Raw genomic sequence first — 54,055 nt, 5'->3', positions numbered from 1 at the left:
CAGGCATAACGAAATCCATGACGGACCTTCCCCCGCTCTGAGCACCGGCCCCGGCAACAGGGAACCTGTCACACAACAGCCTGACACACAGGGGTAGATCCCGCAGCTGACACCAGGCCCATGCAAACTTTTGACAGGTACTGGTGGGATGTCGCCTGCACTTACGTGGAGCATCCCCAGAACCGCCTGGGCGCATGGCAAGTTCAAGAACGGCGCCGGCCCCTAGTGATCGTCCATTCCGCCCACACGCGCAAAGAGGAGGACGCTCTCCAGTACGGCGGTCGCAGTGGAAAATCTAAGTAGCCTGTCAGGTTGGGGCATAGCTCTCTCGGACAGTGCTATTGATACTCGCTGTCCTACTGCCCGTATCTTGAGCTGCAAGCACTAAGACTTCGCCGTGGGCGTTCGGGTCCCGTAGGGGCATTACGGAGCCCACCGCGTATCCCTCACTTCGAGGTCGGGCATTATTCGCTCAATGAGTGCGGGCGGCCAGCGGCAGCGGGCTTTCCTCGGGCAGGGAATTGCCCAACAGGATCTCATTCTCCTCGACGAACCCACTACCGGGCTTGACGCCGACGCGCAGGACGGCATCGCCAGGATCCTGCAGTCGGAGAAGGACCGCGGGGCAACCGTCGTCTGCGTCTCACACGACCCCGCTGCCCTCGCTGCCGCGGACGACGTGAAAAGGCTGGAGGCCGGTCGGCTCACTGTCTGACCGCATGCGTTGGCCGCAATGGAAGCCTTAGCCCTGGTATGGGGATGTGTTGCGAGCGTGAACCTTTGCTAGCTGGAAAGTTCATCGGAGTCGAACAGCCCGCTGATGAGGTCGCCCAGGTGAGACCAGTGTTCCCCGGACATGGCGGCCGCCACTTGAGCATCTCCCTGTTCGCAGGCCAGGATGAGTTCTTCGTGGTGGTTGATGGTTTCTTCACCGCCCAGGAGTCCGGAGAACTTGCGGTACAGGATGCGGTGCAGTTGGGGGTGCAATTGTTCGACGATGCGGGCGATGACCGGGTTGCCCGCCGCCTCGATGATGACGTGGTGGAAGGCGTCGTCCGCGGCCAAGGCCCTGGAGACGTCCTGCCTTTTCACCGCCGTGGCAAAATTCGTGTTCGCCTGGCGCATGGTTTGGATGTCCCGCTCGGTCAGCCGGGGAACGGCCGACTCCATGGCCAGAGAGTCCAGGGCTTTGAGAACTGCAAGGTTTGCTGCGACATCATGTTGATTGAGTGTCGACACCCGGGTGTAGACGCCGGGTTTTGACTCGACAAGTCCGCTTTCCGCCAACCGGGTGAGCGCTTCCCGAACAGGGGTCCTGCTGAGGCCGAGCATTTCCGCGAGGTCCCCATCCCTGATCTTTTCGCCCGGGACCAGCTCCCCGCGGACGATAGCGTCCCGTAGTCGCTCGTAGGCCGCTTCGCTCATTTTGGGCCGCTCAACGGTGCTCTGACGGACTAGTGGCATATCGCATACTGTACTCTGCATCATGCAACCTCGAGTACTCGTTGCACCACGGATTCAGCGAGAATGCGGGCAGGGTCGACGAAGGGCACGGGGATGTCCTCCGGTCCGAGACTCACCGGAACCTCCGTGCAGCCCCCGATAATCGCCTGTGCACCGGCATCAATAAGTTGCTGGGCGGCATAAGCGAACTGCAGTCTGACGGAGAAGCCACTGCTCCCTCCCTTGATGCCCCGAATGGACGCCATGACCAGATTTTCCTGGGAATCGAGGCCGGGCGAGAGAACCTGGATGCCCTTCTTTTCCAGCCAGGTCTGATAGAGGCGGGCCTTCTGCGTGCCAGTCGTCGAGAGAAGTCCCACCCGGTGAATGCTGGGCTTCATTCGATGAATGCTGTTCGCGGTTTCCTCGATCATGTGGATGATCGGGATATCCACTTCTGCCTGTACAGCCCCGAGAAAGGCGTGGGCCGTATTGCAGGGAACGGCGAGCATGGCCGCCCCTGCCTGCTGCAGTAACCTGGCGCCAGCGATCAGTGCCGGCGTCGGATCTTCTCCATGGGTGAGGAGAGCCTCGGTCCTGTCAGGAATAGTCGGGTCCGACCATATAAGGACCTGGAGGTGTTCCTGGTCAACGGCGGCCGGTGTTGCTTGAACTAGCTTCAGGTAGAAGTCCGCCGTAGCGGCGGGTCCCATGCCGCCGAGGATGCCGACGACCCTGCGGCTCCAGGCGGCGCGCCCCGAAGTGCGGCTACCACTGGATGTCAGCCTATGGATGCTGTGCTGCCCAAGAATGTGTGCCGGTTCTTCAACCTGCGTTCTCATGGTGGTTCTTTTCTCGAGGTGAGGTGGGCTCTCTGCTACATCCAATATATTGCACACTGCGTATTGGGTAAATACCCAGTCATGGCAATTAATCAGGAGGGGCTTCCGGCGTGGGGATCCGGTTGACTGTCTGGCTTCCGGTCCGGGTCGGGAACACTGGGTCCTGGGGTTGTCCGGCTCGTTCGGCTAGCCAGGAACGCAGCAGTCTCTCGACGGGGCTGGTGAGGGGAAGGGCGCGTTGCTTGCGGCCTTTTCCTTCGCAGCGGAAGTTAGCGCCGGTGCCCAGCGTGACATCGGCGCAGTTCAGGCCCGTGAGCTCGGAAACCCGCAGCCCGGTCTGCATGGCCAGGAGCATCAGAGCCCTGTCGCGCCGGCCCTCTCATCTGGCCTGATCCGGGGCCGCGACGAGAGCGTCGATTTCGGGCTGGGTCAGGAATGTCACGATGCGTTTGTCGAACCGTTTGGGCGGGATGGCGAGAACGCGCTGGATCAGCAGAGCATGCTCGGGGTGACGTAACGCGGCGTAGGAGAACGGCGAGCGGTTTGCTGTCAGGCGGACGTTGCGGGTCCTGACGCTATTGTGTCTCGTGATCTCCAGATAGATGAGGAATCCGGAGATCATGGTCGCGTCCAGGTCCTCCCAGTCCAGTTGGGAAGGCAGCTTGCAGGTCCGTACGTGGATGAACTCCAGGAGCAGCTTCGGGGCGTCGCGGTAGGCAGCGATGGTCCGTGGGCTGGTTTGCCGCTTACGGGCGAGCCGGTCAGTGAAGAACATCTGCAGTGTCGGTGCGATCAGCGTCATGAGCGCACCGCCGTCCAGCCGGTATTCTGGCGTGCGGCTGCCAGGGACACTAATTCCGGTGCTGCCAAGAGGTACCAGTAGGTGGATGCCGGTTCGCGGTGGCCCAGGTAGGTCGACAGCCATGGGAGCTTTGCCTGCACGTTCTCACCGGTGCGGTACCAGCTGAGCAGGGTGCGGACCGCGAAAGTGTGGCGCAGATCGTGGAGCCTCGGAGCCGAAGGTGCTCCGGCCCAACACCGGCGGCGTCGACCAGCTTCCGGAACGTCCGACCCACGACCGCGTAGCTGAGGCGTTTGTGGGTCTGCGACACGAAGAAGCTTGGCTCCAGAGGCCGCGGTTCGAGCTCGTCGCGGAGATCGGCGTATCTGGTCAGCGCGTCCATGGCAGTGCTGTGAAGGGTGGGAACGAGCCGGGATTTGCCGAACTTGGACTCGCGGATCAGCAACACGCTCCCGGACCAGTCGATGTCGCTGCGGTCAAGCGTGATGGCTTCAGCGATCCGCAGACCACCCGCCGCCAGCAATCCGATCAACGTCTCGTAGGTCGCGGCGCGCAGTGGTGAGCGGTTCGAGTCGCGGGCCTGACTCATCAGAGCGTCGATGTCGGTGGTGGAGTAGATGAACGGTGGGCGCCCAGTCCAGCGCCGCCTGGATCGTCACCGTGGATTCTCCATGAGCCTCCAGGCAAGCGACGAAGCCGGGCAGCAGCCGTCGGGCCGCGGCCAGTTCGTGCCCGAGAAATCGACGCAGTTGCAGGTAGTCCGCGAGATCCTGCTCCAACGCACTCACGGCACAATCCTTGGCGTAGAGGGCGGTCGAAGCCGGATCCTGATGCCGCAGGACCTGGCTGATCGCAACCAGACCAACGCCTTGGCGGAGCAATTTACCTGCCAGTGCGCGCCGGAGCCCGTGCGCCCCAACGTTGGGCAGACTTGCATGTTTACAGGCCCGCTGAACAACATGGCCGACCAAATCGGCACGGATCGGTCCGCGCGGAGCCCTGCAGGTCAGGAACACATGAACGGCGTCACCAGGATTCCGGCCAAAGGAAAGGTAGGCTACCAACGCTTCGACGACTTCCGCCGGCAACGGCAACCGGTCCTGCCGGCGCGCCTTGCCGCGGACCACCAGTTCACTGGAACGCCAGTCCACGTCACGCAATTCCATCCGAGCACGCTGCTTGGATGCTTCCATATCTGCCAACGGCGTAGTCATAACTGATTGGAAGCCTCAATGAACGTCACCCTTTGGATCATCGCGACTGTACTCGCCGTCGCCTTCTTGGCCGCTGGCGCCATAAAGCTCCTCCAGCCGAAGGAGAAGCTGGCCGCGTCCGGAATGGGATGGGCCCATAACTTCAGCGCAGCAACGGTCAAAGGGATCGCTGTGCTGGAGATCCTTGCAGCCCTCGGTCTCGTCCTGACGGCCGTGCTGGGGATCGCCCCAGTCCTGGTGCCCCTCGCCGCACTGGGGCTGGTCATGATTGGGGCGGCCATCACTCATGCCCGGCGTAAGGAATCACCGATGGTGATCGCGAACGTGGTCCTTCTGATTTTGGCGGCTGTTGTCTTTTGGGGCCGGGTCGGCCCTTACGCTTTCGCCTCATAGCTGGTGCGCCAATAGTCGGCGCGCACCCAAACCGTCCCTGCGGTTTCCGTCGGAGCGCGCAAGGGTCGAAGCGCCGGCGCCGATATTTTCACCGAATCGTTTACCGAACTCATAGGAGCAATAAATGACTAAGATTGCCGTCATCACTGGAACCACCCGACCTGGCCGCGTCAACCTCGACGTTGCACAGTGGGTCTTGGAGCAGGCCTCACGGCGCTCCGACGGGGAATTCGAGCTGGTCGATATTGCCGACTGGAACCATCCACTGCTCGATGAAGCCATGCCGGCGGCCTTCCAGCAGTACGCCAACACGCACACTCAGTCATGGTCGGCCAAAATCTCCGAATTCGACGGTTACATCTTCGTGACGCCGGAATACAACCACTCCATTTCCGGCTCGCTCAAGAACGCCATTGACTACCTCTCCGTCGAATGGAACAACAAAGCGGCCGGCTTCGTGTCCTACGGCTTCATGGGCGGCGCCCGCGCCGTCGAGCACCTCCGGGGCATCGCCTCGGAGCTGCAGCTGGCGCACGTGCGCAACCAAGTAACGTTCTCCTTGTTCACAGACTTCGAAAACTTCTCGGAGTTCAAGCCCACCGCCCAGAGCGCCGCGGCACTGGACCCGATGCTTGACCAGCTCCTTCCCTGGACCCACGCCATGCAAAGCCTCCGCGAAGACGCAATGCCGGTCAGCAGGTAAGGACAGGCCGCTACTCTAAGGACACCCGACGCCCCAGGGGCTGCCGCCGATAAATGAACCGGCGGCAGCCCCTGGGCCGTGGGTTGCTGGCTGCGTGGCGCCGTTCATGGGGCGGTGGTGGTCGTACCGGCGTCCGCGGAAGTATGGGTCCGGTGCACGCGACTTCGGACACCCCCGGTGTCCACAGCTGGGGTCAATTCTGGTTATCCACGGCTGGAATTGGGAGCCATTGAGGTGGCTCCCTGTAGCCGTAGCGGTGGATAACTTATGAGGATTGTCCCCGGTTGTGGACAGCGGCAACCGCCAAGTCCTGAAGCACAGCCGCCGCGTGGAGGGATGCAAACGAACGGTCGCACTATCCCACGCAAAGATGGCCCGCGACCGGCCATTGATCTCATCAGATGAGAAACCGCGCCTTGGCCTTTCTCGATAACGAAGGATTTCCAGAGAGGGTTGAGTCGAGAAGCGCGGCCTACCCGGGTGAATCGCAGCGCTAATTGGCCGCGCCTGCGGGCCCGTTGCACGCCTCCCTAATCCGACTTCCTCGAGAGCAACGTGAGTCCCGCCAACGCAGGCAGCCGAGCAAGGCTATCCCCGGCCTATCCTCAGCCGAACGTGCAGTCGACGATGACTTTTCCCAGAGCGGTCTCGAGTACGGCGAGTTCCTGATCGTCGAGCCGCTCGACGAACAGTTTCGACACACCCTGAAGGTGGACCGGCACTGTTTCGGTCAGACGGGCGACACCGGAGTCGGTCAGGGCGACAACCACGCCGCGCCCGTCCCCGGCGGCGTTCGCCCGGCGTACCAGGCCCTCATCGACCAACCTCGCGACGCGGCGGGTCAACCCCGAGCGGGAGAGGAGCGTGCGGGCGGCGAGCTCCGTCATCCGCAGTTCGCCGCCCGCGCCGGCGAGCTGGGCCAATACGTCGAAGTCGGCCAGGCGCAGGCCCGTGTCCTCCCTGAGGTCGGTGTCCAGTTGGCGCATGAGCGTGGCGTGTGCCTGCAGCAAAGCGCGCCACGCCAACTCTCCGCGCCGACCCGGCAGCGACTCCTCGACAAGCCGGCCGAAGATAGCAGCTACATCACCCGGTGGGGAATTTTCGTGCATATTCACCAGTTAACCCCATAGGTATTTGTAATCGCAAGTACCTACCGGTGGTGAGGAGGACCGTTTCATGAGTGAAGTTCAGCCCCTCGACGGCACATTAAGCCGTGGATTCGCGGCACCGGCGGAGGACGCCCGGGTAATGCGAACAGCGGCGGCGCTTGAAGCGCACGGGATCACCGTGCTTCGCGCCCCGAACGCCGCAGAGGCCAAACGGATCGTTTTGGACCTCATCCCGGCGGGGTCGCAGGTGCACCACGGCGCATCGCAGTCCTTGGAGGTTTCCGGTATCGCCGAGGAGATAGAGAGCTCCGGTCGGTACGAGTCCCTCCGGCCACGGGTCTTCGGCATGGACCGCGCGACGCAGGCCGACGAGATCCGCCGCCTCACCGCCTCGCCCGACGTCATGCTCGGCAGTGTCCACGCCGTCACCGAGACCGGGTCCCTTGTCGCCGCGTCCGCGAGTGGCAGCCAACTCGGCCCGTACGCCTCCGGCGCAGGGAAGGTCATCCTCGTGGTCGGGACGCAGAAGATCGTTCCCGACCTCGAAGGAGCACTCCGGCGCATCGACGAATACGCCTTCCCGCTCGAGGACGCGCGTGCTCAGGCCGCGTACGGCATCCACAGCGGCGTGAACAAGGTTCTCATCATCAATCGCGAGTGGGCCCCCAACCGCATCACCGTCGTCCTCTGCGATCAGGCCCTGGGGTTCTAGCCATGCCTAACTCGACGCTGGGTGTGGGGATCGGCGGCGTCAGCCCGGTGCGGGGCTGGGCCGCCGCCGCCCACATTCCGGCACAGCGCGCGCAGCCGAACTACGAGATCCGGGCATTCAGCTCGCACAGCCGGGAATCCGCGCGGGCAGCGGGCGAGGCGTACGGGGTAAGGGCCGTGTTCTCCGACCACGAGCAGCTGCTGGCCCAACCAGACATCGACGTGGTCGCCATTACCGTCAAGGTCCCGCACCACCGAGAGCTCGTCGCCGCCGCACTTGCCGCCGGCAAGGCGGTCTACTGCGAGTGGCCACTTGGCCGCGACGTCGACGATGCGCGAGCGATGGCCGCACTCGCCGCCGGGCAGCGGGCGCGTACGGCTGTCGGGTTGCAGGCCCGCCAGGCCCCGGCGATCGGGTTCGTCCAGGAGCTGCTCAGCGAAGGATACGTCGGCGAGGTCCTGTCAACGACCATGGTGGGGGTGTCGGCCCCGGGCAATGTCGTTGTCCGGCCCAACGCCTACATGTTGGACAAAACAACGTCGGACGCGCCTACGCCGCATTCGCGGCAGACCTCGACAACGGGACCCGCACCGTGCCGGACTTCGCCGACGCCGTCGCACGCCACGAGCTCCTTGCCGTCATCGAAAGATCCTCGGCATCAGGGAGACGCGTGAAGACGTAGCCGGCTGCGCCGAGACAAACCCAAAACTGACGAAATTTCATGAAAGGAGTCGACCATGCGACTCACCCACATCCCCTCCGCCGGACCACAGGAGCATTCATCCTGAATGCCGGCTGGGGAAAACGCCACCTGGACAAGGACAGCACGGCCGGGCTTCAGGCCATGGCAGCCCGGTCGTTCCCCCGGTCAGCAGAATCGACCCCGAGAAGTTCGGCAAAATGCTCAGTTATGCGGAACTGAGCCTGGGTGCGGCCCTGCTGTTACCCTTCCTGCCCAGCCGCCTGGCCGGGATGGGTCTTGGGATCTTCTCCGGGTCCCTTTTCACCATGTACCTGAGGACGCCCGGCATGACGCTGGCGGACGGCATCCGCCCCAGCCCGCAGGGAACTGGGCTGGCCAAGGACATCTGGATGCTCGGCATCGCCGCGGCCCTGGTGCTGGACCGGAAGCGCAAACCTGGAGAAGTAGCCCGGCAACCCGCGGCCACCCTGAACCGAAAGTGCTCTGACAATGACTGAAGACCAGGTGAACCACGAGGCACCCAATCCGGCCATCACCCTCGGGCTCGATACCTTTGGTGACGTCCACACCGACGGCTCCGGTACGCGGCTCTCGGACTCCCAGACCATCCGGAATCTCGTCGACGAGGGTGTGCTGGCCGAGGAAACCGGTGTGGACTACTTCGGGATCGGGGAACACCATACCGAAAGCTTTCCCCTCTCGGCCGGCGACGTCGTTCTCGCCGCGATCGCAGCCCGCACCTCACGTATTCGCCTTGGATCGGCGGTCACGGTCATCAGTTCCGATGATCCCGTTCGGGTATTCCAGCGCTATTCAACCCTGGACTCACTGTCCAACGGTCGGGCCGAAGTCATCCTCGGACGAGGATCAAGCACGGAGTCCTTCCCGCTGTTCGGGTACGACCTCCGAAACTATGACGAGCTCTTTGAAGAGAAGGTCAACCTGTTCGCCGAGCTGCTCAAGGAAAAGCGCGTGACCTGGAGCGGCAATACGCGGCCTGCCCTGCACGGACTGACCATTTATCCGCGGACAGAATCGGGCCATCTCTCGACCTGGATCGGCGTTGGCGGCAGCCCGGAATCGGTCGTGCGCGCCGCACGGTACGGCTTCTCCCTCATTATTGCCATCATCGGTGGTGAAACCGCACGCTTCGCCCCCTTCGCGGGTCTTTTCCACAGAGCCCTGGCCGAGTTCGGTCAGCCCATGCGCCTCGTCGGCGTGCATTCGCCGGGGCACATTTCCGCCACGGATGACCAAGCAATCGAAGAGTTCTGGCCACACTACGAAACTGCGTTCGCTGAAGCCGCCAAAGTGCGCGGATTCAGGCCTCCGACCATGCAAAACTTCCTTCGGGACGTCGGGCCCGGGGGAGCACTCTATGTGGGCTCGCCCGAAACGGTCGCCCGAAAAATCACAGCGACGCTCAAGACCCTCGGGGCAAGCCGTTTCGACCTGAAGTACGGCATGCCAGGCGTGCCCCAGACGCAAATCATGACCAGCATCGAGCGCTTTGGCTCACAAGTGGCTCCGCTGGTACGCGACATGATGGCTTAGGCTCCCGGACAGCGGAAGGACCTGCAATGGACGACGTTGGAGGCGCTGGCGCCGGCAACGAGTGGCCCCTGCTTCGCGTCGATGATTGGACGCAGACCCGGGACACGGTGCACATGTGGACCCAGATCGTCGGCAAGATCCGCATGGCGCACACCCCGATGCTCAACCACTGGTGGCAGGTGACGCTGTACGTCACGCCACGCGGACTGACCACATCCAGCATCCCGTACGGGCGCGGGGCCTTCGACATCGAATTCGATCTCTGCGACCACCAGCTGCACATCCGCTCCAGCAACGGAACTGCCGGGAGCGTCGTCCTCGAAGCCAAGTCGGTGGCTGAATTCCATGCCGAGGTGTTCGAGGCGCTGGGAAGGCTCGGCATCAAGGCATCCATCCGTGCGGTCCCGAATGAGGTGGACCCTGCCATACCCTTCGCCCGGGACTATCAGCATGCCTCCTACGACCCGGAGGCCATCCGGCTGTTCTGGCACCAGTTGATCCAGGTGGACAGGGTGCTGAACTACTTCAGGTCCCGGTTCAGGGGCAAGGCGAGTCCCGTCCACTTCTTCTGGGGGGCCATGGACCTGGCCTGCACGAGGTTCTCCGGCCGGGCGGCGCCCGTCCACCCCGGCGGGGTCCCCAACTGCGCCGACTGGGTGATGGTGGAGGGATACTCCCACGAGCTCAGCAGCTGCGGTTTTTGGCCCGGCGGAGGAGACGAGGGCGCCTTCTATGCGTACGCCTACCCCGAGCCGGCAGGCTACGCCGAGTACCCGACGGAAGCCGACGGGGCCGTATACAGCCAAAGCGGCAGGCTGTACCTCCTGCCTTATGAGAACGTCCGCACCGCGCCGGACCCCGACAGGATGCTGCTGCGGTTTCTGCAGGCCACCTACGGGGCAGCCGCGGAGACAGGACATTGGGACCGCGCCGGGCTGGAGGCGGACCCGGCCCGTTGGCGGTGGTGACGACGCGGCCAACAGCGCGGATCACCGGACGGACCACCGCTCCGCCACCATTCCTTCGGCGCGGAATACCTGCGGGCGTAAAGTAGTGGGTGCTCGAAGGGCACTCCAATCCGAGGGGAAGCCACAATGAATGTCACACCAGGAATCGACGTTTCGATTCCACCCAGCGGACCTGGTTGCGTTGAATGCCAGGCCAGCGGAGGCTGGTGGCTGCATCTGCGCCGGTGCGCCCAGTGCGGGCACATCGGCTGTTGCGACAACTCGCCAGCGCAACACGCCACAGCACATGCACAATCCACCGGCCACCCGGTCATCCGCAGCTTCGAACCAGACGAGGACTGGTTCTTCAACTATCCCAGCTCCACTTTTTTCGCCGGACCGGAACTTGAACCGCCGGCGCATCACCCGCTCGATCAAAGCGTTCCGGGCCCAGCCTCACGCGTCCCGGCTGACTGGCGGCAGCACCTGCGCTGAAGGGGCTGCCGAGCCGGACCGCACTCCACCCAGGCGCCCGTCTCAAAGCGGGGGGAGCCGCATTGTGGTCCGCGTGTTTATATCGGTCGATATCTTTAGTCCGGCCTGGTTGAAGCCGTAATGGCGGGGGTATCCGTCCTGGATAATGTCCAAGACGGACCTCGGCTGCATTCTGCGTCCCTAGAGCAAGGCCCAGGATCGTGATGCACCTGAGATGCATCCGCGACGACTTTGAGCCGACGGTTGTAGGCTCCGAACACGTCGGTATCATGTGGACCCAATCGGTTGGAGAAAGATGAAAGCTGCAGTGGTTCTTTGGGGCTTGTTGGCGCTGTGCGGTGTCGCCCTCGCTATTTTGCCGCAGACGGCATCTCAAAAATCTTAGGGATTCTGCTGGCCCTAGTTGGAATCATAGGGCTATGCCGATATTTGCTTCTTGAACGACCTCAATCTCTTTCTTAAGGCTAAGAAATCCCTTCTGGGACTCCTGATCGGGGATGAGCGCGTCATTGAGCAGCGACACCGTCTGCCTGAATTCGACACCAGTATCTTCCGTGCAGCCGAACGGCCCAGCCGGTCATGCCAGTTCCCCCGGTTCAGTCCACGACAAGGCCGATGGGAGGAAGAACCACCATGAGGGATTTCGAGCCGACATACGTGCGCGATCTAATGGGTCCAGAACCGGCTGTCGGGACGCCCGGTCCGGAAGACTTTCGGCAGAACATAGAACTGCCGCGCCCTGGTAGGGGAGCGCGGCAGTCGTTCGGAGCTGTTTGGAGGTGGCAAAAAGAGAGTGTGGACAATGTCCACACCTCGGGCTTCGGATCTGGTCGTACTGGTGCCGGACTGGCTCGGATTCCGCATGTTTCCAGGAGTTCCCAGTGCTCGCAGGGGCTGGAATGCAGTTCGAGTCCCACCTTGGGCACAGTGTTTCCGCAGGTCAGGGGCCCTTGGGGCCTCTAACTGTGCATAAATCTTTTTTACCGGCCCCTTCAGGGGGCCTTTTTTGTAGGCGGTCGCTGCTGGGCGGAACGGCTCCCTTCCTTGGGTTTTGGCGACGACTCTGGGCTTGTTACTTCTTCATGATCGTTCGGTGGCTGGGCGACATGACCTGCCGGGTGGGTAGAAGGAATATGTTTCTTGCCCATTGCGTGAGGTTTACTTCGGGGCCGTCATGAGGTGGTCCGGGGTTTGCTGCTAGATCGCCGCGTTAGGGTTTTCATGGTGAGCGGTTCCATGTTCCTTCTCCTTCAGCGACTGGCAGGCACCGGATGTGTCTGTCAGATTTGGACGTTGTTCTGATAGCGGAGTCACCGCTGGGTTTGAGGGTCCGGAGTGCAAACTTGGGGAACCGGGGCCGTTCAGAGTTTCGGGAGGAAATAAGCGACGGAGGAGCGCCGAACGAAACTTTGGATCGTGAGCGGTGCGCAGCGCCCTGGTTGCATGGAGGACCCGCCCAGCGACGATGGGGATCAGAATGACAAACAGCGAAGTTGCTTCTGCTGGTTCGTGGAGGTGGGAACTGGGGCGGCATGACGCCAGCGTGTGCTGCTGGTCCGCGGAGAAACTACGGTGTTAGCTGCGCGGCGCCGGATTGTCTTCAGAGGGCGAATTCTGCTTGTTCGACGACTGACCTGTCGTTGGCGTCGAGACGTGCTGCCGCCACGGGCACGGCCATCTCACGTCACGTATTTCGACGAGGCGTCGGTGAAGCCGAGTTTCTGCGTGCCTACCGAAGACTATGAGGCAGCTGGCTCGTCGCCGGGGGACCGGGGCGGTAGGTGTCGGTACAGGGTCGTGCGCTTCAGGCCGGTCACGGCGGTTATTTCCCGGAAGGAAGAACCGTTAGTCCGGAGCAGGGCAAGGGCTCCGTCTAAATCGACCCATTTTGAGGCGCCCGTAGATCAACCCGGATCTCGCTGTGAATCGCAGCGATAAATGGCGGCGTTTTCGCTGCGATAAATGTTACCCGGGGCGCCCGTAAGTCGATCGTTAGCGGGCATCCGGACGCATTGCAAGGATGGCCTCAACCTCGCTATGGACGCGGTCGTGGTTGAAGGGCGGGAAGCCGAGGCCATCCGCGATACGCCTGCCAAGCCTGGCGAACAAGGCGATCGACGTGCGCAGGGCCTTGGCAGAGTCCGCAGCGCTGGCTTGCGAATGGCCGATCAGGTTGTCGTGGTTAGACGCGTTCGAGAGGGCGGCGAGGTTCAGCTGGCAGCTCGACTTGAATCCCGTCACTGACTCTTACTTCGCCGCCCGTATGCACGACGCCCATGATTCCTGTTTTTCGAATCACATTGCCCCCGCTGTCTCGGGGTAGAACTGCTTTCAGGAGCCCGGCCTGGAAGTGATCAATCTGGAGGCAGGGGTTACGCAGACCTGTCACCTGAACGACCGCGTGCGCTCCTATCCGCAGAAATGTCCCTTCCGGCAGGGCCAAGAGGTCGATGCCGTGAGTTGTGATGTTCTCTCCGAGGTCCCCGGGCTGCACCGAGAAACCTTCCTGCTCAAGCTCGACGAACAGTTCTGCTTGGATCAGATGCACCTGCCGCAGGTTGGGCTGCGTCGGATCACGTCGAACTCTTGAGAGATGCTGAACAGTAGTCCCGCAGTGGGCATCTCCCTCTACTCCTAGCCCTTCAACGAGATCGATCGACGGGCGCAGCTGCTTACTGAAATTATGCCGAGCATCCTGACTGACTGAAACAACGTAGCTGCCCACATTTCCCTCCATGTATCGCTCCTACGCCTGCGGTAATCCAACCTTCCCAGCCTAGGCGCCGGATTGGGATATATACCCCAAGTTTCCAGAAACGTGCCGGAGGCAGGTCAGTTTTTGAGTGGGTACTGATCAGGAGACGTGGCCAGGTTAGTGGAGGTGTCTTGGTCTTTTCCCCATATGCGCAGCAGCCATCGTCCTGTTCCAGCCCAAGATTGGGCGCACCGACAAGGGCTGCGCGGGCAAGGATTTGTTCGAAATAGCCCCCGGCTGGCGCTTGGGACCCGTCGCAAGCCGCGACGCCTACAGTGCCATTGACCGGCCCTTTCGAGTCACGGAACCAAGGCATCGACCGTCCTGCTGACGGATGAGACCGATTCCGTACTCACAGGGACTTCTTAAAGAAGGTCGCAGCGTCCTCATACGCAAGGGCACGATAGAAATCGCCGGCCCGCCGGCTCGCTAACGAAACATAAGCACCGCCTTGCGAGTTCGCCCAAGACTCGACTTCAATCATCAAGGCCTGTCCCACACCTTGCCGGCGTGCTCGCTCGGCAACCATGACCTCCTCGACCCAGGCGACAGGGCCATTGGCAAGAAATGTGGCGCGGCAATGGGCCAAAAGATAGCCGACGACAGATCCGCCACGCTCTTCGGCTACGAGAACAAGTGTCTGGGGCGCTTCGACCAGCGAACGGAATGTCAGCTCAAAGGCTTCCCACTCCGGCCGGAAGGTCGGCGCGAAATCCTGAACCAGACACCAAACGTCGTCCGCATCGTTGATGGCGGCGAGCCTGATGGTCATGCTGAGGTTGGGCATTTGGCCACACTACCCGCGCGAGCCACAAGCACCCGCGAAGGCAACTGGCGTCCTCCGCACTGGGATCCTATCTGTAATGCTGTTCAGCATGACGATCACCTTTGAATGGCGCGGGGCGGCTAGGAACGAAGAAATCAATCAGCTGCACGCGGAGGGCTTCGATCATGCATACGTTGAAGACGATTGGATTGACCTGCTGTCGCGCTTCAGTCTCGGGTGGGTCACAGCGCGCGACGAACAGGGTCTCGTAGGCTTCGTCAACGTGATCTGGGACGGTCAGGTGCACGCATTCATTGAAGACACTTTGGTGGCACATCGTGCCCGCAGGCAGGGCATTGGGAAAAAGCTACTCGCCGTTGCCACGGAGCAGTCCAAGGGAGCGGGCTGCGAATGGCTTCACGTCGACTTCGACGATCACCTGAGGAGCTTCTACTTCGACGCATGCGGCTTCCGCCCCACCAATGCTGGACTAATCCAACTGCGCTAACTGGGACCGACCGTCCATACTCTGGTGTGAGGAGCACTTCGGGGTCCCCACCGTGCCGTTCATCAGCACGTCCGACGCGATAGATCACTCCGGAGCGAAGACCTGCTGCTTCGCAGTCACGGCAGACCAGGACGGCGGCCTGACCACGTATGCGCCCCACGACGACTTCTTCGTCCGGAACGTGGTGCCCAACCCTGTCTTGGCGCCCAGGACGTGTACTTGACCAAGACTCAGCGGTGGAGCGCGGAATGGCCCTCACTCACTGTCCAGCCCTGGCCTCCGGTCAACGTTTAGGAAGGCAACGCACTACCTCGAGCACGTAGTCTGAGGGAATGCTGCTACTCGTGGATATGGACAACACCCTTGTGGATAGGGCTTCCGCGTTTGATCTCTGGGCAACTGACTTCGTGCGGTCGCTTGGGAGATCCGATTCAGAGGTCGCATGGCTTATTGCGGCTGACCGTAGCGGCTACGAACCGCGGGAATCCCTGGCCCGCGCCATCAAGGAACGATTCGACGCTGATTTGGGCGTCGAGGTCCTCGTGAACACACTTCTCTACGACCACGTGCATTCGATGACCATGGAGTCCGTCACGACTGACGCTCTCCGGAATGCCCGCGAATCCGGCTGGCGAATTGGTGTCGTCACCAACGGGACAACGGCACAGCAGACCCTCAAGATCCAAACAGTCGGGCTCGAACCGTTCGTGGATACCGTCGTTATTTCCCAAACAGAAGGCGTCAAGAAGCCGGACCCCGAGATATTCCATATTGCCGCGCACCGCCTCCGTGGCGAGCTTGCCGGGAGCTGGATGGTCGGTGACCACCCGACTGCGGACATCGCAGGTGGGCGCGAGGCCGGTCTAAAAACGGGCTGGGTCAGTTGCGGCAAGGAATGGCCCGATGAGTTGACTGCCCCAAACCTCTCCGCGTGCACAGCCGCACAGGTGATCGACGCCGTCGTTCTGTTGGGCGCCCAGGAGATTTGAGGCTCGACACCTCTTGATGTTGGACCGGACGAGTGGATTCACTGCATCGATGTCGGTGGCGACGGGCCGCCCGTCGTGATCCTGCATGGGCTGGGAGGCAGCTCTCGTGTTGGCTGAAGTCGATAATGGTCGTATTTGACCTGTGAATGTCAGCGATAAATGGCGGTCTTTTCGCAGCGCTAAATGTCACCCTCGCTGCCCCTCAGCTGATCCTTCAATGCTGAAGAACGCGGCCCGCACCGGCAGACATATCAGCTGTCGGCTCCTGCTGTCTGTCTTGAAACGCTAGACATACGAGACGTCTCACCGACTGACCAGAACGAATGAAGCAACTTCACACCTCTATGTCCCGTTGCCCGGTCTGCTGGTCCACGCCTAGGCGGGGCCCAGGTTACGGGCGGCGGCGTCGAGAAGTTCTTCTTTTACACACGCTTTGAAGTTCTTGTTGCAAAGATCTGCTTGGTTGTCATCCGGTAGCTAAGTTCACCGGATAGTTCCTGGAGAGTGTGACCCAGGCCTGGCCCGCGACCTCCCAGGCTGCCGGACACGGTTCCACTGGACAACGCGCTGGCAGAGGCTCACCCTTGGAGTAACCGCACCGACTGCGCATCGCGCTGACCTCGGGCGGTCGCGTGCCGCCGGTGTCGGGCACCCATGAGATGTCGACTCCGTCGGGTTCGCTTGAACATGGCTCCGTGACGGCTGGAGGACCGACGACATGACGAACAGCAACGCTTACGATCATCACAGGCGACCATCGCGGACTTCGAGGAACGGTGCGCGCCGACGGTGGGCGCTCTGCTTGATCCCGGCACTGACGGCCGCACTCGTTGTACCGGGAGTGTCGAGCGCCGGCGCCTCGAACGCTCGGAACGCGGCGCCGGCGAACACGGACGTCCTCATCGAGTGGAGCACCATCGCCCAAGACCACGTCATCCCACTGCGTCCCACGGCTCACGGCCAGCTCCGTGGCATGGCGATGGTTCAAGGCGCGGTGTACGACGCAGTGAACGCCATCGACCGCGGGTACCAGCCGTATCTGCTCGACGGCGACTCGGTCGGCGTCGGGCCGGAGGCATCGTTCGATGCGGCGATCTCGACCGCCGCACACCACGTGCTCGTCACGCTGGTCCCGCCGGCCCAAGTAGCTGGCCTCGACGCCGCGTACGAAGCAACGCTCGCGGGCGTCACCGACGGCCCGAACAAGGACGAAGGCGTCGCCGCCGGTGAGGCCGCCGCGGCGGCGATGATCCTCGCCCGCACCGATGACGGGTTCATGGCCCCGTTCGAGTTCGACATCGGACCCGGTCCCGGCGGTTGGCGGCCCGTCGCGCCCGCTGCGCTCGATCCGGACGCCTGGGTGGCCAATCTCCAACCGTTCATCATCGAGAGTCCCGAGCAATTCCGCTCGGAGGGTCCCAACCCGCTGAGGAGTGCCGAGTACACAGCGGACTTCAACGAGGTCAAGGAGATCGGTGCGCTCGTGAGTACCACTCGAACCGACGACCAGACCACTGCGGCCATCTTTTGGCAAGCCCCGCCCGTGGCACTCTGGAACGGTGTGTTCCGCAGCCTCGCCGTGGAGCACGGACTCGACCTGGCCGACGCGGCTCGGCTCTTCGCGATGACCAACCTCGCCGCTGCTGATGGCGCGGTCGCTTGCTGGAACGACAAGTACCACTGGAACTTCTGGCGTCCGATGGCGGCGATCCGCGAAGCCGACACCGACGACAATCCGGAGACGGAAGCCGATCCGACATGGAAACCGCTCTTCGATCCATCGACAGCGACTGTCCCGCCGCTCGGCACACCGCCGTTCCCGGACCACCCGTCCGGTCACGGCTGCGTCAGCGGCGCCATTCTCTATGCGGCGCAGGAGTTCTTCGGTACGGACGAGGTCGCCTTCGACGTCAACTCCGGACGCTTCCCGGGCGAGCCACGGCACTTCGACGGATTCTCAGCGGCGATACAGGAGATCGTTGATGCTCGCGTCTGGGGCGGCATCCACTTCCGCACCGCCGACGTACAGGGCGCCGAGATCGGCAACGAGGTGGCGTTGTGGCTCAGCGGTCACTACTTCCAGCCGGCGCCATGTCAGTCGCAGGGTCCTGCGACTGACCCGATCATTTCCCCGACCGATTTGGTTCATTTGCGGTCAGGATCGGTTGGGGAAATCTGAATCAGACGTCGGTGGCGGCCGCCTTGACGTGGGCCGTGCGCTCGTCGAGCCCATCGGCGACGCGCTCGTCGCTGCCATCTCGGCAGACCCATGAGGGTGTCGTCGTGCCGGAGGGCTTTGAGACAAGCGGCCAACTGGGGGCGGTCGTCTTTCTTCCCGGAAGCCCGGTCTTCGTAGAGGGAGTCCGCGTCGATGCCGGAGGCCAGGAGCGCGTCGCGCTGCAGGTCCGTGGTCTGCGACCCGTCGGCTTTGGAGTCACGCATGTAGCCGACTAGCACGGCATTTCTCCTCTGTCATTTATACGTTCGTTTAAGTGACAGCCGGATTCCGAATTCGGGATACCTGTGAATCGCAGCGGTCGTGGGCTACCGCATGACCAAGGAGTTGATTCGACTTATTAGTCCAGGTACAAATCTTTGGCTATCTGCGCCAGCGGCGCCTCGCCCTTGCGGGCCACATCAATAGCATCCTGGCGGAACTCCGCCACATAAGCCGTCGGCATGGGCAACATCCTTCCATGAGCACCCGCTGGCTAGGTCAAGGAGTCACCGCTTGGCGTTCTGGGTCCCCTCCACGTCAAGACGAAGCAGTATCCCGGCCAGCTGGATCTGGGACGTCTCGACTTCCCGTCCGCCCACGTGGAGGAGATGGTGCACCAGGGGGAAGTCAAGGAGGCCGCGTCCGCACTCAACTGATGAGGCGCTGCCAATCGATATCCAGAGCAGTTTATTCACCAATCTGACGGGGAGCACTCGCGCGGTTTTCCCGAAGTTGCTGTGGGCTGCCTCGTTCAAGGCTGAGTCGTCCGCTCGTCACACACAAGGCCAGCAGACACCAAGCCGCGGTTCGACCCAACCAAGTTCGACAGCTCCACAGTTACCTTTCTGGTAAGGCCAACGACAGCGCCGGCCATCTTGTCATGGTCATGACCAAGTCGGCCCTATCAAGACGAAAGTAACGAGCGCAAAATGGGTGGTAGCTGTACCCGCTCGCTCCCACCGTAATGTCGGCCCGCCTGAAGTCAGCGTTACCTTTACTCAGTCAGCAGGAGATGCAAAATGCAAGACAAATTGGAACCGTTTGCGGTGAAACCAGTTACGGGAACGTTTTCCCTGCAGAAACAGGAGGACAAGGCAAAGGCGATCCCTCTCACATACCATGTGGATATCTGGCCTGAGGAAATAGTCGAATCGCCTTGGGTGGGTCTCCACTTCATGGATGAGTACTCCGGACCCGCCAGTGGGCTGGCCAGGGAGACTCTGCCGCATCCTAAGGCATAGAAATTTGGACCTGGCGAGTTACACAATCGCCCTTGGAGCATCGTCTAGATTGACGACTGGCACATCTGCGGCCAAATAGGCTTCTACGGCATGCGGAGCGAAGAGCTCCTCTATGGCGAGGCGGGCTGTGCCCACCGCTCCGCTTCGGTCCCCAAGCTGGCTGGTGAGGATTTGGAGCGTTCGTGTAGCCAGCGGCTGCGCCGGCTGGTGAAGGCGTTCTCGCAGGCCGGACATGAGGTGATCCTCAGCCGCGAAGCAGGTCGCCGCCGATCGTGAGTATCCGAGGGTTGAGCAGATGACGGCGGTGACAAGAACCTCGCCGTGCAGTTGCCCCGATTCCCGGACGAGCTCGACGGCTTTGGGGTGTCCACTGCGTGCGAAATTGACCGCCTCACGGCTTGTTTCCACCTCGAGTCCTTGCTCTCGCGGACGACGCGCGAGTGCACCGCCGCTAGCCGAAGCAACGCCTGACCTGCGAAAGCATGGCAAAACGCCTATGGACGGGTTCTCGCATCTGTTTGAACTCGTCCTACTTTACGGCCGATATCGAGCCATATGTCGGCCGCACATCCCGTCGGTGGCAGTTGACATGCCCATCGCATGCTGGAGACTCTACTTGCTGCATCGGCATCAACTTCTCAGTACGAGATGTCCTTTCGTCCTGTCACAAGTTTGAGGGCTACCCGGTCTTAGCTGATGACGGGACCGGAGGACAAGCCGCGCCGATGGAACCCTGGATGGCATGCAGGCGAGTCCCACGGGATCTTCAATTTGGGTAGCTCGAGTGAATGGAATGTAGTGATGAAGTCTCAAGAACTGCAAGTGTCGACGTCCGTGCTCGTTATTGGTACCGGGGGCGCCGGCCTCCGGGCCGCCATTGAGCTGGCGGAGCTGGGCGTCGATGTGCTCGCTGTGGGCAAAAGGCCCAAGAGCGACGCCCACACCTCGCTCGCAGCGGGTGGCATCAACGCCGCTCTCGGAACGATGGATACTGACGACAGTTGGCAGCAGCACGCCGCCGACACAATCCTCGAGAGCTATCACCTAGCGAACCCCGAAATCGTCGAGCTCGTCACCAAAGGGGCCGCCCAGGGCATCAGCGACCTGGAACGCTACGGCATGCCGTTCGCCCGCGAGGAAGACGGCCGGATCAGCCAGCGTTTCTTCGGTGCCCATACCTTCCGCAGAACCGCTTTCAGCGGCGACTACACGGGGCTTGAAATTCAGCGCACGCTTGTAAATCGCGCCGCCCAGCTCGACATCCCGATACTGGACGATGTTTACATCACGCGCATTCTCGTCACCGACGGTCGGGTCTTCGGTGCCTACGGCTTCCGGCTCACGGACGGAACGCGCTACCTCATCCATGCAGACGCCGTGGTGCTCGCCGCCGGAGGACACACCCGCATCTGGCGGCGCACGTCCAGTCGGCGCGACGAGAACACCGGTGATTCATTCCGCCTGGCAGTGCTCGCAGGCGGCCGCATCCGCGATCCGGAACTGGTCCAATTCCATCCCTCAGGCATTCTTGAGCCCGAGAACGCTGCAGGCACGCTCATCTCGGAAGCCGCACGCGGCGAGGGCGGCATCCTCACCAACGCCCTCGGTGAACGATTCATGGCGAAATACGATACAGAGCGCATGGAACTCTCCACCCGCGATCGGGTCGCTCTGGCCTGTTACACCGAAATTCAAGAAGGCCGCGGCACACCCAACGGCGGAGTGTGGCTGGACGTTTCGCACCTGCCGCGGGAGACCATCATGCGTCGCCTGCCGCGTGTGTACCAGACCATGCTCGAACTGCAGATGCTCGATATCACGACGACTCCGATAGAAATCGCACCGACCGCGCATTACTCCATGGGCGGCGTCTGGGTCCGTCCCGACGATCACAGCACTGATGTCGCGGGTCTCTACGCAATCGGGGAGGCGTCAAGCGGTCTGCACGGCGCTAACCGCTTGGGAGGAAACTCGCTGATCGAACTGCTGGTCTTCGGAAGGATTGTCGGGAAGGCTGCCGCCGAGTACTCGGAGTCCCTCACCGCACACGTGCGCTCGGCGGACGCGGTAGATGAAGCTCGAAAAGAGATAGATAACCTGCTCAACGCCAACGGGCACGAAAACGTCCGCGTACTGCAGCGTGCCATCCGTGACACCATGACCGAGCATGCGGGTGTCGTGCGGAACGAAGAAGGACTTACGCAGGGTCTCGCCGAACTCGACGGCATTGAATCCCGCATCACAGACGTGGGTGTGCATCCCGACATCGCCGGATATCAGGATCTTGCCCACGCGTTCGACCTGAAGGCGGCCGCACTGGCGGCGCGCGCGACGCTCGAAGCTGCCCGTGAACGCCGTGAAACACGCGGCTGTCACAACCGCAGCGACTATCCGGAGCTTGATCCGACCTTGCAGGTGAACCTCGTCTGGTCCCCTGATCGTGGCATCGAGCACGAAAGCCTCCCGCCCGTACCGCACGACATTGCGACACTGATGCACCGACCGGTCACAACCGCGGACAAACTCGTCGAGTGACCGGCGTCGGGTTCGCCACGGTAGGACGTCCTGGTTCCCTTACGAACTCGGCACCAAAGGTCGCCCAGAGACGTAGCATTGGGGGCATGGATGCTGATTCCCGCTCAGCCTCGGACTTAGAAACGGCGTCGGCGATATTCGCGGATGTCCGTCCTCGATTGTTTGGGATCGCGTACCGCATGCTGGGCAGTGTCAGTGAGGCGGAGGATATCGTGCAGGAGGTGTGGATTCGATGGCAGACTTACGATCGCAGCACGGTTCGGAATGCGGCCGCGTTCCTGGCGACCACTGCCACCCGCCTGGCCATCAACGTTGGGCAGTCGGCGCGCGCCCGTCGTGAGACGTATGTCGGACCCTGGCTGCCGGAGCCGGTGGACACAAGCGCGGACCCTGAACTCGGCGCCGTGCGTGGCGAAGCGCTCGAGTTTGCCGTGTTGCTGATACTGGAGAAGCTGTCGCCGACCGAACGGGCCGCGTATGTGTTGCGGCAAGCGTTCGATTACTCGTACGAAGAGATCGCGGAGATCATCCAACAGACCCAAGCGAATACGCGCCAGCTGGTGAGCAGGGCGCGTAAGCGCCTTGGTGAGGAGAAGCGCGCAGAGGTGAGCGTGAGCGAGCAACAGCGTCTGCTGGAAGCATTTCTGGCGGCTGCACAAACCGGGAACCTGGCCGCATTGGAGGAACTGTTCGCCGCGGACGTCGTCAGCTATTCCGACGGCGGCGGTAAGGTTCGCGCTTCCAAGTTCCCTGTCGTAGGCAGGGAACGGGTCGCGAAGTACTACAGAGCGTTTGCGTCGCGCTTCTGGGAAGGTGTCGATGTCGACACCTTCATGGCTAACGGCAGGCCTTCGGCACGATTGGCACGGGACGGGGACGTATTCGCCGTCGTGACCGTCACGGCCTCTGCCGATGGTATTGATCGGCTGTTGTGGACCATGAACCCGGACAAGCTCTCTGGTGTTACCTGGGCTGGCCGATCTGGCGTGGATAATGTCTGAGATCAGCCGGGCCCCGCGAGGTCCGCGAGTGTCCATGAGGGCCCGTGCGGTGGACGAACCGCACCGCCGCGCAAGCGAGCTGGAACTGTTGTTTGATCTCACTTTCGTGGTCGCTGTCGCCATCCTTACAGCGCAGCTGGCTCACGGGATTGCTGAGAATCATGCTGCGGAGTCGATCCTGCCGTTTCTGCAGGTATTCTTCTCGATCTGGTGGGCGTGGATGAATTTCACGTGGTTTGCGTCCGCGTTCGACAATGATGATGCGTTTTACCGGCTGCTAACGATGCTGCAGATGGGAGGGGTGCTGCTGCTGGGTGCAGGAGTACCTGCGGCTTTCAACGACGGTGATTATCTGGCGGTCACCCTGGGATTTGTTGTGATGCGCGTCGGTTTGATTGCCCACTGGATACGGGCTGCGTTTGACGATGCGGCCAGCCGCCGTACGGCGTTGCGATACGCGGTCGGATTCGCGGTCCTTCAACTGGGGTGGCTCCTGCGGTTGGTGTTGCAGCAGGCCGGGATATTGCCGGAGCAGATGCAAGTAGTCGCGTTCGTGATGCTCGCCGCCTTGGAGCTCACTGTCCCGTGGTGGGCCGAACGCACGGGTCACAGCAGTTGGCATCCGCATCATATTGCCGAACGGTATGGCCTGTTCGCGATCATTCTCCTTGGCGAAAGCGTGCTGGCCGCATCGAATGGCCTGGCTGCTGCATTGAGATCCGGCGGCGTGAGCGCATCCTTGGTTGCTGTCTCGGCCGCTAGCCTCGCGCTTTTGTTCTCCTTTTGGTGGCTGTACTTCCTCCACCCGGCGGGTGAGGAATTGGCCGCAAATCGTGACAAATCGTACCTATGGGGGTACTCGCACTTCGCCCTCTTTGCGGCGTTAGCCGCCGTCGGTGCAGGCCTCGAAGTCGCCATCACGGTCGCACCGACGGAAGGTCACCTCCAGGAGCAGGCGTTTATCGCCGGGTATTGCGTCGCGATTTCAACCGCTGTTTTTATGGGGTTGCTGTGGGCGATTCACGCGCCGCTCACGAGCCGGCCAGTCATTCGTCCGTCGGTGATATGGTCGGCGGTGGTGACGGTGCTGGCGTTGCCGGCTGGCATTGGCGCGATCGGCGTCGTCGGAGTGGTCGCCGGAATCGCGATTGTGTGTGCCCTGGTCGTCGTGGTGACCGTGTTGCAGCCCGGACAGAGGCAGGAAGTGAGCTGACCGGATCACGGGGCTCTGCCGATGGCATTTTTCTTCCCAAGGCTGTCACAGATTGATTTGGTATCCGGTCATAGCTGGTGGACGGAATATCACCACATTCCTAAACGCCACTTATCGGAAGGAAGATCATCATGAAGATCGTTGTTATCGGCGGCACTGGCCTGATCGGCAAGCAGGTTGTGGAGATCCTAAGCAGTCAGGGCCATGAGGCGAAAGCGGCGTCCCCTTCGACCGGGGTGGATTCGGTGACCGGCCAGGGATTGGATGAGGCGATGGCGGGGGCGGACGTAGTTATCGACCTGACAAACACCGCCGATTTCGATGAGAAGGTAGTCGTTCCCTTCTTCTCCACTTCATCCCACAATCTTCTCGCCGCCGGGAAAAAGGCAGGCGTGCGACATCATGTGGCTCTGTCCGTCGTTGGAACCGACCGTATCGGGGCTGTCGGCTACTTTGCCGGAAAAGCTGCGCAGGAGAAGGCTGTTAGAGAAGGCGGCGTGCCGTACACCATTCTGCGGGCTACTCAGTTCTTTGAGTTCATCCCGATGATCGCTGACGCCGGAACACGCGACGGCTCGGTTTATGTGACAAGTCACCTGATGCAGCCGTTGGCTGCTGCAGACGTTGCTCGCATTGTGGCGGAGACGGCGGTCTCGCCTGCGATTGACGGCGTCCTTGAGATGGCGGGCCCTGAGCGCGCAGGACTTAATGAATTCGTGTCCCGGGTTCTCGCGGCCCGCAATGATTCCCGCCCAGTGGTCATTGATACCGGGGCCGGCTACTTCGGCTTGCCGATCGAAGAGACCAGCATCGTTCCCGTCGGTGAAGCCCGTATCGGGGATATTTCACTCAAGGAGTGGCTGAATCTGTCGTCATAGCACTCCGGTCTTAGGAGGGTGGGCGGCTGCATTCTGAGCCTGTCAACGGCACCGACTATGACGCCGTACTCAGACGCGGAATGAACCAATCTTCCTAAGGCAGTCACAGATTGTGTTGGTACACGGTCATAGCTGGTGGACGGATGTCACTGCATCCCTCTGCGTCACTTATCGGAAGGAAGATCATGAAGATCGTAGTTATCGGCGGAACCGGACTCATCGGGTCGAAACTGGTCAACAAGCTCGGCGAACACGGACACGAAGCAGTGGCCGCTTCCCCTGACTCGGGTGTGAACACCCTCACCGGCGAAGGCCTCGCGGACGTGCTGCAGGGAGCCGACACCGTAGTCGACGTGTCGAACTCGCCCTCGTTTGAAGATGCAGCTGTGCTGAACTTCTTCACTGCCTCCACCCGCAACCAGCTCGCCGCGGAGAAGGAAGCCGGTGTCGGCCACCACGTCGCACTGTCGGTCGTCGGCACCGAGCGTGTGGCCGAGAGCGGCTACTTCCGGGCGAAAATCGCCCAGGAGAAGCTCATCAAGGAATCAGGTGTCCCGTACTCCATTGTCCATGCGACGCAGTTTTTCGAGTTCGTCAAGAGCATCGCACAGGCCGCGACCGACGGAAACACCGTTCGTCTGTCACCCGCGCTGATTCAGCCCATGGCCGCTGAGGACGTAGCCACCGCTGTTGCCCGCACCGCCGTCGGAGCTCCGCTCAACGCCACCATTGAGGTCGCCGGACCCGAGCAATTCGGTCTCGACGAGCTCATCCGCAAGGGCCTCAGCTTCCAAGGCGACCCCCGCGAGGTCGTCACCGACCCCACGGCACGCTACTTCAACGCCCTGCTCGAAGAGCGCGAACTGCTTCCCGGCGACGAAGCGACCATTTTCAACACCCGTTTCGAAGAATGGCTGAACCAACAGTAGTCGGAGCACAGCGGTGTGTCCTTCACGGAAGCTCGGCTGCGCGGCACTGCGGACTCGCAGCGGCTGGCAGCGCTGACCGAAAGCGCGTTCGGCACCACAGAGAACTGCCGCACCCCCTAAACGCAGGGCACGGCAGTCGCTTGGAGTCGCTCAAAATCTGTCAGAAAGGCGGTGTGGACAATGACCACACCGCCTTTGGCTTCGGACGGGCCCGTACATCGCTCGGACTCGCTCGGATTGCCTATGTTGTCGGGACTTCCCAGTGTTTGCAAGGGCTGGAATGCAGTTCGAGTCCCACCTCGGGCACGTGTTTTCCCTGGTCAGGGGCTTGTGAGCCTCTGAGTGTGCACAAATTGTGTTGTACGGGCCCCTTCGGGGGCCCTTTTTTGTGGCCGTTGTTGTTGTGGCCGGGTGCCTCGTTCTTTGCTCGGTTGATGTCTTTGGTACTGCTTTTCTCTTCATTGTCGCCCACGGGGTGGGCGACCTGACTGTAGTGATGAAGGACTACTCCGGTTTGCAGTCGCTTTGCCGTGGACCTTCATGATGAAGTCAGGATCCGCACGCGTCCAGCATCCCGCCCCTCACCACGGTCCGCTAGGACTTCGAGGAGCTGGTACGGCGCTGCCTGGACCTGACGCTCAGCGCCATCGAGAACGGCGCGAGCATAAGCACCACCGGCGTGGAGCCGGAACTGGTTGTGCGCCGGACCCCCGCAGTGCCGCCTGGCGCAGGTAACAGCGCAACCGGATTCGAGTTTCCCTTGCTACCCTCACGGTCGCGGCCGTGTACCAGCGCGCTGGCCCGGCCCAGGCCTTGCAGCACCTCGTGAAACTTGGCCATACCTCGATCGCGCACGTTTCTGGCCCGCAGGACTGGATTGACGCCGCAGCCCGCACTGACGGCTGGCGCCGCACGCCGGCGGAGGCCGGCCTGCCGCCGGAGGTGCTGATCCAGGGTGACTGGAGCGCTGACATGGCCCACGGCCCGTCCGCCGCGGCGTCGGTCCTCAATCCCAGGCTCGTTGTGCGGGCCTCGACGGCGGCGCCGAGGCGCTGACGCGCAGGCAACCGCGAAGGGGGTCCCGACTGCCGCGGGACCTGCCAAAGCTATGCGGATGCGCCCGAACGGCAGCAGGTCGGCCATGTCGCCGCCAACCGGCAACAGGCCAAATGCACGATCACCACAGCACCAGTAATTCGCAGTCACCCACAGGCCCGGCGCGCGGGAGTCTCAGGATCCATGAAGGACTAGGAGCGCAGGAAGAACGTGGCCGCTTGCCGCTCGTTCTTGCCCACCTTCGCCAGCGCCAGGGCGCCTAGCCGGAGCACAAGATAGGAGCCCGGGACGTCGACCGACTCGAAGGAGGCGCCGGCAGCATCCGACAGGCCGCCCCGCTTCAGGAAGGCCGACGATGACCCCTCCGTGGTCGCGATGGTCACCGCTGATCCCTGGACCCGGAGATAGCGGCCTTTGGCCAGGACCGGCTCGATGACCACCGAGTTCTTCTTGGCGTAGCCCGGCGCGATGCGGAACTGGGACGACCCCAGCGCGGGGGAGGAAGCGGCGGTGACGGTGACGCCGTCGTGCGCCAGGAAGGTGCCGGGGCCCGAGGCGGGCTCCAGGCGCACGGGCAGTTCGCCGTCGCCCACCGGTACGCCGAAATTCGGTGTGCCGTCCGCGTTCCAGTACAGCCGCTGCACCCGGGCGTGCCGGTTGGGGTCGTACAGCGGGTCGCCGACGATGGTGCGGTAGGACCGGGCGTGGTACACGAGGACGTCGTTGCCTGCCTCGTCGACGGTGAAGGAGTTGTGTCCCGGTCCGTACTGCTTCGAGCCCTCGGTGGTGACAAAGACGGGGGTCGGAGTCTTGCTCCATGAGGCCGCACTGAGCAGGTCGGCAGTGGCGTCAGCCGTCAGCAAGCCCATGCAGTAGTTGGCGTCCGTGGCGCTGGCGGAGAAGGTCACGAAGATGCGGCCGTTCCGCTTGATCACCGCGGCGCCTTCGTTCACCTTGTAGCCCCGGGTCTCCCAGTCCAGTGTCGGAACGGCAATGCGGACGGGAGTGCTGGAGAGCGTGGAGGGTGATGACATCGAAGCGATGTACAGGCTGGAGTTCACGCCGGTGTCGCTCTGGGCCCACAGCAGGTAGCGCGTGCCGTTGTGCTCGAAGTTGGTGGCGTCCAGGGAGAAGGTGTCGGCATGCGTGTACACGCGCACCGGCGGTCCCCACACGGCGGTGGTGGGATCGGCGTCGTCAGTGGAAATCACGTAGATCCGCACCCGGAAGACGTCGCTGCTGTCGCCGGCGGCGAAGTAGATGTGCCACTGGCCGTCGAAGTGGTGCAGCTCAGGTGCCCAGACGTGGCCGCCCATGGTTCCGGAGGCGGGCCGCGTCCAGACGACTGCTTCCGAAGCGCTGCCGAGCCTCGCGATGGTGGAGGAGGAGCGGACGATGATGCGGTTGTACTCGGGCACGGAGCCGGTGAAGTAGTACTTGCCGTCCGTGTGTTTCATCAGCCACGGGTCTGCACGCTGCGGCACAACGGGGTTGATCAGCGGAGCTGAATCGACGGCGGCGGCAGCGGCGGGCGCGGCCAGCAAGGCTCCGCCCCCCGCCCCCGCGACGGCGAAGGCTGCGGCTGCGGCGGTTCCGGAGCCCAGGAAGGTCCGGCGGGAGAACTGGCGGTTGACGGAATCATTCATGCTGAAAAAGTCCTTCCGACGTGCGGGAGTGAGGAACGGGAGGTGCGGGACAGACAGAGGGTCAGCCGGCTTTCCGGGCGAAGAGCCGCTGCAGCAGGACGAAGACGAGGAGCAGGCCACCGATGACGATCTTTGTCCACCAGGAGCTGAGGGTGCCGTCGTAGGCGATGAAGGTCTGGACAATCCCCAGCACCAGCACCCCGACGACGGATCCCAGGACGTAGCCGGTGCCGCCGGTCAGCAGGGTGCCGCCGATGACCACCGCAGCGATGGCGTCGAGCTCCATGCCCTGGGCAGCCAAGCTGTAGCCGGAGAGGCTGTAGAAGGAGAACAGGATGCCGGCAACGGCCGAGCAGAGGCCGCTGAGGGCGTAGACCAGGATCTTGGTGCTCTTCACCGGCAGGCCCATCAGCATGGCGGAGTGTTCGTTGCCGCCGATGGCGTAGACGGTCCGGCCGAAGCGGGTGTGGTGCAGGACGAAGAAGGCAATGGCCACGATTCCGAGGGCCAGGAGGACGCCGGGTGAGACGAAGAGGTCGCCGGGCAGCGGGATCTGTGCCTGCGCCATGCCGGTGAAGAACCCTTCGGTGACCGGAATGGAGTCGAGGCTGATGACGTAGCAGAGGCCGCGGGCCAGGAACATACCGGCCAGGGTCACGATGAAGGGCTGGATGTCGAAGTACTGGATGATCAGCCCCATCAGGAGCCCGAGCACTCCGCCTATGGGCAGCACGAGGACCATGACGGCCCCTGCGTTCCAGCCCTGCTGCAGCAGCGTGGCGCTGACCATCATGGACAGCGCGACGACGGCCCCGACGGAAAGGTCGATGCCGCCGGTGAGGATGACAAAGGTCATGCCGACGGCCAGCACGATGAGGAAGGTGTTGTCGATGAAGAGGTTCAGGAAGACCTGGCCGGAGAGGAAGCTCGGGTACATCCCCGCCCCTACGGCGAACATGGCAAGGAACAGGCCCACCGTGGCCAGCGTCGGCGCGTAACGGGCACCTCCGCGCAGGCGGCTGCGCACCGGCGACGGCTGCTTGACGGTTAGGGGCGTGAGCGTGGACAGCGGGGACATTAGATGGCCACCTTTTCCTTTGCGGCGGGTTTGGGTGCTGCCTTGAAGCTATTGAGGAGGTTCCGAGCCTTGGGTGCTTGCAGAAGGCAAACGGTGATGACGACGAGGGCCTTGAACACCAGGGTGACCTCCGGCGGGATGCCCAGGGTGTAGACGGTGGTGGTCAGGGTCTGGATGATGAAGGCCCCGACGACGGTTCCCACCAGGGTGTACCGCCCGCCTGCCAGCGAGGTGCCGCCGATGACGACGGCCAGGATGGCGTCCATCTCGATATAGAGGCCGGCGTTGTTCGCGTCGGCTGCCGTGACGTTGGAGCTGATCATCAGGCCGGCGATCGCGGCGCATATGGCGCTGAAGACGTAGACGATCCAGATGATGTTCCGTGCGCGGAGTCCGGCCAGGCGGCTGGCGACGGGGTTGATGCCGACGGCCTCGATCAGGGTTCCCAGTGCGGTGCGCCGGGTGAGGACGGCGGCCAGGGCGAAGACGGCCGCGGTGATGAGGATGGAGATCGGCAGGGTGAACAGGTATCCGGCGCCGATCGACTTGTAGTGGTCGTTGGACACGGAGATGATCTGGCCGCCGGTGATGAGCTGGGCGACGCCGCGGCCGGCTGTCATGAGGACCAGGGTTGCGATGATCGGCTGCACGCCGATGGTGGAGACCAGGAAGCCGTTCCAGACGCCGAGGGCGAGGCCGGCGGCGACGGCGATGAGGACCGCCGTGGCGGCCGTCACCGGGGACCCGGGTTCGGGGGAGGCGGCGATGTAGGCGCAGGAGGCGGCACCGGCGATCGCCACCACTGCTCCGACTGAGAGGTCGATGCCGCGGGTGGCGATGACGAGTGTCATTCCGAGGGCGATGAGGATAGTGGGTGCGCCGTTGCGCATGATGTCGATCAGGCTGCCGTAGAGGTGCCCGTCCTGCATCCGAAGGCCCAGGAAGTCGGGGCGGAAGATCTGGTTCAGCAGCAGCAGCGTTGCGAGGGCTATCACTGGCCAGGCAAGGCGGTGTTTGAGGAGTGATTTCACTGGGCACCTCCGGCGATGACCGTCATGACGTCTTCCACGGAGACGCCGTCGTTATTGATTTCCGCGACCATTGCCCTGTCCTTGATGACCGCGACGCGGTCGCTCACGCGCAGCACTTCCTCAAGTTCGGAGGAGATAAAGAGGATGGACATCCCGTCGGCGGCGAGTTTGTTGACGAGTTTCTGGATCTGGGTCTTGGCTCCGATGTCGATGCCGCGGGTGGGCTCGTCCAGGATCAGGAGTTCGGGGTGGGTCACCAGCCAGCGGGCCAGGAGCACCTTCTGCTGGTTGCCGCCGCTGAGGTTGCGGATGAGCGCGTCGGGGTTGGCTGGCCGGATGTCGAGGGCCTCGATGTACTCGGCCACCAGCTCGTCCTGGACGCGGCGGGGGATGCGGCGCGCCCAGCCCTTGCTGGCCTGCATGGCCAGCACCAGGTTGTCGCGCACGGTGAGGTCCCCGATAAGGCCTTCCTCCTTGCGATCCTCGGAGCAGAATCCGATGCCCTTGTCGATGGCCACCCGCGGCGAACGGATCTTCTGGCCCGCGCCCTTGACCTTGATGGAGCCTTCGTCGGCCTTGTCCGCTCCGAAAAGGAGCCGGGCGATCTCGGTCCGGCCCGCACCGAGCAGGCCGGCCAGGCCCACCACTTCACCCGGATAAATGGACAGGTCCACGTTGGACACGGACCCCTTTCGGCCGAGGCCCTGGGCCTCGATAAAGGGCGTGACGCCGGCGCCGCTGCTGGCGCGGGTCCGGGCGGGGGCCTGGTCCAGTTCGGCGAGGGCCTCCATGTCCTTGCCCATCATCTTGGAGATGAGGCTCATGCGGGAGAGGTCGCGGGTCATGTACTCACCCACGAGTTTTCCGTTGCGCAGGACGGTCATGCGGTCGGAGATCTCGTAGACCTGCTCCAGGAAGTGGGAAACGAACAGGACGGCGACGCCGCGGTCGCGGAGGTCCCTGATGACGCTGAACAGCTGGTTGACCTCGTCGGCGTCCAGGCTCGACGTCGGCTCGTCCAGGATGAGGACCTTGGCGTTGATTTCCACCGACCGGGCGATGGCGATCAGCTGCTGGACGGCGATGGAATGGGTGGACAGCAGGGATCCGGGATCGATGTGGTCCAACTGCAGTTCGGCCAGGACCTCCCGGGTCCGGGCCCGCACGCCCTTCCAGTCGATGGAACCCCGACGGCGGGGCTCGCGGCCCAGCAGGACGTTCTCCTCAACGGTGAGGTTGGGACAGAGATTGACTTCCTGGTAGACGGTGCTGATGCCCGCGGCTTGGGATTCGCCCGGTGTCGAGAACTGCTTCGGTTCGCCGAGGACCGTGATGGCACCGGAATCAATGGTGTACACGCCGGTCAGGGCCTTGATCAGCGTGGACTTCCCGGCTCCGTTCTCGCCCATGAGGGCGTGGACCTCACCTTGAAAGAGGCGGAAGTCAACGCCGTCGAGCGCCTTAGCCCCTGGGAATCCAATAGCTATGTCGGTCATCTCGACGACCGGAACGATTTCGTTCATCCTCGTGTCTTTTCTGTGATTGGTGTGCCGTGCGGCGGCGGTGATCCGCCGCCGCACGGGCGTTCAGGGCGCCGCGACTCAGTACGGGCGGCTGGCAAGAACCTGCTTGGCCTGCTCCTGCGTGAAGGCCGTCTCCTCGGTGACGACGCGCTCGGGCACGCTTTCACCGGCAAGGACCTTCTTCGCGAGATCCATGAGCTGGTCGCCGAGCATGGGGCTGCACTCAACGATGTAGTTGATCTTGCCGTTGCTCAGCGCGGTCATGCCGTCCTTCACGGCGTCGATGGTGATGATCTTGATGTCCTTGCCGGGAACCTTGCCTGCGGCTTCGATCGCTTCGATGGCGCCGAGGCCCTCGTCGTCGTTGTGCGCGAACACGACGTCGATGTCAGCGTTGTTCTTGAGGAAGGCCTCCATGACCTGCTTGCCGCCGCTGCGGGTGAAGTCGCCGCTCTGCGAGGCGACGATCTTCAGCTTCGGGTCAGCCTTAATGGCTTCCGCGAAGCCTTCCTTCCGGTCGTTCGCGGGTGCGGATCCGGTGGTGCCCTGGATTTCGACGATGTTGACGGTGTCGGTTGCCGACTTGGAGTCTTTGACCAGCCAGTCCCCGGCCTTCTTGCCTTCCTCCACAAAGTCGGAGCCGAGGAAGGTCTTGTAGAGCGTCTTGTCCGAGGAGTCCACCGCGCGGTCCGTCAGGATCACCGGAATCTTGGCGTTCTTGGCTTCCTTCAGCACCGTGTCCCAGCCGGACTCAACCACGGGGGAGAACGCGATGACATCGACTTTCTGCTGGATGTAGGAGCGGATGGCCTTGATCTGGTTCTCCTGCTTCTGCTGGGCGTCGGAGAACTTCAGGTCGACTCCGGCCTTCTTCGCCGAATCCTGGACCGACTTGGTGTTGGCCGTCCGCCAACCGCTCTCGGCGCCAACCTGGGCGAAGCCCATGGTGATCTTGTCACCGCCGGAGTTGCCGGCAGCACTGCCGGCGCCAGCGGTTCCCCCGCACGCAGTGAGGGTAAGCATTGATGCGGCGGCCACCGCAAGCAGGGATTTCTTAAACACAACATCCTCCCGGAAGCATAGTTATATTGCAGGCGGGAGACTTCAAACACCGCCATTGCTGCAAGTGAGCTGATGCGCTCTGTGGATCATTGTGAACGCTAACAATTGCGTCGTCAAGTAGTCTCGTTCAGAATTTCGAAGCATCCATTCGCGGCGTGTTGATTTTTGAAAATGCTCTTTACAAGAGGCGAAAGATGTCGAATACTCAACTTCGGTCGGCAATTTGTTAGCGTTCACAAATCGCCACCAATTTGCGGCCAAGCCTGGCATCAGCAATGTGGAAGCGCCGGCCGCCGCCTGCATGTGCCGCGCCTATTGCCGGTGAACCGTTCAATGGAGAAAGGCCTTCCCTTCCATGCCATCCAAACCACCAAATCCCGCCAAGTGGACGTGCACCCTGGTGCTTGCCGGGTCGCTGACGGCTGCTCTGCTTTCACTGACGCCAGCCATCGGCGCCAATGCCGAGTCTGCCCAGAACCGGACCATCAGCATCGACGCCGCCGGCTCCGGGCCTTCGATCGATTCGACCATGTACGGAGCCTTCTACGAGGACATCAACCAGGGCGCCGACGGCGGCATCTACGCGGAGCTCGTCCAGAACCGGTCGTTTGAGTTCAACTCCGCCGACAACCGCACCTACAGCCCGATGACCGCCTGGGAAACCCTGAAGCGGGGCAGCGACGGAACAGTCGCCGTCGTCAATGACAACAACCGGCTGAACGAAAACAACCGGAACTACCTGCAGGTTGAAGCCACCAGCGCAGGCGCCGGAACCGGCGCCGGGCTGGGCGTGCGCAACAGCGGATGGAACGCCGGGCAAAAGCTCGAGGCGCACAAAAAGTACAACTACTCGGTGTGGGCGCGCACGTCCAACCCTGCCGGGTCAACCCTCGCCGTGACGCTGGAGACGCCTGAAGGCACCCGGCTGGACATCGCCACGGTCAAGATCAAGGGTGACAGCTGGGCCAAATACGAGGTGACCCTGTCGCCCAAGTCGTCCACGGACGCCGGCCGGCTCGCCACCCTTGTCCAGGGAACGGGCACCGTCCGGCTCGACATGGTTTCGCTGTTCCCCAAGGACACCTGGAATGGCAGGGAAAACGGGCTCCGCAAGGACCTTGCCGAGAAGATCAACGACCTGCACCCAGGATTCCTGCGCTTCCCCGGCGGCTGCATCGTCAACACCGGAAGCTATGACACCTACTCGGCCCCCGACTACACACGGGCCCGCACTTACCAGTGGAAAGACACCATCGGGCCGGTGGAACAGCGCCCGGTGAACCGGAACTTCTGGGGCTACAACCAGACCTACGGCTTGGGCTACATGGAGTACTTCCAGTGGGCAGAGGACATGGGAGCCGCGCCCGTGCCTGTGGTCCCGGTGGGCGTGACCGGCTGCGGCGACAACAACCAGGCCCCAAACCAGGCAACGCTTGACCGCTACATCCAGGACACCCTGGACCTGATCGAGTTTGCGAATGGCGACGCCAGCACCGAGTGGGGCGCCAAGCGCATCGCCTACGGGCACCCCGCGCCCTACAAGCTGGACCGCATCAGCCTCGGCAACGAGGAGTACAAACCGGAATTCAAGCAGTACTTCACGCAGTTCTACACCGCCGTCCGGAAGGCCCACCCGGAGATCAAGATCATCGGAAACACCGGCCCGTTCAGCCAGGGTCCCGAATTCGACGACCTCGCCAAATTCAACGCTGACACCGGCGTGGACCTCGTTGACGAGCATTACTACAATGACCCGTCCTGGTTCCTGAACAACAACCACCGGTACGACTCCTACGACCGCAACAGCTACAAAGTTTTCCTCGGCGAGTACGCCTCCCGCGGGAATAAGCCGGACAACGCACTGGCCGAAGCCTCCTACATGACCGGCCTCGAGCGGAATGCGGACGTGGTCAAGATGGCGTCCTACGCGCCGCTGATCGCGAACGAAGCGAACACGCAGTGGAGCCCGGACATGATGTACTTCAACGGAACTTCCGTGCGCACCACCCCCAACTACGAGGTCCAAAAGCTGTTCATGAACAATGTCGGCAACCAGGTGGTGCCGAGCACGCAGGACAACCCGGCCTCCACCGTGGTGCCGATTTCCGGCAAGATCGGCCTGTCCACGTGGGCCACGTCCGCCCGTTATGACGACGTCAAGGTCACCGGCCAGGACGGCGCCACCCTTTTCAGCGACGACTTCTCCGGAACCGCCGCGGCCTGGACCGGCAACGGCACCGGGACCTGGTCCATCCAGGACGGCGGCTACGTCCAGTCCAGCACCACCGCCGAGAACACGATGGTTACCACCGGGAGCGCCGACTGGAGCAACTACACGCTCAGCACCAAGGCAACCAAGCTGGCCGGTTCCGAAGGCTTCCTCGTCTCCTTCGGCGTCAAGGACACCGGAAACTACTTCTGGTGGAACCTGGGCGGCTGGAACAACTCCAAGTCCGTCGTCGAGAAGGCCGTCAACGGTGGCAAGACGAACGTCATCGAAAAGAACACGGTGATCCAGACCGGACATGAATACGACATCCGGATCGAGGTCACCGGGCGCACGGCCAAGCTCTACCTGGACGGAGTCCTGTGGGGCACGGTGGACGACACTCAGGCCGACCCCGTCTACTCCGTTGTCACCAAGGACGCCAAGTCCGGCGACACCATCGTGAAGGTGGTCAACACGAAGGCCGACAAGACGCCGGTGGACATCAAGGTGGCGGGTGCAGCCAACATCAGCACTACGGCCGCTGTAACGACCCTGACCCAGACCGCCGACGGGCAAAACCTGGCCCCGGCGTCGAGCACCTTCAACGGAGCCGGGACGGCGTTCACCTATGAGTTCGAGCCCAAATCGGTGACGTTCATCCGGCTCGCCGCAGCCCGCAAGTAGGCAGCACACCAAAGCCACGGCTTTGACCGGGAAGGCCCGGCTGGATTGCACAGCCGGGCCTTCCCCTTTACCCGGAACATTCCCCAGGAGATCCAATGACGAATCACATGTCCAGACGAAACATTCTCCGGATTGGGGCGGCCGCGGCCGCCCTGCCCTGGCTGCCATCGCTTGCCTCCGCAGCCGCAACGGCCGCGGAGGGTCCAATGACCAATGCACTCGCCGCCGCGGCGGCGGCTGTCCGTCCCTTCAAACTGTCCGACGTCGGCCTGGGGCCGGGGGTGTTCGCCCGGAAACGTGAGCTAGTCCTGAACTTCGCCCGCGGGTACGACGAGAGGCGCTACATCAACGTCTTCCGGGCCAACGCCGGCCTGCGGCCGCTCGACGGGGTGGTTCCGCTGCCGGCGGGAGGCTGGGAAGGGCTCGACGGCGAGGCGAACGGCAACCTGCGCGGGCACTTCACCGGGCACCACATGTCCATGCTTGCCCAGGCATATGCGGGCACGGGGGAGGAGGTCTTCGGAACCAAGCTGCGGAACCTGGTAACGTCCCTGCACGAATGCCGGCAGGCGCTCGGCCAGGAGCCCACCATCCAGACCGTTGCCGGACGCCTGCCCGGGACCGCCGTCGATATTGCCCGCGGTTCCTACATGTACGGCCAGCTCCCCGCGGGCTCCGTTGACGGGCTGGCGGCCCTGACCTTCGCCGCGTGGGTGCGCCCGACGGCGGCGGCGAACTGGGCGCGCATCTTCGACTTCGGCAACGACACCAAAACGTACGCCTTCCTCGCCCAGCGCGACGGCGCCGGGCTGCCGCGGTTCGCCATCACCCGGAACTTTGCCGGGGGTGAGCAGACGATCGTGGGAGCTGCCCCGCTGCCGGTCAACGAGTGGAGCCACGTTGCGGTCACCCTGGACGGCCAGGCCGGAACGCTGTACATCAACGGAAAGCAGGCCGGCAGGAATGGAGCCCTGACTCTGACCCCGGCCCTGCTGGGAAGCCTCGCCAACGTGTGGCTTGGCCGGTCGCAGTACAACGATCCCAACTTCGCCGGCGCCTACCAGGACGTGAATATCTGGGCCTCCGCACTGACCGCCGGGCAGGTCGGAGAGCTGGCGGCAGCCCGCGCGTCGGGCACTTCGGCGGGGAACGGCAGCGTGCTCTCCCTCGCCTGCAGCGAAACCGGCGGAAACGTGCTGGCCGATGCCTCCGGTAAGGGCCGGCCTGCAGCGCTCCGGCGCACCTGGGGCGTGCCCAGCCATCCCGGCTTCCTGGCCGCATATCCGGAAACCCAGTTCATCGAGCTGGAGAGCAGGACCACGCCGGACTACTACCGCGTATGGGCTCCCTATTACACCGCGCACAAGATTCTGAAGGGCCTCCTCGATGCCTACACGGCTACTGCGGAACCAAAGGCGCTGGACCTGGCAACGGGGCTCTGCGACTGGATGTACTCGCGGCTGAGCAAACTCACGCCTGCTGTACGCCAGCGGATGTGGGGAATCTTCTCCAGCGGCGAATACGGCGGCGTCGTGGAAGCCATTCTGGAGACCTACGGGCACTCGGGCAAGCCGGAGCACCTGGAGCTCGCCAAGTACTTCGATCTCGACTCCCTCATTGATGCGTGCGCCCAGAACATGGACATCCTCGCCGGGCTACACGCCAACCAGCACATCCCGATCTTCACCGGGCTGGTGCTGATGTACAACGCGACCGGCGAGGAACGCTACCTCACCGGGGCCCGCAACTTCTGGACCATGGTGGTCCCCACACGCATGTTCAGCATCGGCGGGACCAGCCAGGGCGAGTTCTGGAAGGAACGCGAGAAGATCGCGGCCACCCTGAACGCGACTGACGCCGAGTCCTGCTGCGCCTACAACATGCTCAAGCTGTCCCGCGAACTGTTCTTCAGGGAGCAGAACCCCGCGTACATGGACTATTACGAGCGGGCACTTTTCAACCAGGTCCTCGGATCCAAGCAGGACAAGGAAAGCGCGGAGCTGCCGCTGGCCACCTACTTCATCGGCCTGGAGCCGGGCGCCGTCCGGGACTTCACGCCCAAGCAGGGCACTACGTGCTGCGAGGGCACCGGCCTCGAGTCGGCAACGAAGTACCAGGACTCGGTCTACTTCACCGCCGACGACGGAAGCGCGCTCTACGTCAACCTCTACATGCCGTCCACGCTCCGGTGGGCTGCGAAGAACGTCACGGTCACCCAGCAGACCTCCTACCCCTTCGAGCAGCGCACAACCCTGCAGGTCGCGGGCTCCGGGCAGTTCGAGCTCCGGCTGCGGGTTCCGGCGTGGGCCACCGCCGGCTTCGCCGTCAGGGTCAACGGTGCAGTAACGGAGGCGGCGGCTGTCCCCGGTACCTACCTCAGTATCGCCAGGGCCTGGAAGAACGGGGACACCGTGGACGTGGAGGTGCCGTTCACCCTCCGCACCGAGCGGGCGCTGGACGATCCGTCCGTGCAGACCCTCATGTACGGGCCGGTGCACCTCGTGGCGCGCGACGCCCGCACGGTTCTACTCCCGTTCAGCCTTTACGGAACGGCCAAACTTAACGGCGACCTTGCCCCGGCTCTCCAGCCGGTCGCTGGCAAGCCCATGCACTTCACACTTGCAGGAGAGGAGCTGGCGCCGTTCCTCGAGGGAACCGAGGACGCGTTCCACTCGTACTTCCGGCGCACCGAGGCCTCAGTCGTGTTCGGCGGCGTGGACTCCGGTGTGGCCAACCCGGCACGGGCCAACAAGACCACGCTCCTGGACGAAGTCTGGCAGTCGGCACCGTTTGCCAACAAGCCGGAGCTGCTTCGGCGCGTCGCCCAGGTGACGGAGGCGTGGGTTTCCGAAGGGTCGCTTAGCCGCGCGGACGCGGACCGGATTTACGGCGCGGCGCAGCGGGCGGCATTCGGCAGCCCCGAAGGCGAGATCGACGACCTGCAGCAGATTGCGGCGGCGGCGCTCGCGGCAGGCAGGATCGCGGCCGAAACAAGTGACGTGCTCGGCGCCCGACTGAGATCGGCCAGCAGGGCGCTCGCCCAGAAAACGACGGCCAAGGCCGTGCACTACCTCAGGCAGTACGTCGACGGCGCTACCCGGGATATTGCCGACCAGTCTCTGCGGAACCTGCTGGTCAGCGGGGCGCAGGCGGTGGTGGTCAGGCTGAACGCCTGAGCCGGCCAGCCCGACGTCGTCCGTTCCGGCAGCTTCCACTCTCACCGTTCCAATCGCATTCCATTCCAAAGAGCGGCCTCCGGCCGCCCGAACGAAAGCGTCCCAATGATTCCAACACGCTCAACGGCCCGCACGGGCCCAGCACTTGGTGCAGCCGCACTGGCCGCTTCGGCAGCCCTGGCGCTCGGCGGCCTGGTCGCCGCGGCGCCTGCCCACTCCGCCGTCGACGATGGCCTGATCCTCAGGTACAACCTGACGGAAGCAGCCGGGACCGTGGCGGAGGACAGCTCCGGCAACGGACGCAACGGTGTGATCAGCGGTGACGCCACCGCGCTTGGCAGCGAAGGGCTGCAGCTCGGCGGCACAAACGCTCACGTCCGGCTCCCAAACGACGTCATGCGTGGGCTCGACTCCATCACCGTGTCCACCGATGTGAAGATCGCGGCCGACCAGGGCGCCCCCTACTTCATCTGGGGGATGGGCAACACCACCAACGGCACCGGCAACGGCTACCTGTTCACCACCGGCAACGCGTACCGGACCTCCATTGCAAGCGGCAACTGGGCCACCGAGCAGACCCTCAGTGCCAACCGGGACCTGGCGCGCAGCGTCTGGAAGACCATCACCTACACCCTCAGCGGCGGAACCGCCGTCCTCTACGAGGACGGCACCGAAGTTGCCCGCAAGACCGGCGTCACCATCACGCCGGGAAGCATTGGGGAAGGAACGACGACGGCGAACTACCTCGGGCGGTCGGTCTACAGCGGTGACAAGTACCTCAAGGGGCAGGTCCGGGATTTCCGCATCTACAACCGCGCTCTCTCGGACGCTGAGGTTCGTGAGCTCGGATACGTTTCCCCGGAACAGCGGGTGGCCCTCGACCTGCAGGACCTGTCCCTGGGGGATACCTCCGCAGTGACGGCCAACCTGAAGTTGCCCACCACAGGGCCCAACGGCTCGGCGTACAGCTGGTCCTCGTCGGATTCGGCGACGGTCTCAGCCCAAGGCGCGGTCACCCGCCCGGCTAACGGAACCGGAGACAGGACCGTGACGCTGACGGCAACGGCAACGTCAGGTGACGCATCGGCGTCGAAAGCGTTCGCTGTTACGGTGCGGGAAGACATCAGCGACGACCTGAAGGTCAAGGAGGCCGCGGCGGTGCTGAATGTGTGGGATGCCGACGCGATCCGGGGGAACATCACCCTTCCCACAGCGGGGCCAAACGGAACCAAGGTTGAGTGGACGTCGAGCGACGAGTCCGCAGTCACAGCCACCGGCGAGGTGACGCGGCCGGCCTACGGCAGCCAGCAGGCCAGGCTCAACCTGCACGCCACTATTTCGCTTGGCAAGACCAAAGCCAGGAAGAAGTTCCGAGTGACGGTGCTGCCGCTGCCCAAGGCCGAGGCCAAGGAAGGGTACGCCTTCGCCTACTTCACAGGCAACGACCTCGCCGGCGAGAACATCTACATGGCCGCAAGCCGCGGAAACGACGCGCTCAAGTGGGACGAGCTGAACGGCGGAAAGGCCGTCCTCAAGTCCGGGCTCGGCACCAAAGGCCTGCGCGATCCGTTCGTCATCCGCTCCCCGGAAGGCGACAAGTTCTACATGATCGCCACGGACCTCTCCATCGGCAGCGGCACCAGCTGGGACTCCTCCCAGCGCCAGGGGAGCCAGTACATGGAGGTTTGGGAGTCGACCGACCTGGTCAACTGGTCCGGGCAGCGGCATGTGAAGGTCGCGCCGGACACCGCGGGGAACACCTGGGCTCCGGAAGCCCACTACGACGAGAAGATCGGCGCCTACGTCGTGTACTGGGCCTCCAAGCTCTACGCCGACAACGACCCCAACCACACCGGCGGCACGTACAACAGGATGATGTACTCCACCACCCGGGACTTCCGGACCTTCACCGAGGCCAAGGTGTGGAATGACCCGGGCAACTCGGTCATTGACTCCACCGTCATCAAGGAGGGCGACACGTTCTATCGGTTCACCAAGGACGAGGGCCGTGTCTCCGGCTGCCTGGACATCATGCAGGAAAAGTCCAAGGACCTGCTGGCCGTTGACCTGCCCGCCACGGCCCCCCGCAATTGGGCGCTGATGGGCAACTGCATCGGCAAGAACGCCGGAACGGGCGGCGTGGAAGGGCCCACCGTCTTCAAGTCGAACACCGAGGAGAAGTATTACCTCTTCGTCGACGAATTCGGCGGCCGCGGCTACATCCCGCTGGAAAGCACCAGCCTGGAAAACCCCAACTGGAAGCTGTCTACCAACTACGAGCTGCCCCGCGCACCGCGCCACGGCACGGTCCTGCCCGTTACCAGGACGGAGCTGGAGCGCCTGCACAGCCAGCTCGGTTAATGCTGCGTGCCGTATTCCTGAAGTGGTGTTGGTGCGGATTCGGTCGACCATGAAGTAGTGAGTGGAGGTGCCCTTGCGGAGCCTGTACGAGGGTACGCGAAACGACGATAGGTCTGGAGCTGACATGAACGTGCGGAAACCCTTACCTGCGAAGATTTCAGAGAGTGCGAGGCACACGTCGTTGATGGCTGTGGCCAACAGCCGGAGCCCTGCGCAGAAGAATAAAGCGTCTGCGTAGAGCATCAGGTTGTCATCCCGGCGGTCCTGGACGTGCCCGGCAAACAGGAACGAAAGAATCTCAACAAAGCTCGAGGGTCTGAGCCCGGTGAATACCGTGCTCAGACCCTCGCGCTTAGGCCTTTTGCTAGTCAATCCAATTTCCGGGGACCAGTTCACAAGGGGGAGTGCGGTTCGTTCTTTGGCTGGCGGAAAGACGGAGATAGGGGTGTGCACTTTGTGCACACTTTGGGTGTCGGAATGATGCGTACTGGAGTGTAGTAGTCGGGGCCCTTGGCAACGTAGCATTCGCCGGTGTTGAGCATGTCAGATCACGCAGTTGGCGGATGTTCTCCGGCGGGACCAGGCAGCCGTGCAGCAGGCCGTGCGCTCCAAGCTGGGCGAGCCAGCTGCATCCGAAACATCAGTTTTGCGTCCCGGCAAGTTTCTTGCCTCTCTGGCAAGCACCAGCTGAACGTTCAGCCCTCTGGCTTCGAGCAGAAAATAGAACTGGCGCCAGTAATCGCCGGTGGCCTCCATCACGACCAGGCCCACGTCCTGGTCCAGCAGGTATTCGGCCAGCCGATTGACCTAGTTCGTCATGGCCCCCTGGTTGTGATCCCCTGGCGTGTTCTGCCGCCCTCGCTTGTGATGCGCACGCAGCAGCAGTATCAGCCGTCATCGCTTCCGGAACAAGACAGCCAACACGCGAAGGGAGGCTGGCTGGAGAATTTTCCCGTTCCACGGCGGGACGAGCGAAGCCGGCCCTGCACGGCAGACATGCAGTTCTCCTCGGGTGTTCAGGGCGTTGCAGTTCACTTTGTTCTCCTTGGTGATGGGCGGCGGGGCGGCTGTTCGTTGCGATAGTCGACGATCCGGGTGATCGTCATTTCCGCCCCGCCGCAGTCCTTGAATGTGGCGCCTCGATTTGTCTGGATCTAGGGTTGGCTTCGCTGGCGTGTATGCGGGGATCCACGCGCCAGATGTCGATTCCGTCGTCGCGGTGGATCAGCACGCGGCCCAGCCCGTTGGTGAGGTGGATCCATATGGTGCTGGCGTCATCGGTTGATTCGTCGACGTATCCAGTGCCTAATACGGTCCGTCCGCGGCGGAGCTCTATGAATTCGTGCCGCCACAAGTATTTCCATTGCTTCATTAGCTGGGGTTCACGTCGTCGTTTCTGCCCAGGTCCGGCTGCCGCTGTGGAGAGCCTCCAGTCCGAAGCCGGCTGCACAGCAGCCCGTTTGCGGCGTGAGGTCCGGATGCGAACGTGCTTGTTATTTTCCACGTTGACTTCATTTCGGTGGGGTTGATCATGGGCTAGCCCGCTTGTCCCGATCCGTTCGTAGGGTTGGCAGCAGTCCTTGAGGAGGGTTTCGGGTACCCCGTGCAATCCCACTTGGTCGGCGCGAACTAGAGTGGACTCACGATGTCAGTCTGCGTCTGACGGGTTTCATTTCTGTACTGGAGGCCAATCCAAGGCAGTGCAATCAGTTCGTCGCCGTCGGCGGTCCGGCTAAGTATTGGGACGGCTTCTTTAAAGACCGTCTCTTCCGGCTCGTTCCATCGGTTGGCCGGCTGCGTGCCCATTTCGCTGGACATGTAAACTCCCTTGGCTCGGGAAGGTGGGTTTCGGTGACCGCGATGCGGCGTCAGTTTCGGCGCCGCCGGGTGCCCTCACGGGGACGGCAATCGTAGTTTGAGGTCAGGCCCCTGGCGTTCGGAGATCGTTCCGTGTGGAATGTCGTGGGAAAGCTCTACGGTGAACGTCTGGTGGTCATGTCGGGTAACCATCACTCCGCGGCCTGGATTCTTGAGAGCTTCCTGAATCGCTTCCTCGACGGCTCTGTCGAGTTCGCTCTCGAGCTCTCTACCATCGGTGATCCCAACCTGAACGTGGTAGCGGGTTGACTGGTGAATCACTTCGTTCCTTCTTATAGCTTGGATTTGGCCTCCGGTCATGTCCGGCGGTTGTTGCTCCCTCTGCACGGGTGCTGGGGACCCATTGGCTTCGACCTCAGACCGAACTAGGGCGGTCGGATATGCGTTAGGCATTGGTTCGGGTTAGGGGGTTAGGACGAGCTTGCTAGGTGCGCCCTGCTGTTGCAGCTCCCAAGCCCGTTGGCAGTCGGCGAGCGGGAGCGTCATTGTGTCGACGGTCAAGGAGCCGGTGGCTGCAAGCTCGGTCAGTTTCAGGTAGGCCTCACGGCGGACCTGGACAGGCGGGTCGACGTGGGCGAACCCGAGGATCTCCAGCCGGGCTCCGCGGACGATGCTGGCGGGCAGCTGGATGGTTGCCGCGGCGGATTGGCCGATCTGGACGTGACGGGCGCCCCGGGCTGCGACGTGCATGGCCGCCAAGGCGGGGTCGCCCCAGACAGGGTCGATGATTACGTCGAAGCCGTGCTCGCCGGCGACGTCGCGGAAGGCGCCCACAAGGTCCGTGTCCGGTGTGATCGTCACGGTGGCATCGGCGCCGCGCTCGCTGGAGAGGGCCAGCCGGTCGGGGTCCCGGTCGGCAGCGACCACCGTGGCCGCGCCGAGGGACTTGGCCAGCTGGACAGCGATTGACCCGAGCGCACCGGTCGCGCCGAGCACCAACACGTTCTGGCCGGGCTGCAGGTCCGCCCGCCAGGTGAGGGCGAGCCAGGCGGCCAGCCCGGTGTTTCCGAGCGCGGCTGCGGTGACGTCCTCGATGCCGTCCGCGAGGTCGAGCAGGTCCTGTTCGGCGACGAGCGTGCGCTCGGCCCAGGAACCGTGAGGCGACACTGGTGAGGTGAAGAAGACCCGGCGGCCGGCTGAGGTTAGGCCTACGCCGTCGGCCCCGACCACGTACGGCAGAGTGCCCGGGTCGCCGTAAGCACCGGATGCCTTGGCCAGGTCGAGGTGGTGGACACCGGCCGCGGTGACGTCGACGACGACGTGGCCGCTGCCGGGCTGGGGGTCGGAAAAATCTGCGTAAACGGGCGTGGTTCCGGGCTGGGTCAGAACGGCTGCTTTCATGGTGTTCCTTCGTGTCTGGTGTGGGGGCTGAACGGGTCCGCACCGGGCGACGTGTGCGGGCGGGGGAGGATCAGGTCGGCTGGTTGGGGTCGGCGGGGATGATCTGCACGCTGATTGATCCGAGGCCGCTGATCTGACCTTTGAGCTGGTCGCCGACGTGCATCCAGGTCCCCGTGCTGAGCCCGACCCCGGCAGGGGTGCCGGTGAGCACGACGTCGCCCGGTTCGAGGGTCACGTGCTCGCTGATCCGTGAGACCAGCTCAGGCACCGGCCAGATCAGGTCGGAGCTATTGGCGTTCTGTCGCAGCTCGCCATTGAGCCAAAACTGCAGCTGCAGGTTGGTGTCGTCGATGAAACGGGCCGGCACGATACCCGGACCGAGCGGACAGCTGTCGTCGAAGACCTTGCCGCCGAACAGGTCGAACTTGACGAGGTGCTTGGGATGGCGCTGCCAGTCGCGGGCCGACAGGTCCAACGCGATCGTGTAGCCGGCGATGTGCTCACGAGCCCTATCCAACGGGATGTGACGGCCGCGTCGGCCAATGACAAACGCCAGCTCAAGCTCGTAGTCGAACTTCTCGGTCTGGGTGGGGTACCGGACGGACCGGCCCTGGCCGACGAGCGTGGTAGTGGGCGGTTTGAGGAAGAAGACCGGGATGTTGTCCTCTTTCGAGAAGCCCGTGTGACCACCGTCGTTGACGACGTGGTCGTAGAAATTGGCGCCCGTGCAGATGACCTTGTTCGGGTACTGCAGCGGGGTGAGCCAGTCCTCGCGGTGGGCCGGCTCGGCGATCGGATCGACGGGACTGTCCGGGAGGGCGTCGACGGCGGCGAGCAGCAGGGGCTCGGCGGTCTCCCAGTTGGCGAAGACTGCCATCAGCCCGGCGGCCGGATCGGCGGCGAATATCTCGGGGGCGAGGTCGGTGAGCCTGTAGAGGCGGCCGTCAGGGAGCCGGAGCACCGGGGTGGGTGTTCCCTCGATGCGGACGGTGGACAGGGAGAAAGTCACGGGGTTGGCTCCCTAACCTGCGTCGTGGCGGCTGTGGCTCCGCGGACTGTCAGCATCCAGTCGTCGACGATCGAGTCGACGGTCGAGGCGGGCCGGGAGAGCAGGGCCCGGGCGAGGTCTCGCACCTGCCCGCGTTGCGGGGGTGTCAGGTACTCCACCGGGGAGGCTCCGTCGACCCGGGCCAGGGCGAGCAGCGGCAGGAGAGCCGCGACGCGGCCCATCAGGTCCGCGGCCGGTTCCCAGTCGATGTGTCGGGCGTAGCCGTCCAGCAGCAGGCGGGCTGAGCGGTGCAGCTGCGCGGTGTGGTCGGGCAGGATGATCGTCTTGAGCAGCAGGTGGTTCAGGCAGAAGGCGAGATCGAACGCAGGGTCACCGAACCAGCCGCACTCGGCGTCGAGCAGCACCGGGCCGTCCGGACCGAGGAGGATGTTCTTAGGGCTGACGTCGCCGTGCACCACCGCTAGATGCGTGCCGGCGGTCACCGCGGCGAGCCCGTCGATCCGGTCAGCCAGGTCGGGGTTTGCACGGGCGGTGACCCGGAAGTATGGCTCGATGCGTAGGGCGTCGAAGTTCTCGTCGGTGGCGAACGTTCGCGCGGCGGAAGGGTCCTTGGCGCTCGCAGCATGCAGCCGGCCGACCAGGTCGCCGACGGCGCGCGCAGCGGACGGGTCGACCTTGCCGTCGAGGAGCTGGTCCTTCCAGACCGGGTACTCCTCGGGCGGAAGGAATTGCATCGCGAACAGTCCGGCCTGCTCGTCATAGGCGAGCACCTGGGGGACCTGCGTGGGAGCTACGGTGCCGGCGAACTGCAGCCACGCGTACTCGACCCGGTTGCGGGAGATGGGCGCGAGCCACTCGTAGGCGACCTTCAGCCTGGCCAACGCTCCCTTCACGCACAGGGTGCGGCCGGGCAGGCGCACCTGCCACAGGTCCGAGCTCACGCCACCGGTCAGGGGTGTCAGTATCGCCGCCTCCGCCGGCTGCATCAGCCCGTGCCGGCGCAGGAACTCCTCCACCCGCGCCTGGGGCTCGGCGCCGCTCATCGGACAGCCGCGGACGGGGCCAGCGCGGGCAGACGGCTGAAGCCCAGGGTGGAGTCCTCGGCGATGCGTACCAGCTGGTTGTATTTGGCCAGCCGTTCGGAGTTCCGTACGGACCCGATCTTGATCTGCCCGGCCGCGGTCCCGACAGCGAGGTCGGCCAGGAAGTCGTCCTCGGTCTCCCCGGATCGGGCCGACACCACCGGGATGTAGCCAGCGGCGCGTGCCTCGGCGACCACGTCGAGTGTGCCGGTCAGCGTGCCGTTCTGGTTGACCTTGACTAGAACCCCGTTGGCGACGCCACGGGCGATGCCCTCGGCGAGCCGTTGGCTGTTGGTGGTGAACAGATCGTCGCCGATCAACCTGACCCGTTGACCTAGGCGCTTGGTCAGCGTCTGCCAGCCGGTCCAGTCATCCTCGTCCAGCGGGTCCTCGATCGAGACAATCGCGAAGCGGTCCACCCAGGACGAAATCACATCTATCATCTCGGCGGTGCTGAGATGCTGTTCCTGCCGGCGCAGGCGGTAGTCACCCGCGTCGCGGTCGTACAGGGAGGTGGCCGCGACGTCGATGGCGATGGCGATATCGGTGCCGGGCCGCAGTCCGGCAACCTCGATGGATTGGGTGATGAGCTCCAGGGCCTCGTCGCCAGTACGGCAGCCCGGGCTCAGTCCGCCCTCGTCGGCCAGCAGGGTGGGCAGCCCCCGTTCGGCGCAGAGGGTGGCGGCAGCGGCTCGGACGCGGGACGTGAGCTGGATCGCTTCGAGCGCGGAGGTTGCCGAGACCGGCACGGCCAGGAAGTCCTGGACGTCCATGCCGCGGCCGGCGTGAAGGCCGCCGGAAAGGATGTTGACCATCGGCATCGGCAGCACCGGCTCGTCGACGCCGGCGAGCTGGGCGATCCGTCGATACAGCAGTTGCCCGCTGGCAACGGCGGAGGCGCGGCAGACTGCCAGCGAGGTGCCCAGGATGGCGTTGGCGCCTAGCCGCGACAGTGTGGGGGTCCCGTCAAGGTCACGGAGCCGGTCGTCGATGGCCCGCTGGTCTTCCACGTCCTGGCCGCGAAGTGCGGCAGCGATCTCGCCGTTTACGTGCTCGACGGCGGCGCTGACACCGAGGCCGTCGAACACTGACTCGTCGCCGTCGCGCAGCTCGTGGGCCTCGTGGGTGCCGGTGGAGGCTCCGGAGGGTACGGAGGCGCGGGCTACGGCGCCGGTCTCGAGGACGATGTCGACCTCGACGGTGGGGCGCCCGCGGGAGTCGAAGATCTGGCGGCCGTGGACGGTGCGGATGATGCTCAAGATGACACTCCAGTGGCTAGGGGGGACGGGGTGTTGCAGGGGTAGTGGGCAGCTTCTCCGCGCAGGACGCGGACGACTTCCTCGGCGGCGCTGCGGCGCAGGTCAATGACCGACGAGTCGGAGGCGAAGGCGATGTGGGGGGTGACGATCACCCCGGGGTGGGCCAGCAACTCCGCGGGAACCGTGGGCTCCTCCTCCAGGACGTCCAAGCCTGCTCCGCCGAGATGCCCGGTTTGCAGTGAGGCGATCAGGGCGGCGGTGTCGATCAGTCCGCCGCGGCTGACGTTGATCACAAATGCGCCCTGCGGAAGCAGCGCCAGCTCACGTTCGCTGATCAGGTGATGGGTCTGCGGGATCAGGGGTGCGTGCAGGACGACAACATCGCTGGCGGCGAGGAGGCCGTCGAGGGGCATCACCTCGATGCCGCCGGTGTCGGCCGGAGGATGCGGGTCGCTGATCACGACTCGGGCCCCCAGCGCCCGCAGCTTGGCTGCAGTCGCCCTGCCAATCCGGCCATATCCGATGACACCGCAGGTGAGGGTGGACAGGCGCCGCGGCCGTGCCCCGGCAGGATTCCATTTGCCGGCTCGGACCTCGCGGTCGGCGGCGGCCAGTCCGCGGGTCCAGGCCAGGGCCAGCCCGACGGCGTGATCGGAGACCTCTTCGACGCAGTAGTCCGGGACGTTCGTGACCTGCACGCCGCGTTCGGTGGCGGCCGACACGGCGATGTTGTCCAGGCCCACCCCCATCCGGGCGACGACCCGCAGCGGGTCCGAGGACGCGATTGCTCCGGCGGACACGGTTGCCCAGCAGGTGAGGATGGCGGCAGGTTGGTGTTCAGCGATCAGGGCGTCGATGATGTCAACCGGCGCGGGGTCGGCCGGGCCTGCGACGAGACCGAAGCCGGCATCTTCGATGATGCCTCGTTCGATGCTGTCGTCAGGCCAGGCCCGGTCGGTCAGCAGGACTGTCTGCTGCTGGGTCATAGCGCGTGCTCCTTCGTCGTGGTCCGGCCTGGAGCGGCCGGGTTTGGGTCGTAATTGTTTGGATAAAAGGTGTGGTCAACGCAGCGGGTGATCTGCTCGCCGAGCCCCGCCACCGAAGCCTTGACGGTGTCTCCGGCGCGTAAAAAGCGGCCGTGGTGGATGCCGAATCCGGCGGGGGAACCGGTGCAAAGCAGGTCGCCGGGGCGAAGCCGACTGTGCTGGGACAGGTACGAAAGCTGTTCAGGAATGCTGAATACCATGTCTTCGGCAGTGTCGTCTTGCATGATCGTGCCGTTGAGCGACAGCCGCAGCCGGAGGGCCGAGGGGCCGGGGACTTGCCAGGCGGGTACGAACCAGGGTCCGAGCGGGAGGGATCCCCGCAGGCCCTTGCACTGCAGCCAGTCGCTGCCCAGACCGGGGAGGTCCGGCCGGAAGACGCGGGAGCGGATCGTCAGGTCATTGACCACGCAATAGCCGGCGATGACGCCGTGGGCCTCGGACGCCGTCAGCCTCGAGCCGGACCCTCCAATGACGGCACCGATCTCGACCTCCCAGTCCAAGGTGTCCACGTCCGGATCCAGAACCAGGTCACCGTTAGGGGTGCCGACCCGGTCAACGCTGGTTAGGCAGACGTAGGGGGCGCCGTCACGGCGTCGCTGCATCAGCGCCAGCGCGGTGGCGGCGCGCAGGCGGTCGGCGTCGGCCGGGTCACGGGCGTCGACGGCGGCCTCGATGACCTGCCGCCTGTAGTTGCCGATGGTGCAGAACAGCTGTGCTGGCCGTAGCGGAGCCTCCAGCCTCAGCGAGGCGACCGGAAGGCCAGTCTCAGCGATCGCCAGCACGGTCTGGGGCAGCTCGGTCAACCGTCGAAGCTCGGCGTGATGGGTGGCCCATTGTTGGACCAGATCGGTGACCGAGGCGAACCTTGCGCACGGCCACTGGTCCGCCCACTTTTCCAGGGGGAGCGCGCGGTCCCGGTGGACCAGCCAGACAGCCGGCGTTTCGCCCGGCAAACCTGCCTGGGCCAGCACGACGCCGGTAGGGGCAAAGTCGGGGTGTTGGTCTTTATCTTCGGGCATAGTGCTAACGATAGCACAGGGCTTTAGGAGCGTCACCCCCAGTGATCCGTTTATCTATGAGTCGCGGTCCGAGCCACGTCCTGAATGCCTTGGAGCCTCTCGAGGGGACCTAATAGGGCCCATTGACAGGGAGTGTCGGGCGGGAGATAGTGCTAACGATCGCAATAGTTCGATGAGAGGAACCAAATGACAGTGCGCAGAGTGGTCACCGGCACGGACGGGGCCGGGAAGTCGGTGTTCGTCTCCGACGGAGTGGTGCCCCACAGCCACGAGTTCCAGACCATGCCCGGACAGGCTCAGATCCGGGTATGGTTCACCCCCGGGGTGCCGTCCAGCGTGACACCCGAAGCAGAGCCGACCGACAATCACGGCCCGGTGGTCCCCGGCCCTGGCGGTGCGAGCTTCGTGATCGTGCGTTACGCGCCTGAATCAGTGGTGATGAGCCCGGATTTCGATCCGACCGCAGCGGGTCAGGAGCTGGCCACCTACGCACCGGATCTGGCGGAAGTGTTCGAGCCGGACGGAATGCACCGCACCCGCAGCGTCGACTACGGGGTGGTGCTGGAAGGGGAGGTGTGGCTCGAACTGGACGACGGCGCGCAGGTGCGGCTGATGCCGGGTGACACCGTTGTGCAGCTCGCCACGCGGCATGCCTGGCGGAATAAGACGCAGGCGCCGGCTACGGTGGCGTTCGTGCTCACCGGCGCCAGCGCCTGAGTGCTGTCCGGGGCGCGACTACGCGCCCCGGACGACGGCCCGTGGTCCATGCAGTGGACGACCGGCCCGACCGTTTCGTCAGGGAATGACGACGTAGTTGCTGAAGCCGCCGCGCGGGTCCTTCAGTCTTCCGTTGATTGCGGTGTTGACGTCTGCCAACGGGTAGGCCTCGGTCTCCAGGTAGGTGAGGTCGAGGGTTCCGGTTTCGATCATGTCGGCCATCTCCTGCCCCTGGGCCGCGGTGAACCAGTTCGAGCCGATGATCTGGACCTGCTCGTCCATCAGCCACTTCATGTCGACCGGGACCTCGTCCGCAACCCCGCCGACGTTGACCACCTTGCCGCCGCGCCGGACCCCTCGCATGGAGTCAACCATAGTGGCCGCGTCAGCTCGGGCCCCGAGGGCGCTGACGACGAAGTGGGCGCCGTCGCCTCGCGTCTGGGCCTTGGCCCATTCCCCGGACGACTGCTCGCCGAGGGTCATGACCTCGATCCTGCCCGGTGCCAGTGCCTTCACCCGCTCGAGTAGCTCCTTGCTGCGGCCGGTGCCTAAGATCTTGGCCACCCCCATGCTCAAGCAGAGCACAGTCGAGGCCACGCCCAGGGTGCCGGTGATGCCGTCTATTAGGCCCACGGTGCCCGGTCCGGCGCCGGCCAGGCGAAGCGCTCCGTAGGCGGTACCGACATAGCCAAAACGCGCGGCCAGTTCGAACGGGAGGTTGTCGGGGACCTTGACCAGCGCCTGCTGCGGCGCGGTCATGAACTCGCTGAACCCGCCATAGGGGTAGAGGTCAAAGATCCGCTGGCCGTCGCGTGAGGTGCTGAAGTACCCGTTGAGGGTGTAGTAGCGGCAGCGGCTCGGGGTACCCCCTGAACAGGCGTAGCAGCTGCCGCAGGAACGCAGCGGGCTCACGTACACCCGGTCACCGGGCTTGACGTTGATGACTGACTCTCCCACCTCCTCCACTACGCCGGCGGGATCAAGCCCGAAGATCGCAGGGAAGGCAGGGATGGGCTGGTGGGGGAACCAGATGGGCCAGTTGTTGATCACGTTGGCCATGTTCGGCACGATGCCGACGGCCTTGACCCTGACCAGTACGTCTGTGGGTCGGGGCTTGGGTACTTCGATGGTGTCGATCGACATTGGTTCGCCGATCTTGTGCAGTCTGGCAGCGCGCATCGTCGCCATTGACGGGCTCCTTCTAAGGAAAGAAATTGGTTGTCATTGTGGGGGAGGGGTCTGTGAGGAACTACTTGCGGTAGGTGTCCTCGAGGTCGATGTGGAGTAGGCCCATGATCCGTACGCCTGAGTTGTACCAGGCGATGGTCAGCGTGAGCTCCACCATCTGCTGGTCGTCGAGGTGCTCGGCCGCGGCCGCCCAAATGGCCTCGGAAACATGCACCTTGGTGGTCGACTCACGTGCAAGGGCCATCACGGCACGTTCGGCATCGTTGAACAGCCCCGTGCTTTCATCGTCCGCTACTGCAGCCAGTTGCTCGACGGTGAGCCCGGCCTTGCGGCCGTGGGACTGGTGGTGGGCGATCTCGTACTCCGAGCCGGTGGCGTGGCCGACCGACAGGATCGCCAGCTCCCGCAGCTTCGGGCTCAGCAGTGAGCTGTCACGCATGGCGTTGGCGTAGGACAAGAACGCGTCGAGCAGCACAGGGGCGTTCGCCAGTGCACGGAAGATGTTGGCGGTCGGCACTTTACGCTCGGCCTCGAGACGGTTCCACAGCGGCTGCTGGTCAATTGAAGCGGCGTCGTCGCGGGACAGGGAGGGAACTCGGGACATGATGTGTAATACTCCAGTCGGGTTGGGGGTTAGCGGGGCTGCTGGCTGGCCAGGAACTTCTCCAGTGTCATCGGGGCAGGAGGAACGGCCGGGGACTTCAGCGCGACATTGTCGAACGCAGAGGCCTCGAAGTACCACTGTTCGAGGGCCGGCAGGCCCCAGCGAGCGTTGGTGCTGACCGCTGCTGCGTCCCAGCGAACCGGCTCGATCTCGATGTCGATGGTCTGGTAGTGGCTGTTGAAGACCTCGACGCGGTGGCCGTCCGGATCGCGAAGGTAGGCGAAGAGCATGCCGCCCGGCCCGTGCCGGCCCGGACCGCGCTCGACCCCGTCGCCGTAGCCCAGGATGCCGGCGAAGTCACAGGCAGTGAAGATGTCATGGCTCTCGGAGACGGTGTAGGCGAAATGGTGCAGGCTTGGACCGTCTCCGGTCACCATGGCCAAGTCCAGGCAGGTCCCCTTGCGGTACATGAAGGCGCCGATCAGCTGGTCGCCGTGTTCCAGGTACTCCGAGTTGCGGAACCCCAGGGCGCTGTAGAACGCGCACAACTCATAGACGTCGGGTGTGAGCAGCTGGAAGTGGTCCAGCCGCTGGGCGTGGGCGCCCTGGTACTGCTCGAAGTTAATGTGCAGCCGGGGGCGGGTTTCCATGGTCGCGCACAGCTCCAGCGGCGTCCCGACCGGGTCGGAGACGTGTAGCGTGCGGCCCTGGTGAGGCATCTCCACCCACTCGGCGGGGAGGTCGCGGTCGCGGAAGTACCGGTAGGCCTCGTCCAGGTCCTCCTCGAAGAAGACCCGGAATCCGATCCTGCGGGCGGTGCCACCGTCACGGCTCTTCTCCAGCACGAGGCTGTGGTGACAGGCCTCGGCCAGGCCGCGCAGGTAGACCGTGGAGTCGTTCTCCTCGCTCACCACCAGGCCGAGGACCTTGGTGTAGAAGTCGCGGCTCTCGGCCAGGTCGGCAACGTTCAGTCGCAGGTGGCTGGTTCGGCTGATGTTGAACGGCGGGCGTAAATCGACTGGGGGCAACATGCTTCCATCTCCAATGGGGTAAAGGTTGGTGCTATCGTTAGCATTTGTTGTTTTTTGGTACGCACGCATGCGGATATCTTTTGTTGGGTGGTGCGGTTTTAGGCA

At 63.7% G+C, this 54,055-nt stretch carries 53 protein-coding genes and 2 pseudogenes (1 of these 55 running past the window's edge); 24 read left to right on the top strand and 31 right to left on the bottom strand.

Going from position 1 to position 54,055, the window contains the following annotated elements:
* Positions 1-475: 475 nt before the first annotated feature.
* Entirely contained in the window at positions 476-715 is a 240-nt protein-coding gene (locus AB0N24_RS20805; protein WP_364128458.1) for an AAA family ATPase, read from the top strand.
* A gap of 68 nt (positions 716-783) precedes the next feature.
* Here the strand turns inward: AB0N24_RS20805 and AB0N24_RS20800 are convergent, their stop codons facing one another.
* From AB0N24_RS20800 to AB0N24_RS20775, 6 genes are all read right to left on the bottom strand, one after another.
* Positions 784-1,464 carry a GntR family transcriptional regulator gene (locus tag AB0N24_RS20800; RefSeq protein WP_364128455.1) on the bottom strand — a complete coding sequence of 227 codons (681 nt, stop codon included), beginning with the start codon at positions 1,462-1,464 and terminating at the stop codon, positions 784-786.
* A 20-nt stretch (positions 1,465-1,484) separates the two neighbouring features.
* Complete coding sequence (locus AB0N24_RS20795; protein ID WP_364128452.1) at positions 1,485-2,285, bottom strand: amino acid racemase; 801 nt, start codon at positions 2,283-2,285, stop codon at positions 1,485-1,487.
* Between the two features lie 88 nt (positions 2,286-2,373).
* A complete protein-coding gene (locus AB0N24_RS20790; protein WP_364128470.1) occupies positions 2,374-2,643 on the bottom strand; it encodes a tyrosine-type recombinase/integrase in 270 nt (89 codons plus the stop codon).
* Positions 2,644-2,664: 21 nt separating this feature from the next.
* Positions 2,665-3,087 (bottom strand): hypothetical protein, encoded by a 423-nt coding sequence (locus tag AB0N24_RS20785; RefSeq protein WP_364128449.1) that lies wholly within the window; start codon positions 3,085-3,087, stop codon positions 2,665-2,667.
* Between the two features lie 49 nt (positions 3,088-3,136).
* The gene (locus AB0N24_RS20780; RefSeq protein WP_364128446.1) at positions 3,137-3,676 is read right to left on the bottom strand and encodes a tyrosine-type recombinase/integrase; all 540 of its coding nucleotides are present in this window, start codon (positions 3,674-3,676) and stop codon (positions 3,137-3,139) included.
* Positions 3,579-4,253 carry a tyrosine-type recombinase/integrase gene (locus tag AB0N24_RS20775; protein ID WP_364128444.1) on the bottom strand — a complete coding sequence of 225 codons (675 nt, stop codon included), beginning with the start codon at positions 4,251-4,253 and terminating at the stop codon, positions 3,579-3,581. The genes AB0N24_RS20780 and AB0N24_RS20775 overlap by 98 nt, the downstream gene beginning before the upstream one ends.
* 66 nt (positions 4,254-4,319) lie before the next feature.
* Between AB0N24_RS20775 and AB0N24_RS20770 the strand changes: the two genes are divergently transcribed.
* Positions 4,320-4,694, top strand: coding sequence for a DoxX family protein (locus tag AB0N24_RS20770; protein WP_364128441.1), 375 nt, complete (start codon positions 4,320-4,322; stop codon positions 4,692-4,694).
* 124 nt (positions 4,695-4,818) lie between these two features.
* Positions 4,819-5,397 carry an NAD(P)H-dependent oxidoreductase gene (locus AB0N24_RS20765; RefSeq protein ID WP_364128438.1) on the top strand — a complete coding sequence of 193 codons (579 nt, stop codon included), beginning with the start codon at positions 4,819-4,821 and terminating at the stop codon, positions 5,395-5,397.
* A gap of 605 nt (positions 5,398-6,002) precedes the next feature.
* On the opposite strand, the gene AB0N24_RS20760 is transcribed toward AB0N24_RS20765, so the two are convergent.
* Positions 6,003-6,506, bottom strand: a complete 504-nt coding sequence (locus AB0N24_RS20760; RefSeq protein WP_364128435.1) for a MarR family winged helix-turn-helix transcriptional regulator — start codon at positions 6,504-6,506, stop codon at positions 6,003-6,005.
* A 67-nt stretch (positions 6,507-6,573) separates the two neighbouring features.
* Between AB0N24_RS20760 and AB0N24_RS20755 the strand changes: the two genes are divergently transcribed.
* The 6 genes from AB0N24_RS20755 to AB0N24_RS20730 all read left to right on the top strand — a co-directional run bounded on the left by AB0N24_RS20755 (position 6,574) and on the right by AB0N24_RS20730 (position 10,917).
* Positions 6,574-7,218 (top strand): LUD domain-containing protein, encoded by a 645-nt coding sequence (locus AB0N24_RS20755; RefSeq protein WP_364128432.1) that lies wholly within the window; start codon positions 6,574-6,576, stop codon positions 7,216-7,218.
* A gap of 2 nt (positions 7,219-7,220) precedes the next feature.
* Entirely contained in the window at positions 7,221-7,892 is a 672-nt protein-coding gene (locus AB0N24_RS20750; protein WP_364128429.1) for a Gfo/Idh/MocA family oxidoreductase, read from the top strand.
* Positions 7,893-8,118: 226 nt separating this feature from the next.
* Entirely contained in the window at positions 8,119-8,418 is a 300-nt protein-coding gene (locus AB0N24_RS20745) for a hypothetical protein (RefSeq protein ID WP_364128426.1), read from the top strand.
* Positions 8,411-9,475 carry an LLM class flavin-dependent oxidoreductase gene (locus tag AB0N24_RS20740; protein ID WP_364128423.1) on the top strand — a complete coding sequence of 355 codons (1,065 nt, stop codon included), beginning with the start codon at positions 8,411-8,413 and terminating at the stop codon, positions 9,473-9,475. The genes AB0N24_RS20745 and AB0N24_RS20740 overlap by 8 nt, the downstream gene beginning before the upstream one ends.
* Before the next feature lie 26 nt (positions 9,476-9,501).
* The gene (locus AB0N24_RS20735; RefSeq protein WP_364128421.1) at positions 9,502-10,443 is read left to right on the top strand and encodes a DUF5996 family protein; all 942 of its coding nucleotides are present in this window, start codon (positions 9,502-9,504) and stop codon (positions 10,441-10,443) included.
* Positions 10,444-10,569: 126 nt separating this feature from the next.
* Positions 10,570-10,917 carry a UBP-type zinc finger domain-containing protein gene (locus AB0N24_RS20730; protein ID WP_364128418.1) on the top strand — a complete coding sequence of 116 codons (348 nt, stop codon included), beginning with the start codon at positions 10,570-10,572 and terminating at the stop codon, positions 10,915-10,917.
* Positions 10,918-12,909: 1,992 nt separating this feature from the next.
* Here the strand turns inward: AB0N24_RS20730 and AB0N24_RS20725 are convergent.
* From AB0N24_RS20725 to AB0N24_RS20715, 3 genes are all read right to left on the bottom strand, one after another.
* Positions 12,910-13,158, bottom strand: coding sequence for a hypothetical protein (locus tag AB0N24_RS20725; RefSeq protein ID WP_364128473.1), 249 nt, complete (start codon positions 13,156-13,158; stop codon positions 12,910-12,912).
* Entirely contained in the window at positions 13,100-13,654 is a 555-nt protein-coding gene (locus tag AB0N24_RS20720) for an MOSC domain-containing protein (RefSeq protein ID WP_364128415.1), read from the bottom strand. The genes AB0N24_RS20725 and AB0N24_RS20720 overlap by 59 nt, the downstream gene beginning before the upstream one ends.
* Before the next feature lie 370 nt (positions 13,655-14,024).
* Positions 14,025-14,459 carry a GNAT family N-acetyltransferase gene (locus AB0N24_RS20715; RefSeq protein ID WP_364128412.1) on the bottom strand — a complete coding sequence of 145 codons (435 nt, stop codon included), beginning with the start codon at positions 14,457-14,459 and terminating at the stop codon, positions 14,025-14,027.
* Between the two features lie 88 nt (positions 14,460-14,547).
* Between AB0N24_RS20715 and AB0N24_RS20710 the strand changes: the two genes are divergently transcribed.
* The 3 genes from AB0N24_RS20710 to AB0N24_RS20700 all read left to right on the top strand — a co-directional run bounded on the left by AB0N24_RS20710 (position 14,548) and on the right by AB0N24_RS20700 (position 15,935).
* Positions 14,548-14,946, top strand: a complete 399-nt coding sequence (locus tag AB0N24_RS20710; protein WP_364128409.1) for a GNAT family N-acetyltransferase — start codon at positions 14,548-14,550, stop codon at positions 14,944-14,946.
* Positions 14,947-14,998: 52 nt separating this feature from the next.
* Complete coding sequence (locus AB0N24_RS20705; RefSeq protein WP_364128406.1) at positions 14,999-15,169, top strand: hypothetical protein; 171 nt, start codon at positions 14,999-15,001, stop codon at positions 15,167-15,169.
* A gap of 109 nt (positions 15,170-15,278) precedes the next feature.
* Entirely contained in the window at positions 15,279-15,935 is a 657-nt protein-coding gene (locus tag AB0N24_RS20700) for an HAD-IA family hydrolase (RefSeq protein WP_364128403.1), read from the top strand.
* 744 nt (positions 15,936-16,679) lie between these two features.
* Here the strand turns inward: AB0N24_RS20700 and AB0N24_RS20695 are convergent.
* Positions 16,680-16,871 (bottom strand): hypothetical protein, encoded by a 192-nt coding sequence (locus AB0N24_RS20695; RefSeq protein ID WP_364128400.1) that lies wholly within the window; start codon positions 16,869-16,871, stop codon positions 16,680-16,682.
* Positions 16,872-16,941: 70 nt separating this feature from the next.
* Here AB0N24_RS20695 and AB0N24_RS20690 point away from each other — a divergent pair, with 70 nt between their 5' ends.
* Positions 16,942-18,114: a vanadium-dependent haloperoxidase gene (locus AB0N24_RS20690; RefSeq protein WP_364128397.1), complete on the top strand. Its 1,173-nt coding sequence runs from the start codon at positions 16,942-16,944 to the stop codon at positions 18,112-18,114.
* 89 nt (positions 18,115-18,203) lie between these two features.
* On the opposite strand, the pseudogene AB0N24_RS20685 reads toward AB0N24_RS20690, so the two are convergent.
* From AB0N24_RS20685 to AB0N24_RS20675, 3 genes and pseudogenes are all read right to left on the bottom strand, one after another.
* Positions 18,204-18,392: pseudogene (locus AB0N24_RS20685) on the bottom strand (recombinase family protein); the annotation flags it as partial.
* A 267-nt stretch (positions 18,393-18,659) separates the two neighbouring features.
* Complete coding sequence (locus AB0N24_RS20680; protein WP_364128394.1) at positions 18,660-18,848, bottom strand: hypothetical protein; 189 nt, start codon at positions 18,846-18,848, stop codon at positions 18,660-18,662.
* A gap of 564 nt (positions 18,849-19,412) precedes the next feature.
* A complete protein-coding gene (locus AB0N24_RS20675; protein ID WP_364128392.1) occupies positions 19,413-19,802 on the bottom strand; it encodes a hypothetical protein in 390 nt (129 codons plus the stop codon).
* 393 nt (positions 19,803-20,195) lie between these two features.
* Between AB0N24_RS20675 and AB0N24_RS20670 the strand changes: the two genes are divergently transcribed.
* The 6 genes from AB0N24_RS20670 (at position 20,196) to AB0N24_RS20645 (ending at position 27,006) form a co-directional block, all read left to right on the top strand.
* Positions 20,196-21,929 (top strand): FAD-dependent oxidoreductase, encoded by a 1,734-nt coding sequence (locus tag AB0N24_RS20670; RefSeq protein WP_364128389.1) that lies wholly within the window; start codon positions 20,196-20,198, stop codon positions 21,927-21,929.
* Between the two features lie 86 nt (positions 21,930-22,015).
* The gene (locus tag AB0N24_RS20665) at positions 22,016-22,930 is read left to right on the top strand and encodes an RNA polymerase sigma-70 factor (protein ID WP_364128386.1); all 915 of its coding nucleotides are present in this window, start codon (positions 22,016-22,018) and stop codon (positions 22,928-22,930) included.
* A 49-nt stretch (positions 22,931-22,979) separates the two neighbouring features.
* Positions 22,980-24,143, top strand: coding sequence for a low temperature requirement protein A (locus tag AB0N24_RS20660; protein ID WP_364128383.1), 1,164 nt, complete (start codon positions 22,980-22,982; stop codon positions 24,141-24,143).
* Between the two features lie 131 nt (positions 24,144-24,274).
* The gene (locus AB0N24_RS20655; RefSeq protein WP_364128381.1) at positions 24,275-25,021 is read left to right on the top strand and encodes an SDR family oxidoreductase; all 747 of its coding nucleotides are present in this window, start codon (positions 24,275-24,277) and stop codon (positions 25,019-25,021) included.
* A 185-nt stretch (positions 25,022-25,206) separates the two neighbouring features.
* Positions 25,207-25,950 carry an SDR family oxidoreductase gene (locus AB0N24_RS20650; protein ID WP_364128378.1) on the top strand — a complete coding sequence of 248 codons (744 nt, stop codon included), beginning with the start codon at positions 25,207-25,209 and terminating at the stop codon, positions 25,948-25,950.
* 783 nt (positions 25,951-26,733) lie between these two features.
* Positions 26,734-27,006 (top strand): hypothetical protein, encoded by a 273-nt coding sequence (locus AB0N24_RS20645; RefSeq protein ID WP_364128375.1) that lies wholly within the window; start codon positions 26,734-26,736, stop codon positions 27,004-27,006.
* Between the two features lie 191 nt (positions 27,007-27,197).
* Here the strand turns inward: AB0N24_RS20645 and AB0N24_RS20640 are convergent, their stop codons facing one another.
* The 5 genes from AB0N24_RS20640 to AB0N24_RS20620 all read right to left on the bottom strand — a co-directional run bounded on the left by AB0N24_RS20640 (position 27,198) and on the right by AB0N24_RS20620 (position 33,346).
* Entirely contained in the window at positions 27,198-28,652 is a 1,455-nt protein-coding gene (locus AB0N24_RS20640; protein ID WP_364128372.1) for a family 43 glycosylhydrolase, read from the bottom strand.
* A gap of 61 nt (positions 28,653-28,713) precedes the next feature.
* Positions 28,714-29,730 carry a galactofuranose ABC transporter, permease protein YjfF gene (gene yjfF / locus AB0N24_RS20635; protein ID WP_364128369.1) on the bottom strand — a complete coding sequence of 339 codons (1,017 nt, stop codon included), beginning with the start codon at positions 29,728-29,730 and terminating at the stop codon, positions 28,714-28,716.
* On the bottom strand, positions 29,730-30,761 hold the full coding sequence (locus AB0N24_RS20630; protein ID WP_364128366.1) for an ABC transporter permease: 1,032 nt from the start codon (positions 30,759-30,761) through the stop codon (positions 29,730-29,732). The genes yjfF and AB0N24_RS20630 overlap by 1 nt, the downstream gene beginning before the upstream one ends.
* Positions 30,758-32,284, bottom strand: coding sequence for a sugar ABC transporter ATP-binding protein (locus AB0N24_RS20625; RefSeq protein WP_364128363.1), 1,527 nt, complete (start codon positions 32,282-32,284; stop codon positions 30,758-30,760). Before AB0N24_RS20625 ends, AB0N24_RS20630 begins: the two co-directional genes overlap by 4 nt.
* A gap of 78 nt (positions 32,285-32,362) precedes the next feature.
* Complete coding sequence (locus tag AB0N24_RS20620) at positions 32,363-33,346, bottom strand: ABC transporter substrate-binding protein (RefSeq protein WP_364128360.1); 984 nt, start codon at positions 33,344-33,346, stop codon at positions 32,363-32,365.
* 355 nt (positions 33,347-33,701) lie between these two features.
* Between AB0N24_RS20620 and AB0N24_RS20615 the strand changes: the two genes are divergently transcribed.
* The 3 genes from AB0N24_RS20615 to AB0N24_RS20605 all read left to right on the top strand — a co-directional run bounded on the left by AB0N24_RS20615 (position 33,702) and on the right by AB0N24_RS20605 (position 41,776).
* Positions 33,702-36,239, top strand: coding sequence for an alpha-L-arabinofuranosidase C-terminal domain-containing protein (locus AB0N24_RS20615; RefSeq protein WP_364128358.1), 2,538 nt, complete (start codon positions 33,702-33,704; stop codon positions 36,237-36,239).
* A 206-nt stretch (positions 36,240-36,445) separates the two neighbouring features.
* Entirely contained in the window at positions 36,446-39,415 is a 2,970-nt protein-coding gene (locus AB0N24_RS20610; protein ID WP_364128355.1) for a beta-L-arabinofuranosidase domain-containing protein, read from the top strand.
* Between the two features lie 105 nt (positions 39,416-39,520).
* Complete coding sequence (locus AB0N24_RS20605; RefSeq protein ID WP_364128352.1) at positions 39,521-41,776, top strand: immunoglobulin-like domain-containing protein; 2,256 nt, start codon at positions 39,521-39,523, stop codon at positions 41,774-41,776.
* A 544-nt stretch (positions 41,777-42,320) separates the two neighbouring features.
* On the opposite strand, the pseudogene AB0N24_RS20600 reads toward AB0N24_RS20605, so the two are convergent.
* Together AB0N24_RS20600 and AB0N24_RS20595 are read right to left on the bottom strand one after the other, a co-directional pair.
* Positions 42,321-42,601 (bottom strand): annotated as a pseudogene (locus AB0N24_RS20600) (transposase); the annotation flags it as partial.
* Positions 42,602-43,405: 804 nt separating this feature from the next.
* Positions 43,406-43,594 (bottom strand): hypothetical protein, encoded by a 189-nt coding sequence (locus AB0N24_RS20595; RefSeq protein ID WP_364128349.1) that lies wholly within the window; start codon positions 43,592-43,594, stop codon positions 43,406-43,408.
* A gap of 144 nt (positions 43,595-43,738) precedes the next feature.
* Between AB0N24_RS20595 and AB0N24_RS20590 the strand changes: the two genes are divergently transcribed.
* Positions 43,739-43,903 carry a hypothetical protein gene (locus AB0N24_RS20590; RefSeq protein WP_364128346.1) on the top strand — a complete coding sequence of 55 codons (165 nt, stop codon included), beginning with the start codon at positions 43,739-43,741 and terminating at the stop codon, positions 43,901-43,903.
* Between the two features lie 153 nt (positions 43,904-44,056).
* On the opposite strand, the gene AB0N24_RS20585 is transcribed toward AB0N24_RS20590, so the two are convergent.
* From AB0N24_RS20585 to AB0N24_RS20560, 6 genes are all read right to left on the bottom strand, one after another.
* A complete protein-coding gene (locus tag AB0N24_RS20585) occupies positions 44,057-44,995 on the bottom strand; it encodes a zinc-binding alcohol dehydrogenase family protein (RefSeq protein ID WP_364128343.1) in 939 nt (312 codons plus the stop codon).
* A gap of 70 nt (positions 44,996-45,065) precedes the next feature.
* Positions 45,066-46,004 (bottom strand): fumarylacetoacetate hydrolase family protein, encoded by a 939-nt coding sequence (locus AB0N24_RS20580; protein WP_364128340.1) that lies wholly within the window; start codon positions 46,002-46,004, stop codon positions 45,066-45,068.
* Positions 46,001-46,990, bottom strand: coding sequence for an aminoglycoside phosphotransferase family protein (locus AB0N24_RS20575; protein ID WP_364128337.1), 990 nt, complete (start codon positions 46,988-46,990; stop codon positions 46,001-46,003). The genes AB0N24_RS20580 and AB0N24_RS20575 overlap by 4 nt, the downstream gene beginning before the upstream one ends.
* Before the next feature lie 53 nt (positions 46,991-47,043).
* A complete protein-coding gene (eno, locus tag AB0N24_RS20570) occupies positions 47,044-48,345 on the bottom strand; it encodes a phosphopyruvate hydratase (protein WP_364128334.1) in 1,302 nt (433 codons plus the stop codon).
* Positions 48,342-49,331: a C-terminal binding protein gene (locus AB0N24_RS20565; protein ID WP_364128331.1), complete on the bottom strand. Its 990-nt coding sequence runs from the start codon at positions 49,329-49,331 to the stop codon at positions 48,342-48,344. The genes eno and AB0N24_RS20565 overlap by 4 nt, the downstream gene beginning before the upstream one ends.
* Positions 49,328-50,410, bottom strand: coding sequence for a fumarylacetoacetate hydrolase family protein (locus tag AB0N24_RS20560; protein ID WP_364128328.1), 1,083 nt, complete (start codon positions 50,408-50,410; stop codon positions 49,328-49,330). Before AB0N24_RS20560 ends, AB0N24_RS20565 begins: the two co-directional genes overlap by 4 nt.
* Before the next feature lie 186 nt (positions 50,411-50,596).
* Here AB0N24_RS20560 and AB0N24_RS20555 point away from each other — a divergent pair, with 186 nt between their 5' ends.
* Positions 50,597-51,127, top strand: a complete 531-nt coding sequence (locus AB0N24_RS20555) for a cupin domain-containing protein (RefSeq protein ID WP_364128325.1) — start codon at positions 50,597-50,599, stop codon at positions 51,125-51,127.
* Between the two features lie 78 nt (positions 51,128-51,205).
* Here AB0N24_RS20555 and AB0N24_RS20550 read toward each other — a convergent pair whose 3' ends face one another.
* The 4 genes from AB0N24_RS20550 to AB0N24_RS20535 all read right to left on the bottom strand — a co-directional run.
* Positions 51,206-52,315 (bottom strand): alcohol dehydrogenase catalytic domain-containing protein, encoded by a 1,110-nt coding sequence (locus AB0N24_RS20550; RefSeq protein WP_364128322.1) that lies wholly within the window; start codon positions 52,313-52,315, stop codon positions 51,206-51,208.
* Between the two features lie 61 nt (positions 52,316-52,376).
* Positions 52,377-52,919 (bottom strand): carboxymuconolactone decarboxylase family protein, encoded by a 543-nt coding sequence (locus AB0N24_RS20545; RefSeq protein WP_364128319.1) that lies wholly within the window; start codon positions 52,917-52,919, stop codon positions 52,377-52,379.
* A 29-nt stretch (positions 52,920-52,948) separates the two neighbouring features.
* A complete protein-coding gene (locus tag AB0N24_RS20540; protein WP_364128317.1) occupies positions 52,949-53,950 on the bottom strand; it encodes a VOC family protein in 1,002 nt (333 codons plus the stop codon).
* 98 nt (positions 53,951-54,048) lie between these two features.
* Positions 54,049-54,055, bottom strand: the final stretch of a protein-coding gene (locus AB0N24_RS20535) for a LacI family DNA-binding transcriptional regulator (RefSeq protein ID WP_364128314.1). The gene runs 1,025 nt beyond the window's last position; only the last 7 of its 1,032 coding nucleotides appear in the window; its start codon lies off the right edge, out of view; it ends in the stop codon at positions 54,049-54,051.

Origin of the sequence: Arthrobacter sp. NPDC093128 (assembly GCF_040683875.1) — a bacterium.
Classification (GTDB): Bacteria; Actinomycetota; Actinomycetes; order Actinomycetales; family Micrococcaceae; genus Arthrobacter.
Note: the sequence above shows the minus strand (reverse complement) of the source record. Positions and strands in the feature narration are given on the sequence as shown.

Excerpts from the sequence above, each read along its gene's own strand:
- AB0N24_RS20805 (WP_364128458.1), top strand. The coding sequence starts at position 476 with ATGAGTGCGGGCGGCCAGCGGCAGCGGGCTTTCCTCGGGCAGGGAATT.
- AB0N24_RS20800 (WP_364128455.1), bottom strand. The coding sequence starts at position 1,464 with ATGCCACTAGTCCGTCAGAGCACCGTTGAGCGGCCCAAAATGAGCGAA.
- AB0N24_RS20795 (WP_364128452.1), bottom strand. The coding sequence starts at position 2,285 with ATGAGAACGCAGGTTGAAGAACCGGCACACATTCTTGGGCAGCACAGC.
- AB0N24_RS20785 (WP_364128449.1), bottom strand. The coding sequence starts at position 3,087 with ATGACGCTGATCGCACCGACACTGCAGATGTTCTTCACTGACCGGCTC.
- AB0N24_RS20780 (WP_364128446.1), bottom strand. The coding sequence starts at position 3,676 with ATGAGTCAGGCCCGCGACTCGAACCGCTCACCACTGCGCGCCGCGACC.
- AB0N24_RS20775 (WP_364128444.1), bottom strand. The coding sequence starts at position 4,253 with ATGGAATTGCGTGACGTGGACTGGCGTTCCAGTGAACTGGTGGTCCGC.
- AB0N24_RS20770 (WP_364128441.1), top strand. The coding sequence starts at position 4,320 with ATGAACGTCACCCTTTGGATCATCGCGACTGTACTCGCCGTCGCCTTC.
- AB0N24_RS20765 (WP_364128438.1), top strand. The coding sequence starts at position 4,819 with ATGACTAAGATTGCCGTCATCACTGGAACCACCCGACCTGGCCGCGTC.
- AB0N24_RS20760 (WP_364128435.1), bottom strand. The coding sequence starts at position 6,506 with ATGCACGAAAATTCCCCACCGGGTGATGTAGCTGCTATCTTCGGCCGG.
- AB0N24_RS20755 (WP_364128432.1), top strand. The coding sequence starts at position 6,574 with ATGAGTGAAGTTCAGCCCCTCGACGGCACATTAAGCCGTGGATTCGCG.
- AB0N24_RS20750 (WP_364128429.1), top strand. The coding sequence starts at position 7,221 with ATGCCTAACTCGACGCTGGGTGTGGGGATCGGCGGCGTCAGCCCGGTG.
- AB0N24_RS20745 (WP_364128426.1), top strand. The coding sequence starts at position 8,119 with ATGCTCAGTTATGCGGAACTGAGCCTGGGTGCGGCCCTGCTGTTACCC.
- AB0N24_RS20740 (WP_364128423.1), top strand. The coding sequence starts at position 8,411 with ATGACTGAAGACCAGGTGAACCACGAGGCACCCAATCCGGCCATCACC.
- AB0N24_RS20735 (WP_364128421.1), top strand. The coding sequence starts at position 9,502 with ATGGACGACGTTGGAGGCGCTGGCGCCGGCAACGAGTGGCCCCTGCTT.
- AB0N24_RS20730 (WP_364128418.1), top strand. The coding sequence starts at position 10,570 with ATGAATGTCACACCAGGAATCGACGTTTCGATTCCACCCAGCGGACCT.
- AB0N24_RS20720 (WP_364128415.1), bottom strand. The coding sequence starts at position 13,654 with ATGGAGGGAAATGTGGGCAGCTACGTTGTTTCAGTCAGTCAGGATGCT.
- AB0N24_RS20715 (WP_364128412.1), bottom strand. The coding sequence starts at position 14,459 with ATGCCCAACCTCAGCATGACCATCAGGCTCGCCGCCATCAACGATGCG.
- AB0N24_RS20710 (WP_364128409.1), top strand. The coding sequence starts at position 14,548 with ATGACGATCACCTTTGAATGGCGCGGGGCGGCTAGGAACGAAGAAATC.
- AB0N24_RS20700 (WP_364128403.1), top strand. The coding sequence starts at position 15,279 with ATGCTGCTACTCGTGGATATGGACAACACCCTTGTGGATAGGGCTTCC.
- AB0N24_RS20695 (WP_364128400.1), bottom strand. The coding sequence starts at position 16,871 with ATGACGTGGTCTTGGGCGATGGTGCTCCACTCGATGAGGACGTCCGTG.
- AB0N24_RS20670 (WP_364128389.1), top strand. The coding sequence starts at position 20,196 with ATGAAGTCTCAAGAACTGCAAGTGTCGACGTCCGTGCTCGTTATTGGT.
- AB0N24_RS20665 (WP_364128386.1), top strand. The coding sequence starts at position 22,016 with ATGGATGCTGATTCCCGCTCAGCCTCGGACTTAGAAACGGCGTCGGCG.
- AB0N24_RS20655 (WP_364128381.1), top strand. The coding sequence starts at position 24,275 with ATGAAGATCGTTGTTATCGGCGGCACTGGCCTGATCGGCAAGCAGGTT.
- AB0N24_RS20650 (WP_364128378.1), top strand. The coding sequence starts at position 25,207 with ATGAAGATCGTAGTTATCGGCGGAACCGGACTCATCGGGTCGAAACTG.
- AB0N24_RS20640 (WP_364128372.1), bottom strand. The coding sequence starts at position 28,652 with ATGAATGATTCCGTCAACCGCCAGTTCTCCCGCCGGACCTTCCTGGGC.
- yjfF (WP_364128369.1), bottom strand. The coding sequence starts at position 29,730 with ATGTCCCCGCTGTCCACGCTCACGCCCCTAACCGTCAAGCAGCCGTCG.
- AB0N24_RS20625 (WP_364128363.1), bottom strand. The coding sequence starts at position 32,284 with ATGAACGAAATCGTTCCGGTCGTCGAGATGACCGACATAGCTATTGGA.
- AB0N24_RS20615 (WP_364128358.1), top strand. The coding sequence starts at position 33,702 with ATGCCATCCAAACCACCAAATCCCGCCAAGTGGACGTGCACCCTGGTG.
- AB0N24_RS20610 (WP_364128355.1), top strand. The coding sequence starts at position 36,446 with ATGACCAATGCACTCGCCGCCGCGGCGGCGGCTGTCCGTCCCTTCAAA.
- AB0N24_RS20605 (WP_364128352.1), top strand. The coding sequence starts at position 39,521 with ATGATTCCAACACGCTCAACGGCCCGCACGGGCCCAGCACTTGGTGCA.
- AB0N24_RS20595 (WP_364128349.1), bottom strand. The coding sequence starts at position 43,594 with ATGTCCAGCGAAATGGGCACGCAGCCGGCCAACCGATGGAACGAGCCG.
- AB0N24_RS20585 (WP_364128343.1), bottom strand. The coding sequence starts at position 44,995 with ATGAAAGCAGCCGTTCTGACCCAGCCCGGAACCACGCCCGTTTACGCA.
- AB0N24_RS20575 (WP_364128337.1), bottom strand. The coding sequence starts at position 46,990 with ATGCAGCCGGCGGAGGCGGCGATACTGACACCCCTGACCGGTGGCGTG.
- AB0N24_RS20565 (WP_364128331.1), bottom strand. The coding sequence starts at position 49,331 with ATGACCCAGCAGCAGACAGTCCTGCTGACCGACCGGGCCTGGCCTGAC.
- AB0N24_RS20560 (WP_364128328.1), bottom strand. The coding sequence starts at position 50,410 with ATGCCCGAAGATAAAGACCAACACCCCGACTTTGCCCCTACCGGCGTC.
- AB0N24_RS20555 (WP_364128325.1), top strand. The coding sequence starts at position 50,597 with ATGACAGTGCGCAGAGTGGTCACCGGCACGGACGGGGCCGGGAAGTCG.
- AB0N24_RS20550 (WP_364128322.1), bottom strand. The coding sequence starts at position 52,315 with ATGGCGACGATGCGCGCTGCCAGACTGCACAAGATCGGCGAACCAATG.
- AB0N24_RS20545 (WP_364128319.1), bottom strand. The coding sequence starts at position 52,919 with ATGTCCCGAGTTCCCTCCCTGTCCCGCGACGACGCCGCTTCAATTGAC.
- AB0N24_RS20540 (WP_364128317.1), bottom strand. The coding sequence starts at position 53,950 with ATGTTGCCCCCAGTCGATTTACGCCCGCCGTTCAACATCAGCCGAACC.